General features: G+C 53.3%; 71 protein-coding genes (2 of these 71 running past the window's edge). 51 read left to right on the top strand and 20 right to left on the bottom strand.

What is annotated here, in order from left to right; translation table 11 throughout:
- The 5 genes from ACSBQQ_RS07940 to ghoS all read right to left on the bottom strand — a co-directional run.
- Positions 1–342, bottom strand: the 5' end (the start) of a protein-coding gene (locus ACSBQQ_RS07940; protein WP_033646322.1) for a metal ABC transporter permease. The gene continues 513 nt to the left of window position 1, outside the view; 342 of the gene's 855 nt are visible here — the first part of the coding sequence; it begins with the start codon at positions 340–342; the stop codon falls past the left edge of the window.
- Positions 342–1202, bottom strand: a complete 861-nt coding sequence (yfeC, locus tag ACSBQQ_RS07935; protein ID WP_015377686.1) for an iron/manganese ABC transporter permease subunit YfeC — start codon at positions 1200–1202, stop codon at positions 342–344. The genes ACSBQQ_RS07940 and yfeC overlap by 1 nt, the downstream gene beginning before the upstream one ends.
- Positions 1202–2092 (bottom strand): manganese/iron ABC transporter ATP-binding protein, encoded by an 891-nt coding sequence (locus ACSBQQ_RS07930; RefSeq protein ID WP_033638312.1) that lies wholly within the window; start codon positions 2090–2092, stop codon positions 1202–1204. The genes yfeC and ACSBQQ_RS07930 overlap by 1 nt, the downstream gene beginning before the upstream one ends.
- The gene (locus ACSBQQ_RS07925; RefSeq protein WP_033638313.1) at positions 2089–3033 is read right to left on the bottom strand and encodes a metal ABC transporter substrate-binding protein; all 945 of its coding nucleotides are present in this window, start codon (positions 3031–3033) and stop codon (positions 2089–2091) included. The genes ACSBQQ_RS07930 and ACSBQQ_RS07925 overlap by 4 nt, the downstream gene beginning before the upstream one ends.
- A gap of 131 nt (positions 3034–3164) precedes the next feature.
- On the bottom strand, positions 3165–3464 hold the full coding sequence (ghoS, locus tag ACSBQQ_RS07920) for a type V toxin-antitoxin system endoribonuclease antitoxin GhoS (protein WP_033646321.1): 300 nt from the start codon (positions 3462–3464) through the stop codon (positions 3165–3167).
- 109 nt (positions 3465–3573) lie between these two features.
- On the opposite strand from ghoS, the gene ACSBQQ_RS07915 reads away from it, so the two are divergent.
- From ACSBQQ_RS07915 to ACSBQQ_RS07890, 6 genes are all read left to right on the top strand, one after another.
- Positions 3574–4239, top strand: a complete 666-nt coding sequence (locus ACSBQQ_RS07915; protein WP_004931439.1) for a transglycosylase SLT domain-containing protein — start codon at positions 3574–3576, stop codon at positions 4237–4239.
- A 307-nt stretch (positions 4240–4546) separates the two neighbouring features.
- Entirely contained in the window at positions 4547–5272 is a 726-nt protein-coding gene (locus ACSBQQ_RS07910; protein ID WP_033646320.1) for a gluconate 2-dehydrogenase subunit 3 family protein, read from the top strand.
- Positions 5273–5274: 2 nt separating this feature from the next.
- A complete protein-coding gene (locus ACSBQQ_RS07905; protein ID WP_004931432.1) occupies positions 5275–7056 on the top strand; it encodes a GMC family oxidoreductase in 1782 nt (593 codons plus the stop codon).
- Between the two features lie 12 nt (positions 7057–7068).
- Positions 7069–8406, top strand: coding sequence for a c-type cytochrome (locus tag ACSBQQ_RS07900; RefSeq protein WP_086556889.1), 1338 nt, complete (start codon positions 7069–7071; stop codon positions 8404–8406).
- Positions 8407–8663: 257 nt separating this feature from the next.
- Positions 8664–9947, top strand: coding sequence for a serine/threonine protein kinase (locus tag ACSBQQ_RS07895; protein ID WP_033638320.1), 1284 nt, complete (start codon positions 8664–8666; stop codon positions 9945–9947).
- 150 nt (positions 9948–10097) lie between these two features.
- On the top strand, positions 10098–11231 hold the full coding sequence (locus ACSBQQ_RS07890) for an ABC transporter substrate-binding protein (protein WP_033646319.1): 1134 nt from the start codon (positions 10098–10100) through the stop codon (positions 11229–11231).
- A 36-nt stretch (positions 11232–11267) separates the two neighbouring features.
- On the opposite strand, the gene ACSBQQ_RS07885 is transcribed toward ACSBQQ_RS07890, so the two are convergent.
- Positions 11268–11957 carry a MarC family NAAT transporter gene (locus ACSBQQ_RS07885; protein ID WP_033646318.1) on the bottom strand — a complete coding sequence of 230 codons (690 nt, stop codon included), beginning with the start codon at positions 11955–11957 and terminating at the stop codon, positions 11268–11270.
- A gap of 384 nt (positions 11958–12341) precedes the next feature.
- Between ACSBQQ_RS07885 and ACSBQQ_RS07880 the strand changes: the two genes are divergently transcribed.
- The 3 genes from ACSBQQ_RS07880 (at position 12342) to ACSBQQ_RS07870 (ending at position 15803) form a co-directional block, all read left to right on the top strand.
- On the top strand, positions 12342–13391 hold the full coding sequence (locus ACSBQQ_RS07880; protein ID WP_060418478.1) for a YrzE family protein: 1050 nt from the start codon (positions 12342–12344) through the stop codon (positions 13389–13391).
- A 239-nt stretch (positions 13392–13630) separates the two neighbouring features.
- Positions 13631–14254 (top strand): hypothetical protein, encoded by a 624-nt coding sequence (locus tag ACSBQQ_RS07875; RefSeq protein WP_033646316.1) that lies wholly within the window; start codon positions 13631–13633, stop codon positions 14252–14254.
- Between the two features lie 346 nt (positions 14255–14600).
- A complete protein-coding gene (locus tag ACSBQQ_RS07870; protein WP_060428577.1) occupies positions 14601–15803 on the top strand; it encodes a tyrosine-type recombinase/integrase in 1203 nt (400 codons plus the stop codon).
- Here the strand turns inward: ACSBQQ_RS07870 and ACSBQQ_RS07865 are convergent.
- The 6 genes from ACSBQQ_RS07865 to ACSBQQ_RS07840 all read right to left on the bottom strand — a co-directional run bounded on the left by ACSBQQ_RS07865 (position 15767) and on the right by ACSBQQ_RS07840 (position 17868).
- On the bottom strand, positions 15767–16015 hold the full coding sequence (locus ACSBQQ_RS07865) for a hypothetical protein (protein ID WP_071532844.1): 249 nt from the start codon (positions 16013–16015) through the stop codon (positions 15767–15769). The two genes, ACSBQQ_RS07870 and ACSBQQ_RS07865, sit on opposite strands and share 37 nt — an antisense overlap.
- Positions 16016–16197: 182 nt before the next feature.
- Positions 16198–16845, bottom strand: a complete 648-nt coding sequence (locus tag ACSBQQ_RS07860) for an MT-A70 family methyltransferase (protein ID WP_060428579.1) — start codon at positions 16843–16845, stop codon at positions 16198–16200.
- A complete protein-coding gene (locus tag ACSBQQ_RS07855; protein ID WP_412072729.1) occupies positions 16842–17009 on the bottom strand; it encodes an ANR family transcriptional regulator in 168 nt (55 codons plus the stop codon). The genes ACSBQQ_RS07860 and ACSBQQ_RS07855 overlap by 4 nt, the downstream gene beginning before the upstream one ends.
- Before the next feature lie 35 nt (positions 17010–17044).
- Entirely contained in the window at positions 17045–17425 is a 381-nt protein-coding gene (locus tag ACSBQQ_RS07850) for a hypothetical protein (RefSeq protein WP_060428581.1), read from the bottom strand.
- A gap of 2 nt (positions 17426–17427) precedes the next feature.
- A complete protein-coding gene (locus tag ACSBQQ_RS07845; protein WP_072269915.1) occupies positions 17428–17637 on the bottom strand; it encodes a ParE family toxin-like protein in 210 nt (69 codons plus the stop codon).
- A 12-nt stretch (positions 17638–17649) separates the two neighbouring features.
- Complete coding sequence (locus ACSBQQ_RS07840; protein WP_060428583.1) at positions 17650–17868, bottom strand: hypothetical protein; 219 nt, start codon at positions 17866–17868, stop codon at positions 17650–17652.
- Positions 17869–17946: 78 nt separating this feature from the next.
- Between ACSBQQ_RS07840 and ACSBQQ_RS07835 the strand changes: the two genes are divergently transcribed.
- From ACSBQQ_RS07835 to ACSBQQ_RS07825, 3 genes are all read left to right on the top strand, one after another.
- On the top strand, positions 17947–18195 hold the full coding sequence (locus tag ACSBQQ_RS07835) for a hypothetical protein (protein WP_154632410.1): 249 nt from the start codon (positions 17947–17949) through the stop codon (positions 18193–18195).
- A gap of 358 nt (positions 18196–18553) precedes the next feature.
- A complete protein-coding gene (locus ACSBQQ_RS07830) occupies positions 18554–19441 on the top strand; it encodes a bacteriophage abortive infection AbiH family protein (RefSeq protein ID WP_060428585.1) in 888 nt (295 codons plus the stop codon).
- 62 nt (positions 19442–19503) lie between these two features.
- Complete coding sequence (locus ACSBQQ_RS07825; RefSeq protein WP_060428587.1) at positions 19504–20019, top strand: GNAT family N-acetyltransferase; 516 nt, start codon at positions 19504–19506, stop codon at positions 20017–20019.
- 401 nt (positions 20020–20420) lie between these two features.
- On the opposite strand, the gene ACSBQQ_RS07820 is transcribed toward ACSBQQ_RS07825, so the two are convergent.
- The 4 genes from ACSBQQ_RS07820 to ACSBQQ_RS07805 all read right to left on the bottom strand — a co-directional run bounded on the left by ACSBQQ_RS07820 (position 20421) and on the right by ACSBQQ_RS07805 (position 23833).
- On the bottom strand, positions 20421–20882 hold the full coding sequence (locus ACSBQQ_RS07820; RefSeq protein ID WP_060428589.1) for a hypothetical protein: 462 nt from the start codon (positions 20880–20882) through the stop codon (positions 20421–20423).
- A complete protein-coding gene (locus ACSBQQ_RS07815; protein WP_060428592.1) occupies positions 20879–21664 on the bottom strand; it encodes a ParB/RepB/Spo0J family partition protein in 786 nt (261 codons plus the stop codon). The genes ACSBQQ_RS07820 and ACSBQQ_RS07815 overlap by 4 nt, the downstream gene beginning before the upstream one ends.
- A 3-nt stretch (positions 21665–21667) precedes the next feature.
- The gene (locus ACSBQQ_RS07810) at positions 21668–21811 is read right to left on the bottom strand and encodes a hypothetical protein (protein ID WP_154632411.1); all 144 of its coding nucleotides are present in this window, start codon (positions 21809–21811) and stop codon (positions 21668–21670) included.
- Positions 21812–23170: 1359 nt separating this feature from the next.
- Positions 23171–23833, bottom strand: a complete 663-nt coding sequence (locus ACSBQQ_RS07805; RefSeq protein WP_080431105.1) for a helix-turn-helix domain-containing protein — start codon at positions 23831–23833, stop codon at positions 23171–23173.
- A gap of 41 nt (positions 23834–23874) precedes the next feature.
- Here ACSBQQ_RS07805 and ACSBQQ_RS07800 point away from each other — a divergent pair, with 41 nt between their 5' ends.
- The 12 genes from ACSBQQ_RS07800 (at position 23875) to ACSBQQ_RS07745 (ending at position 29533) form a co-directional block, all read left to right on the top strand.
- A complete protein-coding gene (locus ACSBQQ_RS07800; protein ID WP_041033757.1) occupies positions 23875–24087 on the top strand; it encodes a transcriptional regulator in 213 nt (70 codons plus the stop codon).
- A 25-nt stretch (positions 24088–24112) separates the two neighbouring features.
- Positions 24113–24403, top strand: coding sequence for a CII family transcriptional regulator (locus tag ACSBQQ_RS07795; RefSeq protein ID WP_041033759.1), 291 nt, complete (start codon positions 24113–24115; stop codon positions 24401–24403).
- A 133-nt stretch (positions 24404–24536) separates the two neighbouring features.
- The gene (locus ACSBQQ_RS07790) at positions 24537–24719 is read left to right on the top strand and encodes a DUF4222 domain-containing protein (RefSeq protein ID WP_072269916.1); all 183 of its coding nucleotides are present in this window, start codon (positions 24537–24539) and stop codon (positions 24717–24719) included.
- Positions 24716–25741, top strand: coding sequence for a helix-turn-helix domain-containing protein (locus ACSBQQ_RS07785; RefSeq protein WP_080431106.1), 1026 nt, complete (start codon positions 24716–24718; stop codon positions 25739–25741). The genes ACSBQQ_RS07790 and ACSBQQ_RS07785 overlap by 4 nt, the downstream gene beginning before the upstream one ends.
- Positions 25742–26333: 592 nt before the next feature.
- A complete protein-coding gene (locus ACSBQQ_RS07780) occupies positions 26334–26711 on the top strand; it encodes a DUF968 domain-containing protein (RefSeq protein ID WP_060429440.1) in 378 nt (125 codons plus the stop codon).
- Complete coding sequence (locus ACSBQQ_RS07775) at positions 26708–26902, top strand: hypothetical protein (protein WP_060429441.1); 195 nt, start codon at positions 26708–26710, stop codon at positions 26900–26902. The genes ACSBQQ_RS07780 and ACSBQQ_RS07775 overlap by 4 nt, the downstream gene beginning before the upstream one ends.
- A complete protein-coding gene (locus ACSBQQ_RS07770) occupies positions 26899–27297 on the top strand; it encodes an antiterminator Q family protein (RefSeq protein ID WP_060429442.1) in 399 nt (132 codons plus the stop codon). Before ACSBQQ_RS07775 ends, ACSBQQ_RS07770 begins: the two co-directional genes overlap by 4 nt.
- Positions 27298–27545: 248 nt before the next feature.
- The gene (locus ACSBQQ_RS07765) at positions 27546–27884 is read left to right on the top strand and encodes a hypothetical protein (protein WP_140367551.1); all 339 of its coding nucleotides are present in this window, start codon (positions 27546–27548) and stop codon (positions 27882–27884) included.
- 177 nt (positions 27885–28061) lie between these two features.
- The gene (locus ACSBQQ_RS07760; RefSeq protein ID WP_049193441.1) at positions 28062–28379 is read left to right on the top strand and encodes a phage holin family protein; all 318 of its coding nucleotides are present in this window, start codon (positions 28062–28064) and stop codon (positions 28377–28379) included.
- Positions 28366–28806 (top strand): lysozyme, encoded by a 441-nt coding sequence (locus tag ACSBQQ_RS07755; protein ID WP_060429443.1) that lies wholly within the window; start codon positions 28366–28368, stop codon positions 28804–28806. The genes ACSBQQ_RS07760 and ACSBQQ_RS07755 overlap by 14 nt, the downstream gene beginning before the upstream one ends.
- On the top strand, positions 28803–29339 hold the full coding sequence (locus ACSBQQ_RS07750) for a hypothetical protein (RefSeq protein ID WP_072269917.1): 537 nt from the start codon (positions 28803–28805) through the stop codon (positions 29337–29339). The genes ACSBQQ_RS07755 and ACSBQQ_RS07750 overlap by 4 nt, the downstream gene beginning before the upstream one ends.
- Positions 29336–29533 carry a hypothetical protein gene (locus ACSBQQ_RS07745; protein WP_060429444.1) on the top strand — a complete coding sequence of 66 codons (198 nt, stop codon included), beginning with the start codon at positions 29336–29338 and terminating at the stop codon, positions 29531–29533. The genes ACSBQQ_RS07750 and ACSBQQ_RS07745 overlap by 4 nt, the downstream gene beginning before the upstream one ends.
- Before the next feature lie 119 nt (positions 29534–29652).
- Here ACSBQQ_RS07745 and ACSBQQ_RS07740 read toward each other — a convergent pair whose 3' ends face one another.
- Both ACSBQQ_RS07740 and ACSBQQ_RS07735 read right to left on the bottom strand, forming a co-directional pair.
- Positions 29653–30198, bottom strand: coding sequence for a GNAT family N-acetyltransferase (locus ACSBQQ_RS07740; RefSeq protein ID WP_060429445.1), 546 nt, complete (start codon positions 30196–30198; stop codon positions 29653–29655).
- Positions 30176–30499, bottom strand: a complete 324-nt coding sequence (locus ACSBQQ_RS07735) for a DUF1778 domain-containing protein (RefSeq protein ID WP_170929827.1) — start codon at positions 30497–30499, stop codon at positions 30176–30178. The genes ACSBQQ_RS07740 and ACSBQQ_RS07735 overlap by 23 nt, the downstream gene beginning before the upstream one ends.
- 1063 nt (positions 30500–31562) lie before the next feature.
- Between ACSBQQ_RS07735 and ACSBQQ_RS07730 the strand changes: the two genes are divergently transcribed.
- The 20 genes from ACSBQQ_RS07730 to ACSBQQ_RS07635 all read left to right on the top strand — a co-directional run bounded on the left by ACSBQQ_RS07730 (position 31563) and on the right by ACSBQQ_RS07635 (position 44597).
- Positions 31563–31982 carry a terminase small subunit gene (locus tag ACSBQQ_RS07730; protein ID WP_060429447.1) on the top strand — a complete coding sequence of 140 codons (420 nt, stop codon included), beginning with the start codon at positions 31563–31565 and terminating at the stop codon, positions 31980–31982.
- Positions 31975–33222, top strand: a complete 1248-nt coding sequence (locus ACSBQQ_RS07725) for a PBSX family phage terminase large subunit (protein ID WP_060429448.1) — start codon at positions 31975–31977, stop codon at positions 33220–33222. The genes ACSBQQ_RS07730 and ACSBQQ_RS07725 overlap by 8 nt, the downstream gene beginning before the upstream one ends.
- Positions 33223–33243: 21 nt before the next feature.
- Entirely contained in the window at positions 33244–34572 is a 1329-nt protein-coding gene (locus ACSBQQ_RS07720) for an anti-CBASS protein Acb1 family protein (protein ID WP_060429449.1), read from the top strand.
- Positions 34556–35482 (top strand): phage minor head protein, encoded by a 927-nt coding sequence (locus ACSBQQ_RS07715; RefSeq protein WP_060429450.1) that lies wholly within the window; start codon positions 34556–34558, stop codon positions 35480–35482. The genes ACSBQQ_RS07720 and ACSBQQ_RS07715 overlap by 17 nt, the downstream gene beginning before the upstream one ends.
- Before the next feature lie 3 nt (positions 35483–35485).
- Positions 35486–36751: a hypothetical protein gene (locus ACSBQQ_RS07710; RefSeq protein WP_060429451.1), complete on the top strand. Its 1266-nt coding sequence runs from the start codon at positions 35486–35488 to the stop codon at positions 36749–36751.
- Between the two features lie 12 nt (positions 36752–36763).
- Positions 36764–37210, top strand: a complete 447-nt coding sequence (locus tag ACSBQQ_RS07705; RefSeq protein ID WP_060429452.1) for a phage cement protein — start codon at positions 36764–36766, stop codon at positions 37208–37210.
- 17 nt (positions 37211–37227) lie between these two features.
- The gene (locus ACSBQQ_RS07700; RefSeq protein WP_060429453.1) at positions 37228–38304 is read left to right on the top strand and encodes a major capsid protein; all 1077 of its coding nucleotides are present in this window, start codon (positions 37228–37230) and stop codon (positions 38302–38304) included.
- A gap of 9 nt (positions 38305–38313) precedes the next feature.
- The gene (locus ACSBQQ_RS07695; RefSeq protein WP_060429454.1) at positions 38314–38607 is read left to right on the top strand and encodes a hypothetical protein; all 294 of its coding nucleotides are present in this window, start codon (positions 38314–38316) and stop codon (positions 38605–38607) included.
- A gap of 66 nt (positions 38608–38673) precedes the next feature.
- Positions 38674–39072 carry a DUF7370 family protein gene (locus ACSBQQ_RS07690; protein WP_060429455.1) on the top strand — a complete coding sequence of 133 codons (399 nt, stop codon included), beginning with the start codon at positions 38674–38676 and terminating at the stop codon, positions 39070–39072.
- Positions 39073–39243: 171 nt separating this feature from the next.
- Positions 39244–39591, top strand: coding sequence for a hypothetical protein (locus ACSBQQ_RS07685; RefSeq protein ID WP_060429456.1), 348 nt, complete (start codon positions 39244–39246; stop codon positions 39589–39591).
- Positions 39592–39593: 2 nt separating this feature from the next.
- Positions 39594–40004, top strand: coding sequence for a hypothetical protein (locus tag ACSBQQ_RS07680; protein ID WP_060429457.1), 411 nt, complete (start codon positions 39594–39596; stop codon positions 40002–40004).
- Entirely contained in the window at positions 40001–40384 is a 384-nt protein-coding gene (locus ACSBQQ_RS07675) for a phage tail termination protein (RefSeq protein WP_060429458.1), read from the top strand. The genes ACSBQQ_RS07680 and ACSBQQ_RS07675 overlap by 4 nt, the downstream gene beginning before the upstream one ends.
- A 60-nt stretch (positions 40385–40444) precedes the next feature.
- Complete coding sequence (locus tag ACSBQQ_RS07670; RefSeq protein ID WP_041033806.1) at positions 40445–41194, top strand: Ig-like domain-containing protein; 750 nt, start codon at positions 40445–40447, stop codon at positions 41192–41194.
- A 207-nt stretch (positions 41195–41401) separates the two neighbouring features.
- Positions 41402–41911, top strand: coding sequence for a KilA-N domain-containing protein (locus tag ACSBQQ_RS07665; RefSeq protein ID WP_060429459.1), 510 nt, complete (start codon positions 41402–41404; stop codon positions 41909–41911).
- 38 nt (positions 41912–41949) lie between these two features.
- Complete coding sequence (locus tag ACSBQQ_RS07660) at positions 41950–42630, top strand: DUF6246 family protein (RefSeq protein WP_060429460.1); 681 nt, start codon at positions 41950–41952, stop codon at positions 42628–42630.
- 251 nt (positions 42631–42881) lie between these two features.
- Positions 42882–43181, top strand: coding sequence for a hypothetical protein (locus tag ACSBQQ_RS07655; protein ID WP_140367552.1), 300 nt, complete (start codon positions 42882–42884; stop codon positions 43179–43181).
- 2 nt (positions 43182–43183) lie between these two features.
- Positions 43184–43570 carry a hypothetical protein gene (locus ACSBQQ_RS07650; protein ID WP_140367553.1) on the top strand — a complete coding sequence of 129 codons (387 nt, stop codon included), beginning with the start codon at positions 43184–43186 and terminating at the stop codon, positions 43568–43570.
- Between the two features lie 22 nt (positions 43571–43592).
- Positions 43593–44021: a hypothetical protein gene (locus ACSBQQ_RS07645; protein ID WP_071845153.1), complete on the top strand. Its 429-nt coding sequence runs from the start codon at positions 43593–43595 to the stop codon at positions 44019–44021.
- A 56-nt stretch (positions 44022–44077) separates the two neighbouring features.
- Positions 44078–44284, top strand: coding sequence for a DUF551 domain-containing protein (locus tag ACSBQQ_RS07640; RefSeq protein ID WP_072269919.1), 207 nt, complete (start codon positions 44078–44080; stop codon positions 44282–44284).
- Between the two features lie 112 nt (positions 44285–44396).
- The gene (locus ACSBQQ_RS07635; RefSeq protein WP_060435794.1) at positions 44397–44597 is read left to right on the top strand and encodes a lipoprotein; all 201 of its coding nucleotides are present in this window, start codon (positions 44397–44399) and stop codon (positions 44595–44597) included.
- A gap of 75 nt (positions 44598–44672) precedes the next feature.
- On the opposite strand, the gene ACSBQQ_RS07630 is transcribed toward ACSBQQ_RS07635, so the two are convergent.
- Both ACSBQQ_RS07630 and ACSBQQ_RS07625 read right to left on the bottom strand, forming a co-directional pair.
- Positions 44673–45146, bottom strand: coding sequence for a hypothetical protein (locus tag ACSBQQ_RS07630; protein WP_072269920.1), 474 nt, complete (start codon positions 45144–45146; stop codon positions 44673–44675).
- Positions 45147–45187: 41 nt separating this feature from the next.
- Positions 45188–45538, bottom strand: coding sequence for a hypothetical protein (locus ACSBQQ_RS07625; RefSeq protein ID WP_060429461.1), 351 nt, complete (start codon positions 45536–45538; stop codon positions 45188–45190).
- Between the two features lie 62 nt (positions 45539–45600).
- Here ACSBQQ_RS07625 and ACSBQQ_RS07620 point away from each other — a divergent pair, with 62 nt between their 5' ends.
- The 7 genes from ACSBQQ_RS07620 to ACSBQQ_RS07590 form a co-directional block, all read left to right on the top strand.
- Positions 45601–46071 (top strand): hypothetical protein, encoded by a 471-nt coding sequence (locus ACSBQQ_RS07620; RefSeq protein WP_230200359.1) that lies wholly within the window; start codon positions 45601–45603, stop codon positions 46069–46071.
- Between the two features lie 61 nt (positions 46072–46132).
- Complete coding sequence (locus ACSBQQ_RS07615) at positions 46133–48784, top strand: tape measure protein (RefSeq protein ID WP_060435793.1); 2652 nt, start codon at positions 46133–46135, stop codon at positions 48782–48784.
- 57 nt (positions 48785–48841) lie between these two features.
- On the top strand, positions 48842–49309 hold the full coding sequence (locus ACSBQQ_RS07610) for a hypothetical protein (protein ID WP_060428211.1): 468 nt from the start codon (positions 48842–48844) through the stop codon (positions 49307–49309).
- Entirely contained in the window at positions 49310–49780 is a 471-nt protein-coding gene (locus ACSBQQ_RS07605; protein ID WP_060428209.1) for a DUF1833 family protein, read from the top strand. It begins immediately after the preceding gene.
- Positions 49773–50204 carry an NlpC/P60 family protein gene (locus tag ACSBQQ_RS07600; protein ID WP_228060249.1) on the top strand — a complete coding sequence of 144 codons (432 nt, stop codon included), beginning with the start codon at positions 49773–49775 and terminating at the stop codon, positions 50202–50204. Before ACSBQQ_RS07605 ends, ACSBQQ_RS07600 begins: the two co-directional genes overlap by 8 nt.
- Positions 50152–52644 (top strand): host specificity factor TipJ family phage tail protein, encoded by a 2493-nt coding sequence (locus ACSBQQ_RS07595; RefSeq protein ID WP_060435792.1) that lies wholly within the window; start codon positions 50152–50154, stop codon positions 52642–52644. Before ACSBQQ_RS07600 ends, ACSBQQ_RS07595 begins: the two co-directional genes overlap by 53 nt.
- Positions 52645–52918: the beginning of a hypothetical protein gene (locus ACSBQQ_RS07590; RefSeq protein WP_060437371.1), read on the top strand. The gene runs 2033 nt beyond the window's last position; 274 of the gene's 2307 nt are visible here — the first part of the coding sequence; the start codon lies at positions 52645–52647; its stop codon lies off the right edge, out of view.

Below are 52918 nucleotides of genomic sequence, written 5' to 3'. Positions count from 1 at the left end.
TGAGAACAGCACCAGGCCGAAGGCGAACATGCCGGAAAAGACGATGCCCATCACCGTGTCTTCTTTCACCCGGCTGTTCTCTTTCAGGTAGCCGGTGGCTACCGCACAGAAGATGCCGGAAAGGAAGGCGCCGATCGCCAGCGGAATGCCGACCACGAACGCCACCACGATGCCGGGCAGCACCGCGTGCGAGATGGCGTCGCCCATCAGCGACCAGCCTTTGAGCACCAGGTAGCAGGAGAGCACTGCGCACACTACGCCGGTGACGATGGCGGCGACGATCGCCCGCTGCATGAACGGGTAGGCGAAGGGTTCGCTGAGCAGTTGATACAGGGTGTCCATCAGCGGCCTCCGGTTTGCGAATGCGCCACGCGGCGGCGGGACGCCAGCAGGCCGTGTTTCGGCGCGAAGAAGAACGCCGCGAGGAACACCAGCGTTTGCAGGGTGACGATCACCCCCCCGGTGGCGCCGTCGAGGAAGAAGCTCAGGTAGGCGCCGATGCCGCTGGTCAATGCGCCGATGATGATGGCGATGATCACCAGCCGGCTGAAGCGATCGGTCAACAGATAGGCGGTAGCGCCAGGCGTGATCACCATGGCGATCACCAAAATGGCGCCGACGGTTTGCAGCGCGGCGACGGTGCAGGCGCTGAGCAGGGTGAAGAACAGGATCTTCAGCTTTAGCGGCGACAGGCCGATCGACACCGCGTGGCTTTCGTCGAAGAACACCGCCAGCAGGTCTTTCCACACCAGGCACAGGATCAGCAGCGAAACGCCGATAATGATTTCCACCTGCAGCACGTCTTCATCGGCGATGCCGAGGATGTTGCCGAAGATGATCGACTGCACGTTGACCGAGGTGGGGTTGAGCGACACGATCAGCAGGCCGACGGCGAAGAAGGTGGAGAAGATAAAGCCGATGATGGCGTCTTCGCGCAGCCGGGTGATGTGGCGCACCAGCGTCATCGCCAGCGCCGCCAGCATGCCGGTGAAGAAGGCGCCGGCGGCGTAGGGCAGGCCGAGGGCGTAGGCGCCGGCCACGCCGGGCACCACCGAGTGCGACAGCGCGTCGCCCATCAGCGACCACCCTTTCAACATCAGGTAGGCGGAGAGGAACGCGCAGGCGGCGCCGACGATGGCGCTGACCCAGATGGCCTTAACCATGTAGTTGTAACTGAAAGGTTGCAGCAGAAGGTCCAGCATCAGGATTGTTTCTCCCTGGCCTGGCTGTTGGCCGGCGGATCGCTCTTGGTGTGGCCGTAGAACACCGCCGGGCGCTCATCGTCGGTCAACACCGTAACGGTGCGCGGATCGTTGTCATCGTGCAGATCCGGGCCGGAGAGGTTGATATGGCGCAGCACGCCGCCGAACGCCTGCTCCAGATTGCTCTGGGTGAAGGTGGTTTCGGTCGGGCCGGCGGCCAGCACCGTGCGGTTGATGAGGATCACCCGATCGCAAAACTCTGGCACGCTGCCGAGGTTGTGGGTGGAGACCAGGATCAGGTGCCCCTCGTCGCGCAATGCGCGCAGCAGATCGATAATGGCATTCTCGGTTTTCACATCCACGCCGGTGAACGGTTCATCCAGCAGCAGCACGGTGCCCTGTTGCGCCAGCGCGCGCGCCAGAAACACGCGCTTCTTCTGGCCGCCCGACAGCTCGCCGATCTGCCGGCCGCGCAGCTCGCTCAGGCCGACGCGCTCCAGCGCCTTGTCGACCCGCAGCCGATCCTCGCGCGACGGAATACGCAGGAAGTTCATCTTGCCGTAGCGGCCCATCATCACCACGTCTTCCACCAGCACCGGGAAGTTCCAGTCGACGTCTTCGGTCTGCGGCACGTAGGCGATCAGATTCTTTTTCAGCGCCTCCGCCACCGGTTTGTCGCTTAGCGACACCCGGCCGGCGGTGGGCCTGACCAGGCCCATGATGCTTTTGAACAACGTCGACTTGCCGCTGCCGTTGACGCCGACCAGCGCGCAGATCGAACCGCCGCTCAGGGTAAAGCTGGCGTTGTGAATGGCGGTGTGTCCGTTGTTGTAGGTCACTGTGACGTCGTCCACGTTCAACTCAGGGCGGACAAACGGTTCATGGGTCATTGATCGAATCCTTTGGCGATGGTTTGCACGGTGGTGTTAAGCAGGTCGATGTAGGTCGGCACCGGACCGTCGCGGGTGGACAGCGAGTCTACGTACAGCACGCCGCCGTATTTGGCGCCGGTTTCTTTCGCCACCTGTTTGGCCGGCTTGTCGGAAATGGTGCTCTCGCTGAACACTACCGGAATATGGTGGGCGCGCACTGCGTCGATCACCCGGCGCACCTGCTGCGGCGAGCCTTGCTCATCGGCGTTGATCGGCCACAGATAGACTTCTTTCAGCTGATAGTCCTGCGCCAGGTAGCTGAAGGCGCCTTCGCTGGTCACCAGCCAGCGCTGTGCGGCCGGAATGCGCGCCAAGCGTTCGCGCAGCGGGGCGTCCAGCGCGCCGATTTTCTCTGCGTAGGCCTTGGCATTGCGGTTATAGGTTGCCGCGTTGGCCGGATCGTGCTCCACCAGCGCTTTGCGGATGTTCTCGATGTATACCAGCGCGTTGCTCGGCGACATCCAGGCGTGCGGATTAGGGTTGCCGTTATACGGCCCTTCGCGGATCGGCAGCGGGGTAATGCCTTCGGTGACTACCGCCGCCGGCACCTGCTTGATGTTTTCGAAGAAACGCTGGAACCAGCGTTCCAGGTTCATGCCGTTCCACAGGATCAGGTCGGCGTGCTGCGCTTTGACGATATCGCGCGGGGTCGGTTGATAGTCGTGGATCTCGGCGCCCGGCTTGGTGATGGACTCTACCACGGCGGCATCACCCGCCACGTTCTGGGCGATGTCCTGAATGATGGTAAAGGTCGTCACCACGCGCAGCTTTTTTTCCGCCAGCGCGTTTTGGCTGACCAAGGCGGCGCCGAGCAGCAGGCAGGCGAGCGTGAAAGGGCGTAACAGTGTGGCAGCGCGGAAAGGGCGACTGCGACGAAAAGCACAACTTATCAATGGCATGATGACGTCTCCTGGTTCAAATGAAAATGATTATCAATATCAATTGAAGCGAAGTCAAGCGTCACTTGCCCACCGCCGGCGGGGTACATCTCCAACTGAAAAAATAATACCCTCCGGGAAGTTATAGCATTTTATGTATCAGTATGTAACCGCTGAAGGTAGTCCTTACAGGCGCATATCGCCACCTCCGGCTGTTTTCCCAATGCCAACTGGCCGAACCCCTGCGCCAGGCGCTGTACATCCTCTTGATCCAGCACGGTTATGAACGCAAAACTGTTGCTGCCGAGCTCATGGTGCACGCCATTTTCGTCTGTCACCGATGTGACAAAACCTTCGCGCGTCAATTGCCCGGTCAGCTTCGCCAGGTCGGTTAATCCCTCTTCCTGATAGCGAAAAGTCACCACAAAGCAGTTTGTTGCAGATTGACTCATAAATCACCTCTTGGTATATGGATAGCTTGAGATTAGCCCAAAAAATTACTGCAGGTGTCCTTACAAGTTGTATATGCTACGCAACTCATTGAAAGGAGTGAGGGATTCTGTGAAAACAAAAATAGGTTGCCTTACGGCAATTTTGCTTTTGTCGGGGTGCGCCAAAGATCCGCAAACGGCAAGCAATATTTCAGGCAGTGGCACAACGCGCGGCGGTTGGTTAAAACCCCCTCCGCAGGCACCGGTAAACCGCACAGGCACGCCGGTTGCCTATAACGATTACATTCGTCAGGCCGCCAGCAACTACGGCGTTGACGAAACGCTGATTAAAGCGATTATTCAGGTGGAGTCCGGGTTTAACCCGAACGTGGTCAGCACCTCGAACGCAGTGGGATTGATGCAGCTTAAGGCTTCTACCGCCGGCCGCGACGCCTATCGCATGAAAGGACGAAGCGGGCAACCCAGCTCGCGTGAGCTGAAGGATCCGGCGGTCAATATTGATCTGGGAACGGCCTATATCAATATTCTTCAAAGCCAGCAGCTAGCCGGGATCAACAACCCACAGACTTTGCGTTATGCCACCATCGTTTCGTACGTGAACGGGGCGGGCGCCATGTTGCGCACCTTCTCCTCGGACAAGCGCGTGGCGGTGAATCGCATCAATCAGATGAGCCCGGACGAGTTTTATCAGCACATCCAGAAAAAGCACCCGGCGCCGCAGGCGCCGCGCTATTTGTGGAAGGTGACCACCGCCTACCAGGCGATGTCGCAGTAACCCTCTTCCTTGTCGAATCGGCCGCTGAACGCGGCCGATTTTGTTTCCGACGCCGTTCCAGCGCGCGAGCTGCTTCTCATTTTTCGTTATTTCCTCACCGCTTATCGGAAAAACCGCACGAAAAGTTAAATTTACGTTAGCGGATAAATCTTTACGTTCATTCAATAAGTTACCGGTAACATTTTTGCGCTTGGATGCATTCTGACCTTCAATAAATATACAAATAAGTAACAAATTATTTTAAAAACCCGTATCGATCGCAAGGTTGCGGTTAAATAGTTGTGACTATCTTTGGATGGAATGTGACATGTCGAATCATAAAACCAACAATTCGCGGCGCGATTTCTTGTTGAAATCGATGACCTTAATTCCTGCGGCGGTAATTGGTGGCAGCGGCGTTGGCGCGCTGACGGCACCGACACCGGCGGTCGCGGCCTCGAACACCTCAACGCAGAACGATTACCAACCGACCTTTTTCACCCCGGAAGAGTGGGCCTTCATCAAGGCCGCCGTGGCGCGCCTGATCCCGGCCGACGAGCGCGGCCCCGGCGCACTGGAAGCCGGCGTGCCGGAGTTTATCGATCGCCAGATGAATACCCCGTACGCCACCGGCGCCATCTGGTACATGCAGGGGCCGTTCAACCCCGATGTGCCGAAGGAGATGGGCTATCAGCTGCCGCTGGTGCCCAAGCAAATCTACAACCTCGGCATCAGTGACGCCGACGCCTACAGCAAGAAAACCGCCGGCAAGGCCTTCGCCGAACTGGATGGCGCGCAGCAAGACGCCATGCTGCAAAAGTTCGAGTCCGGCGAGGCGGAGTTCCCGCAGCTGCCGTCGAAACTGTTCTTCTCCTATCTGCTGCAAAACACCCGCGAAGGTTTCTTCAGCGATCCCATCCATGGCGGCAACAAAGACATGGTGGGCTGGAAGCTGATTAATTTTCCGGGCGCGCGCGCCGATTTTATGGACTGGGTTGAGCGAGGGGAGCGTTATCCCTTCCCGCCGGTCTCGATTCGTGGGGAGAGGGGCTAAGCATGGCAACGGTAATGAAAAAAGTAGACGCGGTGATCGTCGGCTTCGGCTGGGTGGGCGCGATCATGGCCAAAGAGCTGACCGAGGCCGGCCTCAACGTGGTGGCGCTGGAGCGCGGCCCGATGCGCGATACCTATCCGGACGGGTCTTATCCGCAGGTGATCGACGAGCTGACCTATAACATCCGCCGCAAACTGTTCCAGGATCTGTCGAAAAGCACCGTCACCATTCGCCATAACAGCAGCCAGACCGCGGTGCCTTACCGCCAGCTGGCGGCGTTCCTGCCGGGCACCGGCGTCGGCGGCGCCGGTTTGCACTGGTCGGGCGTGCATTTCCGCGTCGATCCGATCGAACTGCGCATGCGCAGCCACTATGAAGAGCGCTACGGCAAAAACTTCATTCCGAAGGACATGACCATCCAGGACTTCGGCGTGACCTACGACGAGCTGGAACCGTTCTTCGACAAGGCGGAGAAAGTGTTCGGCACCTCCGGCACCGCCTGGACCATCAAAGGGCAGAAAGTGGCGCAGAAGGGCGGCAACCGCTTTGCGCCGGATCGCTCCGACGATTTCCCGCTGCCGGCGCAGAAAAATACCTACTCCGCCCAACTGTTCGAGAAGGCGGCGCTGGAGGTGGGTTACCACCCTTACAACCTGCCGTCCGCCAACACCTCGGATTCTTACACCAACCCGTACGGCGCGCAGATGGGCCCGTGCAACTTCTGCGGTTTCTGCAGCGGCTACGCCTGCTACATGTATTCCAAGGCCTCGCCGAACGTCAACATCTTGCCGGCGCTGCGCATGGAGAAACGCTTCGAGCTGCGCACCAACGCCAACGTGCTGAAGGTCAACCTGACCGACGACAAGTCCCGCGCCACCGGCGTGAACTACGTCGATGCGCAGGGGCGCGAGATTGAACAGCCGGCCGATCTGGTGATCCTGGGCGCGTTCCAGTTCCACAACGTGCACCTGATGCTGCTGTCCGGCATCGGCAAGCCTTACGATCCGGTGACCGGCGAGGGTGTGGTCGGGCGTAACTTCGCCTACCAGAACATGACCACCATCAAGGCGTTCTTCGATAAAGACGTGTTCACCAACCCGTTTATCGGCGCCGGCGGCAACGGTGTGGGCGTGGACGACTTCAACGCCGACAACTTCGACCATGCCAAAGAAGGCTTCGTCGGCGGTTCGCCGTTCTGGGTCAACCAGGCGGGCACCAAGCCGATCTCCGGTCTGCCGACGCCTCCGGGCACCCCGGCCTGGGGCAGCAAATGGAAAGCGGCGGTGGCGGATGCTTACACCCACCACGTTTCGATGGACGCCCACGGCGCGCACCAGTCGTATCGTAACAACTATCTGGATCTCGATCCCAACTACAAGAACGTGTTCGGCCAGCCGCTGCTGCGAATGACGTTCGACTGGCAGGAGAACGACATCAAGATGGCGCAGTTCATGTACGACAAGATGGCGCCGATCGCCAAGGCGATGAACCCGAAACTGATCGCCGGCAGCCCGAAAAACGCCAACAGCCACTTCGACACCACCAGCTACCAGACCACCCACATGAACGGCGGCGCGGTGATGGGGGAAGATCCGAAGACCAGCGCGGTCAACCGCTATCTGCAGAGCTGGGACGTGCACAACGTGTTCTCGATCGGCGCATCGGCCTTCCCGCAGGGGCTGGGCTACAACCCGACCGGCACCGTGGCGGCGCTGGCTTACTGGTCTGCCCGCGCCATTCGCGAGCAGTATCTGAAAAACCCAGGCCCATTGGTGCAAGCATAAGGACGGCGAACGATGAAAGCATTTGTACCGGCACTGGTTCTCAGTGCAGTGAGTTTTTCCGTTTGGGCACAGGACGCCACCGTCAGCAGCGAGCTGCTCAAGCGCGGTGAATACCTGGCGCGCGCCGGCGACTGCGTGGCCTGCCACACCGACGGCAAGAGCGGCAAAACCTTCGCCGGCGGCCTGGCGATGGAGACGCCGATCGGCACCATCTACTCCACCAACATCACGCCGGACAAGAAAACCGGCATCGGCGATTACAGCTTCGAGGATTTCGACAACGCGGTGCGTAAGGGCGTAGCCAAAAACGGCAGCACCCTGTATCCGGCGATGCCGTACCCGTCGTTCGCGCTGGTGAAAGAAGACGACATGCGCGCCATGTATGCCTATTTCATGCACGGCGTGCAGCCGGTGGAGCAGGCCAACAAGGATTCCGACATCCCGTGGCCGCTGTCGATGCGCTGGCCGCTGAGCATTTGGCGCGGCATGTTCGCGCCGTCGCCGGCGGACTTCGTCGCCGACGCCAAGGCCGATCCGATCATCGAGCGCGGCCGCTACCTGGTGGAAGGCCTGGGCCACTGCGGCGCCTGCCATACCCCGCGCAGCATCACCATGCAGGAAAAAGCGCTGAGCAACAGCGAAAGCGACGATTACCTGTCCGGCAGCAACGCGCCGATCGACGGCTGGGTGGCTTCCAGCCTGCGCGGTGATAACAAGGACGGCCTGGGCAGCTGGAGCGAAGCCGAGCTGACCGAGTTCCTGAAAACCGGCCGTAACGACAAGGCGATCGTATTCGGCGGCATGAGCGACGTGGTGGAGCACAGCCTGCAATACCTGAGCGACGACGATCTGACCGCTATCGCACGCTACCTGAAATCGCTGCCGCCGAAAGACGGCAAGCAGCAGGCGGCGCCGGTCGAAGACAGCGTGGCCAAGGATCTGTGGCGCGGCGACGACAGCAAGCCCGGCGCGGCGCTGTATGTCGATAACTGCGCGGCCTGTCACCGCACCGACGGGGTGGGTTACAAGCGCGCCTTCCCATCGCTGAAGGGCAATCCGGTGGTGCAGACCGAGGACGCGACCTCGCTGATCCACATCGTGCTGACCGGCAACACCACGCCGGCGGTGCAGGGGGCGGTGTCCAACATCACCATGCCGCCGTTCGGCTGGCGTCTGAACGATCAGCAGGTAGCGGACGTGGTGAACTTCATCCGCACCAGCTGGGGCAACAGCGCCAAACCGGTGAGTGCCTCCGACGTGGCCGACGTGCGTAAAGACCGCTCGATGATCCGCGACAAGAAGGAGATGGGCAGCGCCGAGGTGCCGGACCATCCGGACGCGAAGAAGTAAACCGTTTAAGGGCTCCGCAAGGGGCCCTTAGTTTTTACTGGGTGCGCCGGTTTTTTCAGCATTTCCTGTTCGCAAATCGTTCGTTCGGCCGATAAAACATAGACCCGCAACGGATTTTTCATTATCCTTTGCCGTCCTTTCATCAGGCGCAAGTATGAAATATCGCTTTAATTCACTGATTATTATTAAAAAATTCGCGGAGAAGGATATCCCGTTAGGCGCAATCGTTGGCGCCGCAGATTAAGGTAGACTGTCTCATGAGTACGATTTCTCCCGATTCAGGCACGCTGACGGCCGCTCAGCCCGCCAAATGGAACAAAACCGACACCGTCTGGATGTTCGGTCTCTATGCCACCGCGGTGGGCGCCGGCACGCTGTTCTTGCCGATCAACGCCGGCCTGAACGGCCCGCTGGTGCTGCTGTTGATGGCGCTGTTCGCTTTCCCGCTGACCTATTTGCCGCACCGCGCGCTCAGCCGCTTCGTGCTTTCCGGCTCCAGCCGCGACGGCAATATTCACGATGTGGTGGTCGAACACTTCGGCGTACTGGCCGGCAAAATCATCATGATGCTGTATCTGATGGCGTTTTTCCCGATCGTGCTGGTGTACAGCATTTCGATCACCAATGCGCTGGACAGCTTCCTGATCCACCAGTTCCACGTGGCGCCGCTGCCGCGCATCTGGCTGAGCCTGGCGGTGGTGGTGGTGCTCAATCTGGTGCTGCTGCGCGGCAAAGACAGCATCGTGGCGGCGATGGGCATGCTGGTGTTCCCACTGTTGGTGTTCCTGATGGGCATTTCGCTGTACCTGATGCCGAGCTGGAATACCGCCAATTTCGTGCACGGCCTGGCCGCCACCCGCTTCGACACGCCGGGGCTGTGGCATTCGCTGTGGTTGGCGGTGCCGGTGATGGTGTTTTCCTTCAGCCATGCGCCGATCATCTCTTCCTTCGCCTCGACCCAGAAGAGCCTGTATGGCGATAAGGCGGAACGCCGCTGCGCGCGCATCATGCGCTACAGCTATGTGCTGATCTGCGTCACCGTGCTGTTCTTCGTGTTCAGCTGCGTGCTGAGTTTGTCCCATGAAGACATGCAGCAGGCGAAAGATCAGAACATCACGGTGCTGACCACCCTGGCCAACAAGTTTTCCAACCCGCTGATCGCCTATCTCGGCCCGGTGATGGCGATGCTGGCAATGGCGAAATCCTATCTCGGCACCTCGCTGGGGGTCACGGAGGGGGCGACCAGCCTGATCGACGGCGTCACGCGCGCGGTCGGCAAACCGCTCAGCTCGCGCATGACGCACCGCATCTCGGCGGTTTCGCTGTTCCTGCTCACCTGGGCGGCGACGGTGTGGAACCCCAGCGCGCTGCACATCATCGAAACCATCAGCGGCCCGCTGATAGCGGCTATCCTGTTTATCCTGCCGATGTACGCGGTGCGCGCGGTGCCGGCGATGCGCAAATACCGCGCGGCGAGCAACGTCTTCGTGCTGGTGATGGGCCTGATCGCGCTGTCGGCGCTGATTTACGGCCTGGTGTGATCCCCTGGGCGCGCCGCCTTCGGCGCGCCTCTCAATCCTGCGTTACACATCCCTTTGCAATTAATCGTCGGGTTGCCGGGCGTTATCTTTGATAATGCAAGCCATTCTCATTAGTATTTCCTGATTGCGTTCATGACTAAGGAGTCTTTCGTGCACCGTCGAATCACTTTGCCGGCGCTGATTTGCGCCGCCTTACTCGCCTCTCCGGCGATGGCCACCACCTATCCGCTGACCCTGACCGACACCTCCGGCCAGACCCTCACCCTTCAGCAAGAACCGAAACGTATCGTGGTGCAGGACGGGCGCGACATTCTCACGCTGGCGCTGCTCGATCGCGCCAACCCGTTCGGCCGGCTGGTGGCCTGGAATAACCTGCTGAAGAAAAGCGACGCGGCGACCTGGGATATCTTGCAGAGCAAATGGCCGGCGGCGAAAAACATCATCGATATGGGATTCAGCGACAAAGGTGAAGTGAATCTGGAGAGCGTGATCGCCAAGCGGCCCGATCTGATGATCGCCCAGCTGCGTTCCAAACCTTCGCTGAGCCAAACCGGCGTGCTGGATAAGCTTAAGGCGCTGAATGTGCCGGTGCTGTTTATCGACACCATGCTCAAGCCGGTGGAAAACACGCCGAAAAGCGTGACGCTGCTGGGGGAAACCCTCAACCGGGAAAGTGAAGCCAAGCAATATACCGATTATTATCAGCAGCATTATCAGGCCATTCTGGCCAAGACGCAGGCGGTGGAACCCAAGCCGCTGGTGTTCTTTGAAGCCAAGGCCGGCCTGAACGGGCTGGAGTCCTGCTGCTTCACCCATGCGCACGTCGGCTGGGGCGCGTTGGTGGAAGCGGTCGGCGCGCGCAACATCGGCTCTGCGCTGTTGCCGGGCGCGACCGGCGACGTGGCGCTGGAAAAGGTGATCGCCATGAAACCGGATGCCTACATCGTTTCCGGCTCGCAGTGGGCCAGCAAGACCAACGCCGCGGTGCCGTTCGGCTATGGCGTCACGCAACAGCAGGTGGATGAGGCTTTCAATCGCATGAAACAGCGCCCGGGCTTCGCGCAGGTGTCGGCGGTGAAAGAAGGGCGGTTCTACGGCATCTACCATAACTTCTACAACCATCCGTACAACATTGTCGGGTTGGAGTATCTGGCGAAGTTTATCTATCCGGCGCAGTTCCCGGATCTGGATCCGGCCAAGACCTACAGCGAGATCCTCAGCCGCTTTACCGAAGTGCCGGAAGGCAAAGGCATTTTGGGCGCGCAGGCGCCGACGGGGAAATAACGGCAACGGGCGCGACGACGCGCCCGTTTTTGATCTTTAAGCGGCGGCCGGCGTATAGGTGGAGATGATCTCCAGCACGCCGTTGATGATGAACTGCACGCCCATGCACACCAGCAGGAAGCCCATCAGGCGCGAGATCGCCTCGATGCCGCTTTTCCCCACCAAGCGCATGATGGCGCCGGAACTGAGCAGGCAGCCCCACAGGATCACCGCGACCGTCAGGAAGATGGCGACCGGCGCCACCGTCAGCACCCAGGGTTCAAAACCCAGCGTGTTATCTTTGACGCTCGAGGCTGAGCTGATGATCATCGCGATGGTGCCCGGCCCGGCGGTGCTCGGCATGGCGAGCGGCACGAAGGCGATGTTGGCCGAGGTCTTATGGCGCAGCTCGTGTGACTTGCTCTCCACCTCCGGCGCCTCATCGGCGCTTTGTTGCGGGAACAACATGCGGAAACCGATGAAGGCGACGATCAGGCCGCCGGCGATGCGCAGGCCGGGGATCGAAATGCCGAAGGTGTTCATCACCACCTGGCCGGCGTAAAACGCCACCGTCATGATGCAGAACACATAAACCGAGGCCATCAGCGACTGCTGATTACGCTCTTCGCGCGTCATATTGCCGGACAACCCGAGCAGCAACGCCACCGTGGTCAGCGGGTTGGCCAGCGGCAACAGCAGCACCAAACCCAGTCCGATGGCCTGGAATAACTGCAAAATACCCGTCATAAAAGAGACTCCCTGTGCAACGTTCAAGCCGCCACGCGGCGGCCCATGAGCTGAACAGCCTAGCCTGCCGTGCGCCTGGCGGCAATGGGGACAGCTCGTAACGTTCATTAACCGTCGGCCGGCGTTTTATCACTGCCGTTGCACTCGCCGGTGAGCTCCGATCCATCCTCGCACCCCAGTGGCGCTTCATTGACCGCAATCGCCCGCGGCACCGAACGCTAGCCAAAATGCACCCGCCCATACAACGTCGCTAATACTGGGCACATATTATTAATTATTTTTAACTGTTTTTACCGTTTAACCGCTTAAGAGATTAAACACTTCTATACTGGTAAGGCTTTGTGGCATTTCTTCATAATCGAAAAGCTTAAAAGGAGTTTTACTATGGAAGTGGCAAAAGAATGGGTAGCGGCGAAAAAAATCTCCTGGGGCAGCGTCATCGGTGGTGTGATCACCGTGTTGGCTGTTTCACTGTTGCTGTCGACGTTGGGCACCAGTTTGGGATTTTCCATCGTGGATCCGACATCAGACGATCCGATCAATGGAGCCGGTACCACCGTAGTGATTTGGTCCGCTGTTTCAATCATCATTAGCTTGGCTGCCGGCGCTTTTATTGCCGGACGTTTGGCTGCTAATGACGGCCTTATTCATGGCTTCCTGGTATGGGCTACGTCACTGATTGTGGCGGCGGTATTGGGTGGAATGCTGGTCGGGTCTGCAGTGAAGGCCACCGGTAATGCGCTGGGTGCTATCGCTTCGACCTCTGGCAGTTTGCTTTCCGGCGCCGGTTCCGCGATTGGCAAAGGGGCAACCGGGTTGGCAGACGTGGGCGGTAAGGTGTTTGACAAGTTGGGTATCGACACCACGTTGGAACCTGAACAGCTGCATGGTGATGTGGTTACGGCGCTCAAAAAAAGTGGTATTCCGTCATTGCAGCCTGAATTCATGCAGCAACAGTTGAATGCGGCCAAGACTGATTTGGCAGACGCAGTAAAAGCCCTGGCACTTCAGCCTGACAATAGCGATGCGATTATTAAGCAACTGGTCGACAAGCTTAAAAAACATGGTGAGGCCATCTCGCAAGATGTGGATCAAGACACACTGAAAAAAGCTCTGGTTGAAAATACCAATATGACGCCGCAGGAAGTGGACCAGACGGTGAAGAATTTGGTCGACGCCAAAAATAAAACTGCGCAGCTGGTTAATCAGCGCTTGGATGAAGCCGAAGCAAAAATCAATCTGGCAAAACAGGAGTATGCTGAGCTGAAACAGAAGGCGCGCGAACAGGCTGCCGCGGCTGCGGACGAATTGTCTCGGGCTGCCCTGTGGTCATTCTTTGCGTTGTTGATTGGCGCAGTGGTCAGTGCATTGGCAGGCTTGTGGGGCGTTAACACCAATGCCCGACGTGTAACCGTATCATCTCCGCAGGCGTAATCTCCAGGCTCGTTTGCGCGTCTCGATGATATAGGGATGAGAGCCTGAAATACCGACGACGATGAAATGACAGCCAGGAAAGACTGGCGCCTACCCCGGCCATGTGCCGGGGTTTTTATTGTTTGCGGCGTGATTAATGACCACCTTAATCGCTGTGTAGGGTATTAGGCATCAATTGCCACGATCCCTGGGGACAGGTGGATAACATAGATGCGCTGTAAATAATAATGAGTGTGATTATGAAACAAGAACTGCATATTTTGCTGGGGAAAGCCGTTACCTTTCTGCTCTACTGCGCTTTTTTGGCGGCCTTGGTCGGCCTGGTATTTATCGACGTACACTGGCTGCATAATTTCGTGCATGAAACCTCGCTGACCGAAGCGGCGCAGGAGCTGTTGCTGCTCGCCATCTCCGGCGGTTTCTTCGCCGCGGCCCGGCGGCAGGCTGAACGCCGCTCCGCCTGGATGCTGGTCGGCGGTTTCTTTCTCTGCATGCTGATCCGCGAGATGGATTTCGCCTTCGATGCGCTGTGGCACGGCGCCTGGGTGTGGTTCGCGCTGGCGGTCGCCTTGGCCTGCCTGGTGCATGCAGCGCGGCACATCGCGGCGACGGTGCGCGGCCTGGCCTATTTCGTGACGCATCCCGCCTACGGCATGATGTGCGCCGGCCTGCTGTGCATTCTGGTGTTTTCACGCCTGTTCGGCATGAGCGCGCTGTGGCAAACGCTGATGCTGGACGGCTACAACCGGGTGGTGAAAAACATGGTGGAAGAGGGTTGCGAACTGCTGGGCTACGGCCTGTGCCTGCTGGCTACCCTCAGCTACATGAAAACCGTTTTTGCGCCGGCTGACGCGAAAGCGTGAGGGCGGCGCTTTATTTATCCGGAACAATTTTAGTGATACTATTCGCTTAGCCGAATGTGGCTGAGAAGGTATGCGTTCCATTCTGTATACCCAGTGAGGTTTCAATCTGGCAATTGTGGGCGAGATCTGAAACCTGGCTGACCAAACCCAAAATCCAATTTTCGTACTGCATGTGATCTGTCGTGTAAGCAATGCTCGGCAGTTCACGTGATTCCATTCTGTTTCAAATCCCCCCATCAACTCACTGTGTTGCTTGAAAAAGCCCTTGGCTAGTGATTCAATCCGTTTCATGTGATTTCAATCCAAGCCACTAAAATTGTGTACATACCTGTGTACATAATTGGAGATGTACACAGTGCTCACCGATGCCAAACTCCGCAAGCTTAATGGAAAACCCATCCCAAAACTGATCGAGATGCCTGACGGCGGCGGTCTGTCTATCCGTATAACCCCACTTGGGCTGATTGTCTTCCAGTACCGATACCGGTACGCAGGTAAGGCACGCCGCATGACGCTTGGAAGTTACGACGAAATTTCGCTCAAAGAAGCGCGCGATATGGTTCAAGAGGCCAAGCGCGTCTTGGCCGAAGGGAAAGACCCCATCACAGTTAAATCCATGACGCTGGAGGAGATCGCCGGCGCAGCCTCTGTGAAAGACTGTCTATCTCATTGGACGGCCAGCGCTCAGGCTCAGCGCCTTGTGAAATTGAAGTATTGGGAGAGGGCTTTTGAGCGGCATGTAATCCCATATGTAGGCGATATGATTGTCGATGAAATGCAGATATCTCACTGGCAGCCAATTTTCAAAAGGATGAGAACGAATGGGGCGGAAACCTTTGCTGGGATCATGCTTTCAAAGCTAAAGCAGGCGTTTTCGTATTGCCTGAGAACGGAGAAGATTCGTGTTAATCCGATCGCCGCATTGAGAATTAGCGACGTTGGAAAACCTGTTGGCGTGGTTAAACGGTATTTCAGCGATGATGAAATAGGGGCTTTTTGGTTGGCTCTTGAAGCTTCCCGGATTGTTCACCAGAACAAGATCTTCATTAAATTGTTGCTGCTTACAGGGTGTCGGGGAGTTGAGCTAAGGAAGGCAAAGAAGGGTGAGTTTGATGTGAAAAATAGAACGTGGCGCGTTCCTGCGGAAAATTCAAAAACGCGCCAGCCGTTTGTGAGAGGACTATCAGGGGATGCCGCAAAGCTAATTGAGGAGGCTATGTCGCTATATCCGAACATATCGCAATTGTTCCCGCCGGCGATTGTGCAGGGCGATCGCCCTATGTCAGCAGGTGTTCTATTGAACATGGCGGAACAGCTTAGGAATGAAATGGGAGTTCATGACTGGGCAATGCATGATCTACGCCGCACTGCAAAAACTAAAATGAGCGAATTAGGGATTGAGCCCCACGTATCCGAAAAGGTGCTGGGGCATAAACTCGGTGGTGTTTTGGCGGTATATGACCAGCATTCATATCTCAAAGAGCAGCAAAATGCGCTGGATATTTGGGCCGCTCATGTGGCGTCCTGCGTTTCATCAATGAGGCCTTGAGCGCGGAAAAATCGTATCACATCGCAATATCTATACTGCTCGCCGCCATGGATGGGATTGGTGCCAGGCGCCGGTTTAGGGAACGGTGTACCAGCCTTTTCCCACTGCTTTTTCCTGCGCCAAAAGGTGGTTCGTGATATACCGCCCAACTGTTGCTGTATGCCTTCGCGGGTGATCAATACTGGCTGAATTGGCAGGTTGCTTTTAGTCATGGCTTATCTCTCTGTAAAACGCCCATTCAGCATGCCGATCGTGTAGTTGAATCGCGGAAAAGAAATGCCGAGCAGTTCGACCTGTGCGAAATGCTTCATGATGATAGGGCGGGATAGGGTGTCGAAAGGGGTTTTCGGGTGTTGCTTAATCGCGGCGTGGAGTTCGTCGTTACAGCGTTTCGCTACTGATCTGAGTGCGTTTTGCTGAACGCTGCCGGCAGCAATTGCAGGCTGTTTACTGGGCATTGATTCCCCCAATGATCCCAGCCTGGCGCATCGCCACGGCTGAATAGTTCGATTCGTGACACGTCGCCGTATAGCAGCTCAAGGCGCCGGCGGACTTCCCAGGGTTTCGCGCTGTGTTCGCCGAGACAGCTGAACACAACCTGCTTTACCGATGCGCTGGCGCGCTCGATGCCCTGGCCGCGAACGGCGATCAACACGTCTTCGGAGTTGGCGCGCGTGTAATTGCCGCCATTCATCCGGGTTTCGGCGTTGAGCATGTCGAGCAGGTCGGTGAAGTCGAATATGGTTTGCTGCAGCAGCGCCTTATTGAACCGAATTTCGGCCTGTTGATTGAGCTTCACCCAAGTGAAAGCCTTCATCGTTCTGACGCTGAATCCCCAAGCCTCTGCCAGTTCTATCGCCTCCTGACTGTGGTTGCCGGTGTACCACATCGCGAGCACGCTATCTGGCGCAGCAATAGCCCATACCGGAAGACGCTTCAGATCTGCCATGCTCATCGTGCTGTAGTGATTGCCTGCGGCGCCATTGCTGATAGTGTTGCCGTAACTCCAAGGCGGATCTGAATAGATGAGTTGATAGGTCATTGAGCGTTACCCCAGCAGCGCGCGGCCGCGTTGACGCAAAAACCTATTCGGATGTTAATCCAAGCAACATCTACCGCCCGCGCAGCTTCAAGCGCCTGGCGCCACTTCCCTGCAGCATCTGCGAAATCGGCGCGTCGTTCTGCCTCGGCCGCCTGATGGGCCAATGATTTGTATTTGAATGACAAGGCTATCTCCGGGATCAGTAGGCGCGCTGGTGGGTTACGGGAGCAAGCAACTGGTTAAACAGCTGCATGAGTTGGATTCTGCGAACCACCTCCGGCGGCTCACTGAGTAAATAGCTGTCGGTAAGTTTTGCGATGGCTCCTCTTGGTTTTTTCCTTGCATAACGCTGGTACAGCGGATCAACAGACAAAACCTTCAGTGCGCGGACGTTCGCTTTCACATAGGTGATTTCGCATTGAACATATGGGGAGCTTGTGAGAGAAAACCGCAGATTTGAAATCCTTTCCGGGGTAATTCCCTCATCAGGAAATTTCTTCTGCAGCATAGCGATATGCTCATCACGGATATAGAAACCGCCGTCGGCGATGAGGAACTGAATTAGATCGTAATTAGTCATGGCTAAATCCTGATTTGGTTGTTGTAGCGCTCATGGCTCATCACTTCCCATGAGTTGCCGTTGTCTTTTGACAGCAATCGCCAGCAGCGAGCCACTGGCAGCGTTAAATGCTTATGTTGGTATGTCCGGTTGGGTTTCTTTTTGCCCTCCATATAGGCGCAGAGAACCCCCTCAGCTTTGGCGCTGATTCGTTGCGGAATTCGTGGTTTCATATTTTCGGTGGGTTATTTGGTGATTGGCGCCCAGCACGCGGAACGGATGCCAGGACGGCGGACTTTCTCTACGGCTTTTTCTTTTTCCAGCTTGATCAAGCGCTGGCGGATAGCTTTGCCGGTCATGCCGTTGTAGCCGGCACAGTGGAGGAGGCTTGCGACAGAATCCGGCGTTGAGCCGGCAATACTGAGCCGCGAGATGATTTCGTTATCGTCGGGTATCAATATCATGAGTTTTCATCTATTAGTTTATGTAAGTCCCTATGTAGGGAATTATCAACATCCATACTTTGAGGAAGGTAACCAACCATGCGTGGAACAGTCATTGCAGCAAAGGAAATTGACTTTCAAGGAGAACGATGCTGCTATCTGGTTAAGTTTGGAGAGCATGAGTATGCAGTTTTAACTTCACCTAATGATCTGGTCCTGCAGGCTGGTGATGAACTACATAACGAAAAAGGTTATTGGTATTCAGAAGCTTTCGCAGGCTTACAGGTTGGAAATTTCAACTTGAAAGATAAGGAGAATGCAGTGGCTGAATACGAAGAACTAATTTAGCTATTATCTTATGCTTGGGTTAGCAACCGGGGCTTTTTCAGTGTTTTCTTCAGTTGTTCGCGCAATTGCTGATTTCCTTGATACTTCACTGCGGTATCGCGGAGGCTGTTTACTAGTTCTCGGAAAACGTGCGGTGGCAACGTGTAACGCTGGCTTACAGGTTGAGCCTGCATTGCGGAGCGGCAGGCGTCCGCGGCTGCACGGTAAATCTCCTTGATTGTGTCCCATTGAATGGTGATTTATTCATCAAATTCTCTGGCGTCGCCACAATCATCACAACCTTCGCCGCCATACTCAATGCAGTGTATAATTCGGTTTTTCTATTACTGATTGAATTTGGCTGTCATGGAGCTTATTAATGGTATCGAGAAAGCTGTATATCATTGGAAATGGCTTTGACTTGTGGCATGGAGTGAAGTCTGCCTTTTCTAACTTTCGAGATTATGTATATCAACGGAATGACCTAGTATATCGCGATGTTGAGGAATACTTAGGCGCCGGCGATGAATGGGGGGACTTAGAGGTAGCCCTGGGGGAGCTGGACATTGAACATCTTCTTTCAAATAACGAGTGCCACCTGCTTTCTCCTAGCGATCCTGAATGGCGTGATTCGGCTAACCATGACTTCCAATTTGAGATTGAGCGATGTGTGAATCACCTTTCCTTAGAACTGAGAACGCTATTCATTGAGTGGTTGAAGCAGTTAAACCCACCGGCCCCCATCTATTTGCTAAAAAGTTTAGACACTTCGTCTCAATACTTAACGTTTAACTACACTAAGACATTGAACACGCTCTATGGTGTACCAGACTCAAGCGTTCTTCACATTCACGGAGAAATCAGCAGGCCAGAATCTGTTGTGCTAGGTCATTCCTGGACTCCTGAGCGCTCACTCAATGATAGGTTTGACATAGCCGACATAGATACCAGGCTTATGGAGGCCAACAGCATAATCGACTCATACTTCACCAAAACATTCAAACCCTCAATGGAGTTGCTCAACGCCAACGCTGCCTTTTTCAAAGACCTTGTGGGTGTTACCGACGTGTATATCTTAGGTCATTCTATGTCGCCAGTGGATAAGCTTTACTACGAGGCCATTATCTCGACACTTAATACCGAACACTGTCATTGGCATATAGCCTGCCGCAACAAAGATGACGATGCCTCAGCTAAACTGGAGCGACTTTCTGAGCTTGGAGTCTCGAAGGAACGAGTTTCTCTTTACCTATGGCATGAAATGTAACCATATACTTTTACAAGTTAATAGATTGTTTTTTTTGCTTACACACCTAAGGAGTAAAATGAATGTCGCAATCAAAGAAACACGAACCAACTGGTGCTGAAATTTCCGAGGCTGGGCTGTACGCAATCGCTGATGCTATAGATAATAACCTAATTTCCCTTGAGACTGGTCGCCTATGTGATGATATATATGTGCATGCGGACACACCGCAAGGTAAAGTCCGACTTAGCTATGTTATGTTCAGCCCTACCGTTCAAAACGAGGTCATAGCTATGAGTGCATTTGTGGTTACCGGTCAAAGCAATGGCAAGCCACATTTTCAAGTCGATTGGGCTGTTTTGCCAGGCTACAGAGGCAAGGGATTCGGTAAAGCCGTGGCCTCAAAAGCGCTAAATGAATTCATCAATGGAATGCTCCCGCACTCTGAGAATGGATTGATTGTTGAAGCCGTAGTAGATGCGGGAAATGAGGCTTCTATTTCAGTAGCGAGGAAGCTGTTAGGCGGAGAGGAAGTTTCAATAAACCCAGATACAGAAAAGACAACCCACAGTTTCCTAAAGGTTTTCTTACCTAGCTAACCATACTGATCCCCTTCTTCTGTCTCCAGACAGGAGGGGGGGTTATAAAGTAATTTCAGATGGTCACTTTATTTTTGTTTTTTAGCTGTGGGCTTTCCCCTTCGGTACTCAGCTGTTCCGCAGATTAAACTTAGCCCACCAAACAGCAACACTAACTTCCGGCCGGAGCCGATCCGAATTCAGCCCCCATACAATCCCGACGATAACACCCCAAGTTATGAATGCAGCTCCAACTAGAAGGGAGCGGAACATTGCAATTATGTTGTGACTCTTCATTCAGGCTGTTCTACTTTCGCCGGCGGGAACCGGGAAGTCGCGCATAAACTCTGACAGGTACTCTCCACTTATCAGCCAATCTGAAAGTGGCTTCAGTTCATTTGCTGGCATCACTGGGCGCTCTTTCATTTGGCCTCCCGAATGTTGGCGGCGAATGCTTGCAACTCGTTAATCTGAGCGCGCTGAGACTCAGCTGTAGCGCCAAATGCGTGGGTGTCTGGTTGCATGCTGGCAAGCTGTTCCATCTTCAGCTTGATGAGCTTCTCCACCCCCTGCGCCTGGATAGCTGCAATGGCGGCGTCAGTATCTGGTATGCCTCGCAGAACTCCGCATACATCGTCAGTGGCACATGGATCATCTTCACCACATCTTTCACAGAAGTGCGTTGAGTTTTTGTGGTCGGTAATCGCGCTAACGAGGCAGGCATTCTCCACAGCCAGCGCATCGCGCTCAGCCTCAAGTGCGCTCACCTTCTGCTGGTGGGCATCAAACCGGACGTATTCACCGTGCTCAGCTTCACGCGCGAAAGCCTCAAACCGAACTGCATGCATTTTATAGTCAGGGGTAAAGCGCTTGATGGTTGTCATTCGTCTTCTCCCAGCACCCAACGGAGCGCCTGAGCGTAATCACCGCTCGCGCCTTCCAGGGCTTTTGTGATTTCTTTTCGGGATTTCATGCGGGGTTTGGCATCGCCAATCACCTGGCGCTGCCGGCGTGCCTTTTCATGGCCTTTTGTGCCGGCGGTTGCCGCTTCAACATCTTTCACTTTTTCGCGCTGTTCTTCGGGTGAGAGGTTCGCCAGCTGTCGCGCTTGGGTAACGGTAACGGCGCCTGATTCAACCGCATCTTTAACGGCCTGAGTGGCATCGAGCAGGGCGAGTGTGGCGCGGATCGTCTGCACGCCGACGCCAAACATCAGCGCTAAATCTTTTTCGTCGTGGCCCCGCGTAAGCGCATCAGCCATTTTCTTGGCGCGTCCCAGCGGCGTGTCTGCCTGAAAGATTTCATTGGCACTAATCATCACTTCGGCGACGCTAAACGGTGATCCGCGTCTGACCACTGCCGGCACTAGAAGAGGTTTTTTGCCTTCTTCCTGCAGACGTTTATTGGCTTCGAGGGTGTTTTTAACCCGCTGGCGACCTTCAACTACGCAGGATCTGCCTGTCTCAGGGTCTTTCCAGATAACGATCGGCTCAATCACCCCCAACTTCATGATGCTAAGCACAGTCGGTTCATGGAGAGGAAGGTGGATGCGTTCGTCGTAAAGCGGGTGCGTTTTATCAGACACCAGGTGCAGATTTTCCGGCTCGAACATCAGCACGTTGGTTTTACCGCTGGCGCCGTAGGCTTCCGTTGAGTTTTTAGCCATTCATCAACTCCAGACCGCGCCGGCAGTGAGCAGGCACAGGGTAAAAATGAGAAGGTAGAAGAGGTGTTTGCCGTGGTGGCGCTTAGGGGCGAAATCGACCCCGGTCAGGTCGTACTTGTGCTGAATACGAGCGTTTAGGCTTACCATGTTGGCCTCCGCTGCTGAGTGTGCAGGCGGCGCTGCAGTGTTCTGATGTTCTGGCGGACGACGTACACCGGCGCGCAGGTATCGGCACAGACGAGGATTCTCACGGCCTTATATCTGCCGTCTTCGTAGCGCTGAATGCTCACAGCCTGCTTGGCTACGTCGCGGGATTTCCCGCAGTGCTCACAGCGTTGGGTAGTGGTTTGCATAACATGTCCTCTCAATGAAATTCACATGGGTAAAGGCGCTGCCTGAGTTGATGCACGCGCTCGGTTTCCCTACGGTTCCAGCACACTGGAGCAGGGCAGCGCCTTTGTTGATGTGAAAAAAAGAGCCCCGGCGAGCGGGGCAAATCTGGAGATTACGAGGGTGTTTATCCGGCTGCAGCCTGACCGCGGACGCCCCGAAGGCGCGAACAAGCCACAGGCGGATAAATGCCGGCGTTAACCGGCGATGAGAAAACCAACTGCTGACCAGCACACGACGCAAAGGACAACCACGCCAAGCCAGACGATTTGATTGAATGTCATGATTGCCTCAGTGCGCCCCGTAGGGCGCGGTGGGTGTTAATAGCCGCGTTTTGCTTTGCGGGCGTAGAACAGCGCTGCTATTGCTGCAAATCCATCTGCACGAAGTTCACGGTAGAGAATCATGTCGTAACTTTTCATCGTGTAACCCTCTAGCTGTAGTGGTTTTATGCCTACCGCCCCACACTGGCAGCGGCAGGGTAAAAGCACTCCGTAACCCTTACATTTTCCAGCCCTCCAGTTGTCTGCCTGTTCACGTTGCTGGATCAGGCTCCCGCGCTTATGTCCCCTTGCACCCGTCATAGCTGAAGCTGATAAGAGCAAGCGGGGTTAAAAGTCATTTCGTCATCCAGTCCTGTCCGCTGCATGCCGTTAGTGCCATACCCCCGTAAGGGCTGGGGACTGCCGGGTACTGAGTTGTGCAGATCTCTCTGCTCAGTGCTGGGTGACTAAACCTGATTGTTAAAGAGCGTCCCGGTGGTTTGGGGTGACGTTGTTGCTGTCGATGGAGTTGATAATATCCATGAGTATTTTCAATAGCAATGCGTATTAAGATTGATTCAATAGCAATTGCTATAATCATCTGTTTTGAAAGTAAATTTAGTTGGTAAAAATTTGCGCTATGGGGTTTGGATAAGGTCTGTTGTGTGAATTCTGGCAGGGATTAACGCTTTGCAAATTCTTGAGAAAGGATTAAAGTTTGAAAATAACTGTACATATAAACAGTATTTTTGAGTGTTTTTTTACACCCGGGGTTTCATATGATTGAGATGTTAGTGCGGCGTGCGGCGGGAGTGTACGAAAAAGAAACCCTGCCAGGGCAGGGTTTGGGGGATTACATTCTGAAGTCGCGTAGCAGTAAAACTACAACACCGATCAATGAATCTGGCGCTAGTTCAATCAATGGAACCCTGGCATCGTCAACGGATAAGTATCCATGTGACCCGCCATCAACAAAGCGATAAGCAGAAACCGAGTTATTCACTTTTGCTACTACTAAATCCCCGGATCCTGGCGTAGAGGCCGAGTCAGCAATAACAATGGAACCGGCTGGCGCTTCAGCGCATCCGCTATTTCTTTTAAGAATGAAGGCCTTCCATGATGGTTCGGCTTTTCCTTTCGGCGAAATCACAAAGTCATCAGTAGCCCCGCTTTCATCCCATACAGGGATCTGGCTGTATTTTTCAATGCGAGTTGTCATAGGAGGTGATTCACCTTCCATTTCACCAACGCCATTAGCCAGCCAGTCAACATTCACACCAAGGGCATTAGCAATATCGACGAGCCGTCCCGAAGTTTTTGCTTTTCCTTTAGTTAATCGCCAGATGGTCGGCTGAGCAACGCCTGATGCCTCAGCAAGAGCTGCTTGAGTCATGTTGTTGCGTTTGGCCATCGCCATGTTAAGGCGTTCTGCAAGTGTCGTTTTCATGTCAGCAAATTTATAGCCACGCGTATTAAGCGTCAAATTCGCATTGCTATTGCAAGTGGTAATACGCATTGCTATTATCACCCTTGAATAATACGTTTAAGGATTAAAAGATGAACAAAGCTATTCAAAAAGCTGTAAGCATCGTCGGTAGCCAGCAGAAGCTCGCATCATTGTGTGGTGTCGCCCAACCGACAGTTTGGCGCTGGCTGCATGGTGGCGGCATTGACGCCCTTTACGTTAAGCGCATCGAAAACGCTACTGGCGGAAAGGTTAAGGCCGTAGAGATTCGTCCAGACCTGTCGGATCTGATTACAACAAACTGATTTTTAACAAGGAAGATTATTACAGATGCAAACCGCAACAACACGCAACGAAGCTCAGGCGATTCAGAGCGACATCATGAGCCGCATTGCAGCAATCGGAGTGACAAGCCTGGCCGGGGCGATCGGCGTTGATAAATCGCAGGTGAGTCGCTGGCAGAGCAAAGGTGGGTTGGTGGAGAAAGCGAGCCTGCTGCTGGCCGCTACGGGCTTTAAGCGTTCGGAAACCATGCTGACGTTCAGGGGCGAGGAAACCGCAGAGCTGGCGCGCGGGTTAATGGCGATGCTGGAGCACATCCGGGAACCAAAGACGGAATAGGGGGCTTTATGGCCTGGGGCAAGAAGAAAGCCGAGCAGTTGCAGCTGGTCGGCAATCACTTTTCTAACTGGGAGTTCTGCAATGAACAGCCTGATTGTTATCGATATGTCGGTATCTCGTCAAGGGTTGAAAAATGTCCGGCTCGCAAAGTACTGAGCTCGATCGGTATTACACGGACTGGCGGGGCGTGCAAGTTCACGTTATCCGCTGGGATCGGGTTGAACGCCAGGTCATTTTCACGCGAGAGGGTTATCCGTATGAGTGCATGCAGCCCCTTGAGAGATTTAAAGAGAAATTTAAGCGAGCCGAAGTATGAGCATGAACCTGATGGCGCAGGCTATGAGCATCAAAGTGGGCAATCCACTGCGCAAGTTGGTGCTGATCAAGATAGCTGATAACGCGAACGACAAGGGCGAGTGCTGGCCTTCATATCAGCATGTCGCTGACCACTGTGAGTGCAGCAAAAGCGCTGTACGGGCGCACATTGAGGCATTGATAAAGATGGGTTTACTCACCAAAGAGAACCGCCTTGGCGTGAACAATGGGAAGGGGAATACCTCGAATCTCTACTATCTGACCCTGGACAACCCTGTGCCGTCAGAAAGCATAGCCCCCTGTGCCGTCAAAAAGCATAGCCCTATGCCGTCAAAAAGCACAGGGGTGTGCCAGCAGGTGACACAGGGTGTGCCGTCAGAAAGCACACCCCCTATGCCAGCAGATGGCACCAGAACCAGTCACTCTTTTGAACCAGTCATTGAACCAAAAGAAAACCCCCCCATAGCCCCCCAGAACGATGCTGGAGCAGCGAACCAATCAGCTGAGGCTGGGGAAGTTCTCGATTTTCTGAATGAAAAAATCAACGGCAGGACGCCAAAGCGTGCCGACACGTTGCGTGAAATTGCCGAGCGCCTGGCAGAAGGCAACAGCGCCGCCGAACTGAAGCTGGTGGCTGAACACCGCGCAAGTCTGCTGCTGAGCGATCCCAAGATGGGCCACATGCTCAGCGCCAAGATGATTTTCGATGCCGTCCGGTTCGGTGGTTATCTGGCCGCCGCCAACGCCTGGGATCGTCAGCGTAACCACAAAGCCGCCATGGCCGAAGCGGTCGAACAGCAGCGCCAGGAGCCGGTGGCCGGTGAAGCGCCGGAGATTGATTTCGATGATGCGTTTGATCGCCTGCTGATTGAGGGCTTACAGCCTGAGAACCCGGCAGAGAAACAGGCGCTACAGCATGTTCAGAAACACGGTTTCAGTTCCAAGATTGAAGAAAACGCACGCCGTGAGTGGCGGGTAATTTTGGCTAAGGCGTATGCCCGCACAGGAGGCGTTGAGGTATGAGAGCGATAGTCAAAGTAGCTGTACAGCGTGATCTGGGTATTGCCCTGATCCCGGTTGACGAAAAGCTGGCGTTTCACATGACAGGCCGCGTGATGGTTTCCACGCTGCCGAAAGAGTTCAAAGACGCGCCAGAAGGTATCCTGCCGGCCGTTGAGCATGAGATCGCCAACGACCCACGGCTACAGGTTTTTTTCACAGATGAGCGCGTCATCAACGCTTGCGGCGGCGTTAATGCGATTGAAGCCTGGGCGACTCAGTTCACGAAATGTCAGTACAGCAAGCACGACCTGCCGGAGACAATTCTGGACACCGAGCGTGTTGGTAATTCGGCCGTTCGCATCTGTCCTGGGTGCTACAAAAAAAGCCTGGGCGTATCGCCAAAGCTGGAAAAAATCGCTGCTCGCAATACTGCGCGCTGGGTGGTGGCAACGGCAAAACACCGTCTGAAGTCAGAAGGACAGCTGACAATCCCTGAGCTGATGCTGTGGGCCATGCTGTCCGGCGTATTCGACCTGATCCCCGATGACGTTGCGCGCACCGTTACCGACTTACCAGAGCCGAAGGTGATCACCGGCACCCGCAAGGAATCCAGATGGACTGCACGCCGGCGGCCACTGAGATTATTTCCAAGCAGGCCCAGAAGTGTTTCATGGTCGATCCTGAAGTCCCTGGCGCCTTTGTGCTGCGCCCTAAGAAAACCCGCGCCGAAGACAGCAAATATACCCGCTGGGTTAAGACTCGCCCCTGCTGCGGTTGCGGTGCTCGCTCAGACGACCCTCACCACATCATCGGCCACGGGCAGGGCGGCATGGGAACAAAGGCCCACGACTTCTTCACTATCCCGCTGTGCCGTAAATGCCACGACGCATTGCACGAGGATGTAGCGGCGTGGGAAGCGGAACATGGTAGCCAGGTTGAGCTGCTGTTTGAGTTCCTGGACTTCTCCTTCGGCATCGGGGCGATCGCATGAAAGAGGTGACCATAACACGCCAGCAGTACCGGAACGTCTGCGATGCGCTGCTGAACACAGCCAATCTGAACGAGCAGCTTTTGCTGCTCTCAACCGCCGACAAGCGTTCGGAAAGAGTTCATCGCCAAGCCAGCAAGCTATTACAAAAAATTCGCCAGCAACTTCAGGAAGCCGTGGGAGAAAAAGCATGAGAGACATCCAGCTAGTTTTAGAGCGTTGGGGCCAGTGGGCGAAAGACAACAGCGGTGTGGACTACTCTCCGATCGCTGCTGGGTTTAAGGGGCTTCTGCCGAGTACGAGCAAGAGTAAGCCTTCATGCTGCGATAATGACGGCCTGATTGTTGACGGTGCCGTGGGTAGATTGAAGAAGGTACGCGACGAAAGAGAGCTCGGAGTAATCATGCTGCACTACCGATACGGGGTGTCAAAGTCGGAGATAGCTCGTAGATGGAAGGTTTCAGAGGGGAACATAAGGCAAAAGCTGATGATGGCGGAAAGCTTTATAGAAGGCTGTTTGGCTATGACTGGGGCAACGCTTGAGATGGATGCATGGACGAGCAGATCAGAAATTTCGGCAGTCGCATAAATTTCCGCTTTTCGTTACGATTTTTACTGGCTATTGTGATAAGAGTGGTTACGCAGTGACGTAGCTTATCAAATTTCAAAACCTTGCTTCGGCGGGGTTTTTTGCTATTCAGCAGTGGACAAGGAATCGGCAATGTTGTCCTACGACTGACACAACCCCAATGATTACCATGAGTTAGAGTCTCGATGTAAAGTCTAGACATCGCCAAATAGATGGCGATTTCAACTACTTTTCAAGGAGATATGCTCATGCAAGCTGCTGAAACTCATTATCTGGACAACGGTTACACCTTCCATATTCCACCTGTATCATACCGTCGCCGCGTCTGCGTGCCGCTTCTGATGGCCGTCGCGCCAGGCGGTAAATCAAAAGCGAAACATATGTTGGTATTCAATGGTTCATGGGTAACCGAAGCGAAAGCAGAAGGCGCGATTTTCCTCGACGGTGGCTCAATGCCAGCAACTGCTTGTAACTCGTGGAACACATACATCGAACCTAATCAGTCTGTCTCAATTCAGGCGGTTAGTGAAAGTTCTAATGGTGGCTATGCACTGCCAAGCATTACGGTTTTAATCGGACAAGATTGACCTAGCTTTTCCAAAGCAAAGTAATTTACACAGGCCCCTTATATGGGCCTTCTTGCATTTCAGCCCCAGCCAACAGACGACACACACGGCACATCCTCTTACCGGCAGCGTTTACGGCTGGTGGCTGAACCCTACCCATAACCCGAAGCCGGGAAAGAGCCCCGGAAGGGGGAGGTTATGAAAATGCCCTGGAAGAACGAACCCAACATCCTATCAATGCTGATTGCGTTCGGCATGACTTTGCTGGGAGCCATTGCCAGTTACTCATTCAAGGTGCTAAACGGCGAGGCCTTCAGTTGGCGCACGCTGTTTCTACAGCTCTTCGTTTCTATCTTTGCCGGATTAACCATGGTGATGATCGCTCTGCATTACGATTGGCCGTCAGAAGTTATGGGCGGCGTGTGCGGCATGGCTGGTTGGTCTGGTGCGTCGCTGATTAAGGCGCTGGAACGTCGATTCCTGAATAAAGCGAGCGATAGCAATGAATATCAGTAAAAGCGGCATTGAGCTGATTAAGCGCTTCGAAGGCCTGCGGTTGAAAGCCTATCAAGATTCGGTGGGCGTCTGGACGATTGGCTACGGATGGACACAGCCGGTAGATGGTAAAAAAGTCGGCCCCGGAATGCAGATTGATCAGGCCACTGCCGATCGGCTGCTGAAATGCGGCGTTGTGCAGTATGAGCAGGGGGTTAATCAGCTTGTGAAGGCGCGAATTACCCAGGGGCAGTTCGACGCGCTGGTGAGCTTTGCGTATAACCTCGGCCTGCGGTCACTGAGCACATCCACGCTTCTGAAAAAGCTGAACGCTGGCGACAAGCAAGGCGCTGCCGAGCAATTTGGGCGCTGGATAAATGCCGGTGGTAAACGGTTGGATGGTCTGGTCGATCGCCGTACAGCTGAGCGCGAGATGTTTTTGTCATGAACACCTCATTCAGCTTCCGCACGATGGCGATCGTCCTGCTGCTGCAGGCGCTGATTGTTTCCGGCAGGCTGGTGTTTTACTTCCACAGCAACGCAGTAAAGGCCGGTGAGCAGGTTAAGCAGCTGCAGAGCGATAACAGCCTGAAGGCGAATATAATCGCCACACAGGCGTTTCAGTTCCAGCGCGCCAACGAAATCAGCAACGCAGCGACAAAGTACGGCATCAATACCGACGCAGCCACCCAGGGGAAAGAAATTGAATACCGGACGATCCTCAAGAAACAGCCGACGTGCGATCTGGCTGTGCCTGCCGCTATTGCTGGTGGGCTGCTCGACTACACGTACAGTCTACGTTCCAGCGCAATGCCAGCCAATCCCGCCATTACTGACACAGCCAGTGCTCGTACCTCTGCCGCCGGCGAACTGACATATTGCCAAGCAGTTTTGTGGATTGATCCGCTTCTTGCGGCGATCGACAAAGCTAACAACCAACTCCTAGCTATCCGCCAGCTTGATGAAGATAGAAAAAAATGAGCGTTGTACTGACACAAGAACAAATTAAAGAACTGGCCCGATTCGCTGCCGAAGACGGCCAGCCGGCCTACACAATTACAACCAGCACAATTCCGGCGTGGGAAGCGGAGAATGGTGAGCAGATTCCTGAATACAACGGTCTGATCGCATACTCGGAATCAGAAGATCATGGGGTGTTACAGCTGGAAGGGTAAACAGGCACACGTGACACGGTCACACAAGGCGGCCGCTGTTGAAAACAAGCAACCAATGAAGTGAATAAATGCTGAGCAAAGCCCCGTCATAGATTGACGGGGCTTCTAATTTTAGCGAATCAAGCCGCCAGTATATGCTGAATGCCCAAGAACATAGGCACAGCACCCAGACTGTTCGGCGGCAAGTTCAGCTGGACGAACCCATAACGAGCGTAAAAACCAATCGCTTCTGGGTCAGCGTCTAGATAGACGCCTTTTATAGGCAATGCCTTGTGGATGATTTTAATCTGCTCAAAGAACTCACACAGCAGATCCAAACCGTAGCCTTGCTTTTGATACTTAGTGGCTACACCAAGCATTACTAGTCGAACAACGCCAACTTCACGAGGAAGAGAGCCGGTAACTACCCCGCTCAATGCCGTTTTTTCCAGGCTAAACGCTGTAAAACTGCATATCCCGATCAACTCACCAGTGTTCTTATCGATCAGCGACTTTGCAGCACAATTCCCATCGGCAACGTTTTTTTTGAGTGAACCGCGAACAAAGGTATTCACTGCATCTTTCCCACAATCAAACTTCTTCTGACCGGGGTATGTGATATCCGCCTGATACGTACAGGCCATTACGTCCGCGTTACTTACATCACTTGTGGTCTGGTTCCCCATTGTGTTTCTTCCTCCTCATCAAGGCTTTCAGGGCAAGCGTTGGTGCGGCAGGTTCAGACATAAGTTGATTCAACTGATGCCAAGCCCCTTCAGATAGCTCACGGCGCCGTTGGTTGTCCAACACGCTTTCAGCTCTTTCCAGGGCGGCATTCAGTATGAACGACGTCAAATCCAAACCAGCGACAGCCGCCGCTTCACGAAGTACATCTTTTAAACTCACAGAAGTCTTCAACTCGACTCTTGCGTTCTTTAAACCTTTAGCTACATCCACAGGCATCTGCGAGACAGTAGTGGTTGCCATATTGAACCTCTCTATATTCCTCTAAACTCTCCTTCTGACAGGCGACGTTACCTTTTTCCAGTAAAAGGCCTTCGTCTTAAACTATTGAAATTACTAAAATTATGATTTGCCATTATTAACTCCTGATTACGTTTTTTTCAGTATATGTATCTTCTAAATTAAGATTCATCATCAAATCTAGTACGGATGATAGCCGTACTACGATGTAAGATTACCGCCGGTCTATGTAATTGTCAATGCATACGGCTATTATCCGTATGCCGCTCTCTCCTCATAGATACTCTCTGCGGCCTTGGCGCCACTCTCCGTCAACGTGAGATACAACCTTAAACTCTCATCCCTCTCAAGGAGGATCAGGCCATTCTTTGCCAGCGTTCGGCAGGACAGGCTGTAGTTGTTAGGAAAAAGCTCGACGGAGCGATTGGCTCTAACGATGTTGAACAATGCAGTTTGACGTATGCCTGCTGAACGCCCCTTTAAGCGAAAAGCATGCAGGATAAATAAGGTATCTTTTTGAATTGCTGATAATCGCATGTGATTGACTTATGGTGGTTGTTGGACATCAAATCATATCATGTATGAATAAGGCGAGGCTGGGAAGTGTTTATAAACTGGATGAGGAGAAGCAGGTCAAGCTCTGTGTGTATATAAACTGGCAGACTGTCGCGCCAGTACGTCAAGAGTGTTTATAAACTGGGATGGAACCAACAAATCACGGCCCCAAAATGCACCCTTGTGTGTTTACAAACGGGAAAAATCACGAGATGAAGAGCCAGATCACGCGATATAACGCAATGGACGTCGCAGCATCACGTTTCCCTCAAGGCGGGTTGGTTGGCTCCATGCCACTCCTACAAAGACTGAGTATTTCCAGGTTATCGATGCCGGTGGCACTACAGCAACTGACTACGACATCGTAGTTAGCTCTGACCACGCCGATTTCACCATTAATTTGCAACGCGAAGATCTCCGCTGGCTTCCGGCTATTGGGTGACATGAGCGTTATCCAGTTAACCCCTGGCCGTATGGCTGAATACGCTCAGGCATTCACTAAGGCATAAGAATGACGCTGACAATTAAGCAAGAGGCTTTCTGTCAGGCATACATCGAAACCGGTAACGCGTCGGAGGCGTACAGGAAGGCGTATGCTGCTGACAGGATGAAGCCAGAGAGCGTTAACCGGAAGGCAAAGGAATTGCTCGACAACGGCAAGATTACGGCAAGGATCGCAGCACTACAGGGAGAACACCGCCAGAGGCATAACCTTACTGTAGACGATTTGCTTATCGAGCTTGAGGAGGCCAGGCGTGCAGCTCTTGATTCCGATACGGCTCAAGCATCCGCCGCCGTAGGCGCTACGATGGGTAAGGCTAAGCTACTTGGACTGGATAAGGTGATAATTGATCACCGGTCTGGAGACGGCAGCATGACGCCTAAACCAACAGTAATTCAGCTACTGCCAGTCGAGCCGAAAAATGAGTGAAGCTGTTCAACTGCCAATTCCCGCCAAGTTAGCTCCGCTGTTCACCGCCATAGATAAGCGCTATCGCTGCTCACACGGTGGCCGCGGTAGTGCTAAGACACGCACTTTTGCCATGATGACAGCAGTTAAAGCCTACCAGGCGATGATGAATGGCGAAGCTGGAGTGATCTTGTGTGCTCGTGAGTTCATGAACTCACTGGAAGAGTCGAGCATGCAGGAGGTTAAGCAGGCGATCCTATCGGTGCCATGGTTAGCAGCCAACTTCGATATTGGTGAGAAGTACATCCGAACTATCGATAAAAGTGTGAATTACGTGTTTTGTGGCCTACGGCATAACCTCGACAGCATCAAGTCGAAAGCACGTATCCTTTTATGCTGGGTTGATGAGGCTGAATCAGTCAGCGAAATAGCCTGGCAGAAGTTGAGCCCTACCGTACGTGAGGAAGGCTCAGAGATTTGGGTAACGTGGAACCCAGAGCGCGACGGTAGTGCCACTGATAAGCGTTTTCGCAAAGAGGCTGGCGATGACTGCATTACCGTTGAGATGAACTACACCGATAATCCCTGGTTCCCCGACGTGCTGGAAGGTGAGCGGCTGAACGATGAGCGCCGTCTTGATCCGGCAACATACGCATGGGTATGGGAAGGGGCTTACCTCGAAAACTCGGATAAGCAGGTACTGGCCGGCAAATATCGGATTGCTGAATTTTCCGACAATCTCTGGAAAGAGGCGGAACGCCTGTTCTTCGGTGCCGACTTCGGTTTCGCTAAAGACCCGAATACGTTGGTGCGTTCATTCATTCTGCATAACCGCCTTTACATCGAATATGAGGCATATGGTCAGCATACCGAACTTGACCACATGCCTGAGCTGTACGACACCATCCCCGGTGTGCGTGACTGGCCCATTAAGGCCGACTCAGCGCGCCCGGAGACAATCAGTTATCTCAAGCGACAGGGATTCAATATTTCAGCTGCTGAAAAGTGGCAGGGAAGCGTTGAGGACGGGATCGCCCATCTCCGTGGCTTTGACGAAATAATCATTCATCCTCGCTGCAAGAACGTGGCGCGCGAGGCACGGCTCTGGTCTTACAAAACTGACCGTATCACCGGTGAAGTGTTACCAAAACTGGCAGATGGCAATGAGCACTGTTGGGATGGGATACGCTACAGCTTGGATGGACATATCAAACGCAAATCTCAGGCCGTCGGGATGCTGATCCCTAAGCGACTCCGGTAAACCATTCCAAACGGAAACCACATGAACAAAAATCTCCAACTGGCCGTCAACCACGCGTTGAACGACGCCAGGATTGAGCGTGCTCGTATGGCGATGCTTGGGCCATCTATGGGCCTGGATAATAAACGCGGCTCCGCCTGGTGCGAATACGGCTTTCCTGAGCAGGTAACCTACGACAACCTCTATTCGTTATATCGCCGCGGTGGGATTGCACATGGCGCCGTGGAAAAGCTGGTGGGCAAATGCTGGCAGACCAACCCGGAGATCATCGAGGGTGATAAGGCCGACGAGAAGCGCGCGGAAACTGCCTGGGAGAAAAAACTCAAACCGGTATTCACGAACCGGTTATGGCGCGCTTTTGCAGAGGCTGACCGCCGGCGGCTTGTCGGGCGTTACTCTGGCATTTTGCTGCACATCCGCGACAACAAACCATGGAATAACGAAGTAACCAGAGGCCGAGGCCTCGAAAAAGTCACGGTAGCCTGGGCTGGTTCACTAAACGTGAGCGAGTGGGATACCGGGCTTAACTCGCAAACATACGGCCAGCCGAAGATGTGGCAATACACAGAGCGGCTTTCAAATGGAGCCTCGCGACGTGTCGAAATCCATCCAGACCGGATCTTCATCCTTGGCGACTACACCGATGACGCTATCGGGTTCCTTGAGCCAGCATACAACGCCTTCGTCAGTCTGGAGAAAGTAGAGGGCGGTTCCGGTGAGTCATTCCTGAAGAATGCAGCGCGGCAGCTGGCGCTGAGCTTCGACAAAGAGATCGATTTCGGCAGTCTGGCGTCTATGTATGGCGTAAGCGTTGACGAATTGCAGGACAAGTTCAACGAAGCCGCGCGCGAGATGAACCGCGGCAACGATGTGCTGATGAGCCTACAGGGTGCAGCTGTTACCTCCCTTGTTTCACCAGTGTCTGATCCAAGCCCAACCTATAGCGTGAACCTGCAAACGGCTTCTGCCGGCGTTGATATTCCTTCGCGGATACTGGTAGGCAACCAGCAGGCTGAGCGCTCAAGCACCGAAGACCAGAAGTACATGAACGGACGCTGCCAGAGTCGCCGTGGCAATCTGTCATTCGAAATTGAGGACTTCTGCGACAAGCTGATCGACCTGAGAATTATCGATTCTGTCGGCCAGAAAACGGTTATCTGGGACGATCTCAATCAACAGACTCGCGCTGAGCGCCTGGCAGACTCTAAGACCATGGCAGAAGTGAACAAGGCTATGGTTGAAAGCGGTGATACGGCGCCGTTCAGCGGTGAGGAAATTCGCACTGCTGCAGGATTCGAAACTGAAGGCGGCGAGCCTCTTGGAGAGACAGGGGATGACGACGAAACCTAAGCCTCCAATCCTGCCGAGCAACATCAAAGATCCCACAGGAGTTGATAAGTTAGAGCGTGGCGCCATGCGTGAGTTTGCAAAGCGCATGAAGCTGATAACGAAAGGCTATATCGACATTCTAAACCGCATCCCCTCTGAACCCGTCGTAAACGAGCGCTACACCTTCCGTCTTGATCAGGGGCTTCTGTCGATGCTGCTTCAGAACGGTGAAGCGCTGGTGGACGAAATTCTGCTGGAGGGTGGGGAGTTCAATCTGTGGTTCTTTGGCCGCTATGTGTCCGTGGCTTACCAGCGAGGAACGGCGCAGGAGTATTACAACCTCTCCCAGCAATCCTCTGCTTACGCTGCCGGCCAGCAGGATGTTCCCAACATCTTGTTGAGTGAACCCTATCAGCTGCGGCTGATTCTGGTCAGAGCGCGTGAATTCGAAGAGATGAAAGGGCTCAGCGCTCAGGTTAAGAGCGATATGGCGCGAATTCTGACTGATGGCATTGCCAGGGGGCTCAATCCGCGAGACGTAGCCAAAAACCTCAACGAGCAAACCGGCATTGAAACCCGACGCGCGAGTCGCATTGCCAGGACTGAGATCACGACCGCACTGCGGCGAGCACGTTGGGATGAAGCTCAGGATGCGCAAGACCGCTACGGCATCAAAACAAAGCTGCTTCACATCTCTGCGTTAAGCCCTACCACCCGAGCAACACATGCCGCCAGACATGCTCACCTGTACACGCAGGATGAGGTGAGGGAGTGGTACACGAAGAACGGCAATGCCATCAACTGCAAATGCTCTCAGCTTTCCGTGCTGGTGGATGACAAGGGGAACCCTCTCACTCCTTCGATCATCGACAAGGCCAAGCAGACGTTCAACGACATGAAGGAGAGAGGCTACAAATGGGCAGAGGGTTAATCCATGAAAGTTCAAGTTAACGTCACTACGAAGGTCAACAGCCATGCAATTCGCCGGGAGTCATATAACGGCCGCGAGCATCTTGTTTTGCCGAGCTACACACTGCCCGCAAACGTGGTCATGAATGATGGGCTGTATACGGCCAGCGAAATCGATGCTCACTATCAAGGGCTTGAAGGCACGCTGGCGCCGCTGGGGCATCCTCAGCTAAATGGCGCATTCATCTCTGCCTTTTCTCCTGAAGGTATCAACCAGGGTCATATCGGCGCCTGGAATCGCAATGTGAAGAAATCGGGCAACCGGATCTACCTGGAGAAGTGGGTTGATACCCAGATCGCTAACCAGAGCGAGGGAGGTAGGGAGCTTATCTCCCGCGTAGAGGCCATTGAGCGCGGCGAAGATGTTCCACCTATTCATACCAGCGTTGCGGTGTTTCTCGACCAGCTTGAGCCCAATGAGCAACAGAAGGCCACAGGTGCCAAGTGGGTGGCGAAGATTCACGGCATGGATCATGACGCAATCTTGCTGCATGAAGTAGGCGCAGCGACACCTGAGCAGGGCGTTGGTCTGATGGTTAACGCTGACCTTGCCACGCCGTTAAAAGCTAACTCTGGCGCGCTGATTGGCGAATCCTACCGGGATCGTGAGCAACGTCTCGACCGAGCAGCAAAAGAAAGATTCGCTCCCGGCGAAAATGAATATGCCTGGGTGGCTGACTTCACCGACTCGCAGGTCGTGATCATCCGCAACGGCGGCGCAGCCCAGGTTTATGGCTACTCGTCTGAGGGTGGGAAAATTACCTTCGATGAAACCGGCACACCGGTTTCGCGGCAGGAATCCTGGGTGACGGTCGTCGCCAACAAAGTTAAATCCCTTTTCAATCCGCAGGGACAACCTGCAACCAACCACCAAACGGAGGGCGACATGCCTTTAACCACTGAAGAGAAACAAGAGCTGATCACCGAAATCGGCAAAGGCCTGGCCGCCAACTTCGCCGAGGCGCTCAAGCCTATTACCGAGAAAGTTGAAGCGCTGCAGGCCAACCATACCCAACTAGCCGAAACTCTTACTGCCAACTCCCGCGCAGAAGAGAAAACCAAGCGTGAAGCAGTGGCGAAAGTTCACGGCGAAATCGTGGCAAACGCGCTGCAAGGCGAAGCGCTGGAAGCGATGTTTAAAACGCTGGGCGAATCGGCGCCGCTGGCAGGTAACTCAGGCCAGCATCAGCAAGAATCCGGCGCACCTGCCGCAGATGCATACTTCAAATAAGGGGGCTATCCAATGCCACGTTATCGTCGCGTAAACATCGACGGAAAGTCGCTGTATAAGACCGAAACTCGCACCACTGCCGCGGCACTTTTGCCAGGCACTGCTGCCGTCATCAACGCCAGCGATGAATTCGCTCAGGCTACCTCGCTAAAGGGTCGTATCTACATCATCGACGTTGCCTACCATCAAGGGCTGAAAATCACCGAAGCGGTTCCTGCAGGCGATTCCGCTGTAGGCAACTACGTGGAAGAAGGCCGTGAACTGGCGCTGCTCTGCGTACCTGGCACGTACAAGAAAGACAGCCCGATCAAGCTTGGCGCTAACGGCCAATTCACCCTGGCAACTGCTGACACTGACTCAGTGATCGGTTACAGCCAGGACGAAGCTACCATCGCCGCCGGCGCTACCGATTTCATCCGCGTGCGTATGCGCGTTGGCACTGTCGCCGCTGGCGCTTAAAAGAAGGATAAACGCACATGTATTTCTCCAAAGAGACATTGGCTGCAAACAGCCGCCTCGGCGGTCATTGGAATGAACTGTGGGCGAACCGCAATATGTGGAACGCCAATCATAACGCCATGATCGCTGCCAACCGCGCCCACATGACACAGGAGTGGTTGGCAGTAAACGCTGCTGGTGGCTTTACTCGTGATTTCTGGGCTGAAATTGATCGCCAGGTACTGCAACTGCGCGATCAGGAAGTTGGCATGGAAATCATCAACGATCTGGCCGGCGTACAAACGGTTCTGTCCGTCGGCAAAACTGCCAAGCTGTATAGCGTGGTAGGTGATATTGCTGATGATGTGTCGGTAAGCATTGATGGCCAGGCGCCGTTCTCCTTTGACCACACAGAATACGCCAGCGATGGCGACCCAATTCCGGTATTCACTGCCGGCTATGGTGTGAACTGGCGTCATGCTGCCGGGCTGAACACCGTGGGTATCGATCTGGTGTTGGACTCGCAAATGGCTAAGATGCGTAAGTTCAACCAGAAGCGCGTCAACTATTACCTCAACGGTGATCCTAACATCCAGGTTCAGTCCTATCCTGCGCAGGGCATTAAAAATCACCGCAACACCAAAAAGCTCAATCTGGGGGCTGGTGCCGGCGGCGCAAACATCGATCTGACTGCAGCAACGATGACTCAGTTGTTCGAGTTCTTCGGCAAAGGTGCATTCGGTGCGCTGGTGCGCGCCAACAAAGTCTCTCAGTACGACGTGATGTGGGTATCCCCAGAAATCTGGGCAAACCTGGCGCAGCCATACGTGGTCAACGGCGTTGTGAGTGGCACTGTATTGCAGGCGGTACTGCCATTTGCACCGGTTAAAGAAATTCGCATGACCTTTGCACTGAAGGGTAATGAGTTCGTCGCTTACGTCCGTCGCCGTGATGTGATCTCTCCGCTGGTCGGCATGGCTGTGGGTGTTGTTCCGCTGCCGCGCCCTCTGCCTAACGTTAACTACAACTTCCAGATCATGTCTGCTGAAGGTCTGCAAATCATTGCGGACGAGCAGGGGCTTTCCGGTGTTGTCTACGGCGCCAATCTGGCGTAAGGGGGAAACATGGCTAAATACGAAGTTATTCGCCCCTGGAATGGCGTAGAGATCGGGGATGTGTTGGAACTGGAAAAGCTTCACCCAGCGCTGAAATCTAACGTTCGGTTGATGCGTGGCGCGGCTGGCGGTGAACTGACCCCGGCCACCCCGGATGCCGGCAACGAAACCAAGTCGCGCAAGGATGCTATCAAAGCGCGGCTCACTGATCTGGGGATTGAGTTCAAAGGCAACCTAGGCGAAGAAAAGCTCGCTGAGCTGTTGCCGGAAGGCGAGCTCGAAAATCTGTTCCCTGCTGAATAACAGCCGCCGCCAAGGCGGTTTTTTTTTGCCCCGTTTCGGCGGGGCTTCTTCTTACAGGAATCAGCCATGGTGACTAAAGAAAAGGCCAAGGAATATCTGGAGTCACAGGGTATCACCTTGCCTGATTTCGTCTTGGATGCGCTGGTGGAGCAGGTGAACAGCATTCAGGAATGTCTGGATGCGAATTACCCAGCATCCACAGCGTTACTCATCCAACTCTATCTTCTCAGGCTTATGGGATTAGGCCAGGGCGATAAATACATCAGCTCTCAAACGGCGCCAAGCGGGGCATCGCGTTCGTTCCGCTATCAGTCATTTAGCGATCGCTGGAAAGGGGCGCTGAATCTGCTGCGCGGGTTGGACAAAAAAGGGTGCGCTACAGGCCTGATTCCACCTGACCCAACAAACAAGGCTTTTGCCGGTATCTGGATCGGCAAGGGCGGCTGCATGTGCGGTGGTGGTTGATGGCATGGATACCTGTCGCCGAACGGTTACCAAAGCCTTTTGAGCGCGTCTGGGTGAAGACTGATACGGCCAGGCAAACCACGGGATTCGTTAATGACCGCGGTGAGTGGAAATTTAATTGCCCGAAAATCGCGGCAGAACGGCCTGCGGTGATTAGCTGGAGAGAGTGACATGTCATCATTAGCCAACTGGTCATACACGGCTGAGGCCACGATATGGCGTAATCTCGGCAATAGCGAAGCGAGCGATCCTCTGGGCTGGGCTCCGCCTGAAATTATCATGTGCGATTACCAGGGCGGACTCTCGGCGAAGTTGAACAATATCGGTTCGGAAATCACTGTAAAAAACACTGTATGGACTGAATTCACCGAAGCCAAGAAAGGCGACTATCTGCTTATCGGCGTGTCTACCATGGTAGACCCGATCGCTGCGGGTGCCGATGAGGTGGTGCAGGTGATCCGCTATGCCGACACGTTTGACCGCCTGGCAGAGGATATAGCCATTCTGACGGGAGTGTAGTGATGGGCGTAAAGATAAAGGGTATCAAAGAGGCCCAGCAGCGTCTTGATGCCGTGGTTGAGGATGTCAGGACGAGAAAGGCTGTCAGGGCTATCAAAACAGCGCTGTTTATCATCGGCAATGAGGCTGCCCTGATGACCCCAATAGGTAAAACCTCGGTACTGATTAACTCGCAATACCAGGACACCCCCGTAGTGAATGGAACACGCATCACTGGGCGTATCGGGTATTCGGCCAACTATGCGGTTTATGTTCATAACGCCAGTGGCATCTTAAAAGGGCTGCCGCGTCCTAAGTCGCAAGGTGGCGGTAATTATTGGGATCCATCTGGTGAACCTAAATTCCTCACCAAGGCTGCAGAGAAAACCCGCCGGCAAGTGGACGAGATAATCAGGAAGGAGATGATGCTGTGACACCTCCAATGTATCTCCGCCTACGAAATCTTTTCGAGAGCGCAGGCCTAACCGCGGGGCTCACCATCCAAACGCTGATGTGGAACGACACGGGTAAGTTATCCGACGCTTTCATCGTGTTCCGGCCAGGTGGTGGTTCAGATATTCAATACGACCGCGGTGGAGATTTCTTCGTAATGGTCGATGTAGTCGGGGCCAAAGGGAAGAACGCAGAAGCAGATGCCGCGGCGAACAAAATCGGCGACTACATCAGGAGCCAGCAGGGCGCTGATAGCTGTGTTGGCGCCATGCGTCTGCTTGGAGGATCTCCAACGCCAATCCCATCAGCAGAGGGGCGATTAATCTACCGACTTTTAGTCTGCTGCACCTACGGCGAATAACGCACATATCTATCCATCAGGCTGCCTATGGGCGGCCTTTTTTATTTGAAGAGGTAACACATGCAAGGTTGTGCAAATGATACCGGTAAGCTGATCGGTAAAGTCGCGGTGCTGCGTATGGCGTTCGGCTGTGCTGACACGCTGCCGGCACTGAGTGACTGGAAGCGTCTCGGCGCGCTGACCACCAAGGGCTTCGATTTCTCGCCAAACTCCGTGACGTCTGAAGCAGACGACGCGAAAGGGCTGGTGGAGAACCTGGTAACCAACATGGATTTCACCATTTCCGGTGAAGGTGAATTCCGCCGTAAAGACAAAACCACTGAGATCGGCGCTCTCAACATCTCCAAGTACATTTTCGATGAAGTGCAGGCTGGCCGGCAGCCGTCGATCTGGGTGCGATTCGATTTCGTCGGCGAAGACTCCGGCACCTACATCATGGGCTACTTCAACACTACGTCGTGGTCTGGTGATTTTGGCACGAGCGACATCTCCACTTTCTCCGGCGAGTGGAAAGTTGCTGATGCCGATACTGTCGTGTTTGAAGTCGCCGCGGATGTCCCGGTTACCGGTGTGACAGTGGCGCCAGCAACAGCAAGCATTGCTGTAGGGGCTACTCAACAGCTTACCGCTACCGTGGCGCCGGCTGATGCCAGCGACAAAACCGGCACCTGGTCATCCTCGGCAACCGGTAAGGCCACCGTCAATCAGTCAGGTCTCGTTACTGGCGTTTCTGCCGGCGCGGCCACAATCACGTTTACCACCAATGATGGCGCCAAAACATCTACCAGCGCGATCACCGTTACCGCATAGCAAATGGTCGGGAAACCGACCGTCGATCTGACAAAGACTAGCCCTGCTCATGCGGGGCTTTTTTGTACCTGAAATTCATCGCGCACCGCACGCGCAGTAATCAAACCAAGAACCTTTCAGGATGACCCTTGAGGAACCGGCTGGCTGTCGGAGCCTTCTTGGGGCCGTTTCCTGTGCGACAAGGTTCATCACTAAAAGGTAATCCGAATGAACTATCCAACCGTAGCAGTAAACGGCGTCTCCGTTCGTGTTGATGAAGAGGGGCGCTATAACCTCAATGATCTGCATGCTGCCGCTGTAGCAGAAGGTAACGCCACGGAGTCACAGCGCCCAAGCAACTTCACGAAAAGCAAATCAATCAAGGAGTTTGTGCGCGAACTGACCGCCGCTACAAAAGTAGCGGCGCTTAAAACGGTTAATGGAGGCCCTAATCACGGGGTCTGGGGTCTGGAGTTGGTGGCTATCAGATATGCGGCATGGCTTAGCGCAAAGTTTGAGATCAAGGTTTATCAGACGTTCCAGGCAGTGATCCGCAATGGTATTGATGCCATGTCTCGCTTGAACAAAATAGACCACATCATCAAGACCGAATCCAAGGAAATAAGCCAGTGCGCCAGCCAAATGGCGAAGTGGGGTGTCGGCGGTCGAAAACGCCTTCTTCACACTGCCCGAGAGCGTGTTGCTGATGAAGTGCAGATGTACCTTCCTGGCTTTTGACTGAAGATTGGCAGGGATGCCATCGTTTTGAGGTTTAAATGACACCAATTACTGAATTAGGCGAGATGGTCATCACCGATGCCGATCGCGATTACTTCCTTCGACCTTCGTTCGCAAACATGACCCGCATAGGTTCGCCAGCGGAGATTGTAGAGCGATTTGCTGAACTCCATACCAGTGAAGCTCCGCGGTTACTTGAAGCCGCTGTTGAGGCATACGGTGAGGTTCCTGGGTGGTTGCTGGCATACATCAACGCGCCGTCATTCAGTAGCTCAGCAATATTCGCCGGGATGATCGTCATGCAGGCATGCTGTGATGATGACCTTAGCGCGCTGGTGGGAGAGTTGCGACCAAGCAAACGAGGGAAGAGAGCTTTCGTGTTTCGCCGCGGCAAGATGCCGGCGAGCGATATCATTGTGATCGGCCAATTGCTGATCACCCACGGCATCATCGGTAAGGCAAAGATACGCAAGTTGCAGCGTCACGAGTCGAACAGTTACGTGAACGAGTTCAATTCTTTTGAGTACATCAGCGCAGCGCGCAATCACTTCAACATGCCCCGCGCCGAAGCAGAGTGCCTTTCGATGACCGAGTTTCAGTTGCTGCTGGCGGCAAAGTACCCAGAGCAGAAAGGCTTCACGCGCGAAGAGTACGATCAGGTGATGGACGAAGACGAGAAGCGCTGGCAGGCGATGATGAAAACGCAAAAAAATCGATAGCCCAAAATCGAAGCAGAACCAATCTGCAGAAGCGTTTTTTGCAAACATGGGGAGGCGCGATGGATTTTATGAGTTCACTACAGGGCGAATAGACAGCAATAGAGAGCAATAGACAGTGAGAAAACGTGCTGTCGACATTGAAAGAATATGACTAAGGTAATAAACTTCATACACTACAGTATTTGACGGTAATGATAAGCATTATCGTTTAATGCAAGAATCCTTAAAATCCGGCGTATGGTAACTAGCACATGGCAGAAGCAGATAGAAGCGTAGGACAGCAACCAGTAGTAGAATCGGCTGATTGTAGAGAAATCTACTCTGAGCTGGCTGCGATTACTGGATACAAAACGCCTGGTGGATCTTTCATAAACATTGCCTTTGCAGCTCCATCGGTTGTGAACTATACCAATGAGAAAGGACAGCCTGGCGCTTCTAAAGTAGTCCTCAAAAAAGTTGGTTCCGTGACGATGACAACATCAAGAGCTGAGGCTTTATACGAATCTTTAGGAAAGGCGATTAAGAAGCATAAAGAAGCAACAGGAGAGTGACAATGTTATTTGTAACTACAGCAGACAATAGTTCCGCTGCAAGTTATGAGGCAGCGTTCTTAGTTGATGAACCAGTCTTTTCATCGAACTCATTGGCTTGTCGAGCTGATAGAGGAGCCTATGGCCATAGGTACCCTAAAGCATGGGAAGTTTACGCGCCGTCAGAGTCCTTCACTGTTGACGATGTGTTGCTGCAATGTCTTCAGATTTCCGCAATCACTGGTGTGACGCAGTTTGCCCGTAACTATCACGCGGAAGAGTTTTGGTCTGGACTTGGGGCTGAAATTTTACACAGAGCTAATGCTAAAAATGAAAAAGATGTTACTTACAAGGCAGGGATGTCTGTTGCGGATGTGCTTGCAGCAATGATGCCTAGTAACAAAGGATAATTATTGTTAGGTATTTGTAAGCATGATCACAGCTACTCTTTCAGGCTTCTTCCGTGAAGGAGCAAATAATAGTGACTTTTGTACCGACTGGCCATTTTTGTCTGCAAGTGAACAAAAAAAAATAGCTCAATTTGTTGTTGACTTAGGTGAAGGGAAATCTCTAATTGGTAAAAATAAACCTTCTCATGTAGATGATAATTATGACAAAATTGAAGGGGCTGATGGCTATGAAGAAAATGGGTACTGGCATTATCACAGTGGCTTAAGCTGGTTTCCTCATACGTTTAAGTGCTATACGGTACGCTTAGCATTCAATCCTGGTGGTAAGGCATCAAGAGAATGCATTCACTATTACAAGAAGGGTGCTGATGAGATTGTCATTGTCGGTTACTCTAAGAACCATATCCCATTCATGTTAGCGGACGATCCACTGAATCCATTCTTTAGTTAGAGCGCATCCATAAGATTTTTTTTGCTTTGTGCTACAGTGCTCAATCATCCTTAACAATGGTGATTGCTATGAAATGGATATCGGTAGGCGAGAAGCTGCCAGAGGCTGGCCTTTATCGCGTAATCGTCGCAACAGACAAGGGCGTTGGCTCTGCCAATTTCAACCCTATCAACGGTTTTCAGGCAGTAACGCTTAATGGAAGTACTCAGTACTCTAATCTTACAGTGAGCCACTGGATGCCGTTCCCTGATGCGCCTCAATAGCGATGAAGATAAGCCCACTTGAGTGGGCTTTTTGCATTCTAAGGCTTGCTTTACCTCACAAGTGAGATTCGTTATCATTTGATGAGTTGATTGTTCCTATAAGGATATAGATATGCGTAAGTCACTGCTGGTTGCCCTGGGTGTGATAGTTCTATCTGGATGCGCAGGCCAGAACGATGATTATCAATTGAATGGCAAACAATCGTCTGCTCAGAAAGACAGCAAAGAGTGGAAAGAGTTTGTCGCTCCTCTGTCTACCAAAACTCAATCGCCACAAGACAGATTGATGAAGCGTGCTGAGAGAAACTACTAACTGATAAAAGCCCACCGGAGTGGGCTTTTTGCTTTCTGGCACGATAATTCCGTGGCCTTTTTATTTTCCGGTTTGTCATTTCCCCAGTAAGGCAGAAATTCCAGCAGTTGTGATCGACTGAACAACAGACTTGATAGCTTCAGTCGACATCTCACCAAGTGTGGATTTAGCTTTATCCTTCTCCGCATCGCTCATATTAGATATTGCAATGAGATCCTCGAGAACGACAACGGAATCGCGATGAAGCCTTATAGTCTGGACGTTAATTATCGCTCCTAAACCGCCATCATTACGAATAAAGTCAATTCCTTTGCTCGTGATTTTTGTAAATGAGTAGATGGCTCTGGGGGAGCGGTTGCCTAACTCCCTGCTCAGTTTAATATCGATAAGGCCATGGCCTTCAAGATACATGAGGTTGGCGGTAAGGATGTCTACACTACCAAATTTATCGGCAAATCCATCAATTAAATTACTGTCTGGCGCGATAGGGTAAATGTCGCAAAGGTACTGCAGTAGATCTCGCTGAATGGCTCTATCAAATTTATCCATGTGCTTACCTAAAGTTAACGCATTCAGGTGGAGGTTTTTGCTTAGAAATCGTCGGCTTCGCGTGATATGGCAAAAATCACGTTGATAGCAAGAAGGTAGGCGTTATCCACCACACCATAGGTACCACTGGTGATGACGTTAGTATGGCGACCAAGCGCACCCTCCATAAACACCAACAACTTCTTGTTATGATGCTCATAATCTGGATCGAGTATTTGGATGCCTTTCATAAATTGACCGTATTCTTTGAAAATGGTTTTTATAAACACCCCATCTTCTGACCACTTGTAAAAGTCTTTGAAACTTAAAGGTCTGTTTAGCTGCTCCAGTCGTGTTAGCTCTCTGGCGAGCCATTGGCAGCCATTTCGTAAATCTTCAGCACTTACTGTCATTGTTGTTCTCCGGGTTGATGAGTAGCTGTGGGAGTAGCTTAGCGCGTTTAACCGAAGACTTCATGCGCCGCAATTTTCGCTTTTTCGTTGCCTACGTCATGCTCTCTGCTAAGATCGGGTCATCTTTGATTGATGGGCAAGGAAGAATGAAAAAGACATTAGCAGTAGCACTCGCTGTCATGGCTTTGACGGCATGTAAGCCTGGTGAGGAAAAAGCATTAGAACTTGCACAGAAGGAAATTTCTGCAGACTTGAAAGACCCTGACAGTGCGAAGTTTAGATATTTGCGAGTAGCAAAAACTCAAGAAAACGAGGATGGAACAGTTCTCGTCTTAGTGTGCGGGCAAGTTAATGCTAAGAATGGATTCGGCGCTTATGCTGGATTTCATTCTTTCATGATAGACATGAGCATGAAAGAAAAGGGATATTTCAGCAAAGCAGTGACCTATAAGGTTGGAAGTAAGAAAATATCAACAGAAGATGATGCACGCGACATGTATGGCTATACGGCCATGTGTGGTGAAGACGCCTAGAAAATATTAATTAAGAACGACCTCGCTTCGGCGGGGTTTTTTTATGCCCGGAGATCGCTAAATGTCAGAGCAAGATGGTGGAAGCCTGGTCTATCAGGTTGATATTGAAACGGCCAAAATGATCACTGGCAGTCGCAAGGCTTCTATTGTTCTCGAGGAAATGCAGCGCCAAACAGGGAAAGCCTCGAAGTCTGTCGATGCCTTATCATCCTCTGCGGATAAGGCTGGCAATTCAATGGGTGGCTTAAAAACCGTCCTAACTGGGGTGGCGAGTGCAATCTCAGTTTCTTTAATAATCGACTATGGAAAAGCTTTTTTAACCGTAGCTGATAACATCACTCAGCTGCAGGCACGGATAGCACGCTTAACCAGCGACACATCAACGGCTAAAAGCACCTTTATGGGGCTAGCGACTATAGCTTCAAATACTGGCTCCAGCCTGAAGGATACAGCTAAGCTCTGGGAAACTATGACTGCGTCTCTAAAAGAGACTGGCGCCACAAACTCACAGATATTGGCACTTACCGACACATTGCAGAAAATTGGCCGAGTTGGCGGCAGCTCTTCCGAAGAGATGGCAAATGCTTTGAGGCAATTTGGTCAGTCTATTGCTTCCGGTACGGTGAGGGCGGAAGAGTTTAACTCTATTGTTGAGCAGATGCCGGAGCTTGCTCGTCAAATTGCGGTCGGTCTTGGCATGACTGGTGGTCAGCTAAGACAAGCGATGCTGGAAGGCAAATTAAGCGCTGAAGATGCTATCAACGCGATAATGAAGCAATCCGACTCTCTGAATGAAGAGTTTAAAAAGCTGCCTAGGACGATGGATCAGGCAAGCAATACCCTGACGATTTCATTGCAGATGCTGATAGGCAAAATGAATGAAACCGTAGGGGCGAGCCAAACAATGGTCACGATCATTGACTCCATAAGTTCTGCGATTGATAGGCTCAGCGGCAAGACAGAGACGGCGGCTCAACGTATATCAGACTTAACTTCTACTGCAGAGATGTATGAGCGTAGAGCAAGAACGTGGTCATGGCTGGGGGTGGATGGTTGGTCTGAACAGAACAAGGCGCTGGCTGTATTAAGTCATAGGGCTGCTACTTTGGTTGGTGATCTTGATTCAGTTGCTCAGGCGTCGGCGAGGGCTGCAGCTGGTCAAATAAAGTTCAATAATACCGGATCTAATAATAAACAAGATGCGCTAATTAAGAAGTCGGAAAGAAGTTTAGCCCTATCCAAGCTTGAAGGGGAAGCCAGAGCAAGGCTGGCAGCTCAATATGCGGCTGAGGATGCCGGGTTTAAGAAAGATGATCCGCGCACAAAGCGCATGGAAGATGAAGCAGCGGCAACATACCGAAACATAGAGGCCCAGAAAAAATTTAAGTCTGAAACAAAATCTAGCGCGACAGCAGCTGAAAGTGTGGCTCAGAAGGTAGAGAATCTAAGGAAGCAGTCTGAACTAGCTGCAGACTCAGCAAGTGAATGGAGCCGCGAGCAAGCGATCCTCAATGCCCAACTATCACTGGGGAAAGGAGCCACTCAGGCCCAGATCGCTGAGGCTGGCGCTTACGCCGCTAAGAAGTGGGACACTGCCAACGCTATCAAGGCGCAAGCGGCCGCAGAGAAGTTACTCCCGGAAGCCAAAGAGAACGCCAGCTACGCGCAGGACGTGAAGGATTTAAACACGGCGTTGGCGGCTAAGAAAATCAGCCAGGAGCAGTACAACACCACGGCTGAGCAACTGGAGCAACAGCATCAGGTTAACTTGGCAAAAATCCGGGCTAAAGCCGTGGTAAGTCCTCAGCAGCAAGCTGCCGGGATGGTTGACCCAGTGCAGCAGCTTGCCAATGAGAATGCGCAGAAGCTGGCGTTGATTCAGCAGTTTGAAACGGATAAAGGGAAGATTACTCAGCGCGGAATTGAGCTCATGAATGCTGCTAACAAGCAGTACGAGCAACAGCGCACTGCCGCGCAGTGGGAAATCCTTAGCCAGCAGAGCCTTGGTTACGACATGCTGACGAGCGCTGTTGATGCATTCTCTGGCAATGCCTCAAACGCGATTACGGGCCTGCTTACCGGCACCATGTCGGCACAAGAGGCGATGAGGTCGCTTGGCAACACCATCCTGAACAGCGTGATAAACAGCATCGTTCAGGTGGGTGTGGAGGCCTTGAAAAACTACATCCTCGGCCAGACGCTTGGCGCCGCCTCCGTGGCGTCATCTGTGGGTATGGCTGCAACAACGGCTTCAGCCTGGGCGCCGGCGGCTGCAATGGCATCTCTGGCAACTCTTGGCGCTAACGCGGCTCCAGCGGCTGCTGGGATAACCTCAACCGTAGGATTGGCTGGCGGGCTGGCCTTGGCTGGCGCGCGTTATAACGGCGGCCCTGTGAGCGCTGGCGCGATGTACCCGGTAGGTGAGCGAGGAAAGCCAGAGATTTACCAGGCGAGCACTGGTAAGCAGTACATGATACCCGGTGACAACGGCAAGGTGATCAGCAATAAGCAGATCACCGGCGGCGGCAGTGCGGCGCCAACCATCATCATCGAGAATTACTCATCTGGTGCTGGAGTAATGGATACCCAGGCCAGCAAAGGGGCTGATGGTGCCGATGTGGTGCGCATTGTGCTGGCTGATCTGCAGCAGGGCGGCCAAATTAGTCAGGGCATCTCCCAGTATCACCAGGCGCCTCGCAAAGCCACTGAATAGCAGCACTCAAACCTCCATAACCCGCTCCGGCGGGTTTTTTATTACCGGGAGAAAACCGTGGCAATACCTTATCCCGACTGGCTATCACTTCCCCAGAAGGCCAACAAGAGCCGCACGATTGATGCCGGATTTCGCACCGATCAGCCGGCAGTGGGCGCGCCTATCTTCCAGCGCCTGACAGATGATCTCAAAACTACCTGGTCGCTGACGTGGATTTTCACGCTACAAGAGGATCGGGCATTCGAACAGTGGTATCGCAGCCCTCGTTACCTGGATAACGGCAATCAGTGGTTCACGATGCTTTGCAATCTGGGGGGCTCTGGCCTGCAACTGCAGGAACTGCATTTTGTGGCACCGCCGGTGCAAACGAGCATCAACGGCAACACGACGACGTGGACGGCGAGCGTAATCACCCGGAAGCTCTACAACCCGGATGACGAGTTCTCAGACGTCATTGTTGAGCTGCCGCCATATCAGTGGGGGATCATTGATGAAGTGGTTAACCGCGACATGCCGGAGTATTGAATGCCTACATTACGAGAGTTTCAGTCACAACGGCCCAACAGGATCATCTACGACACGATGACGTTTAGCCATCCGTCATTTGGCGTTCTCCGGCTGGTGGCAAACCAGATATACCCGAAGACATTCGCCGGCCAGGTGTTTTCAGCGTGTCGAATGGAGGTCGCAGAGAGCCAGCAGAGCAGTACGCCGGTGATCAACTCAACGGTGAAATTCGGGCGCCTGGCACAGGACTTTAAGCAGCAGTTGAAGTCGTGGCGCGCGCACTCACGCATAACGCCGATCTCTGCCACGTATCAGCGTTTCGATGCGGCGGACATGAACACGCCGCTGAAGTCTTGGACGCTGTATGTGAAAGATGCCTCTCTCGATGAGGCTGACGTAACGTGCTCGCTCACGCTGCAGAACCCGCTCAACAACAACATCGGCTTTCTCTACAACACCGTGGAATTCCCAGGACTCGCCAATGCATAAACCTGACTTCATTCACGCCATGGAGGGTAAGCCGTGGCGCGATCGGGCGTGCTCGTTCGACACGGCTGATTGCTGGGGGCTGGTGGTGCTGTATTACCGGCATGTGCTCGGCATAGAGATACACCAAACGCCGGACTACGAAGCCGGTAGCGACTTCCTGACGTGTTTTTCCGGTGATGTTGTGTTCTGGCATCAGGCCGAGAAAGCGGCCGACGGTAGCATTTTTATCGCCTATTACGGCGGTCAGCCAGCTCACGTCGGTTTGGTCATTGATGGACAAGCATTCCATAGCCGTGGCGAAGCGGGGCATGTGCGCTTTGACAAGCTACGCACGCTGGAGCGAGTTTTCACCAAATTGGAGTTTTACGACTATGCCGTTGATCGAAGTTCAGCGCGTGCCGGGGTTGCCCAAAGAACGTCATAACCTTCCCGCCGGCAGCATGTTCTATCCCTGGCTAAAATCGGCCAACCTTCACTGCGATGTTGAAATTCTGTGTAACGGCGTAAAGCTACAGCCCGATGATGAGCTGAATTTCCCGCTCAACGATGGCGACGTGATCAGCGTGTTCGACCAACCGAAAAGCGGCACCATCGGTAAAGTTCTAAGTCCGATTTTTGCCCCGATAAAGTTCGTTCAAAAAATCCTGACGTCATTGCTCGGCCAGCCAAGCGTGGGCGTGGCGACAAGCAGCAACGCAAAGACATCCCCGAACAACAGCCTGAAGGGGCAAACCAACATTGCGCGAAACGGCGAGGCAAAGCCTGACAACTACGGCCAGGTGCGCGCGTACCCTGACCTGATTCAGGAGTCGCTGTTCGAGTACGACAACAACATCAAGAAAGTCACAGAGTGGATGAACTTCGGGCTGGGCAGGTATGACGTCACGTCAGTAAGGTACTCAGAATCGAACCTCGGCGCGCTGGCTGGCGCCTCATACCGCATCTACCAGCCAGGCGATAACATCCCGCTGATCAACGAGGGGTTCGCTTTTGACGACATCGACGGCCAGGAACTGCCGGGGCCGAACGAGAGCGGAGATTTCCCAGCAGAAACGGCGACGACAACTACCGATATGGTGTCTGGGGAGTTCATCGCTGGACAGGCAAAGGTGAAAATCAAGCAGAACAGCGATTTCGATTACTTCTATGACCTGTCTAAGCCTCATTCCGTGTCTTTCGTGGTCAATGTCACATACAACACAGTATCAGGCCCAGTAACACGCGATATCACGGTATTTGCCGATCTCTTCAGTGCTACGACAACCGACGATGGCGCCCCAGTTAATCCGCAGTATTTCTACGAATTTACCTTCATAAACCTGGGGGGTAATGATATTGGGCAGATCCCCGATGATGCGGTGATCAACACGTCGATATTCACGCTTAACGACAATGAACCGTTGGTAATTGGCCCGTCATTCTCTCCGGTTGATGGGACTCAGCTTTGGGTTCATCTTCAGGCGCAATTGGGACATGGGGATTACGCCAGAACCAGCGTCACATTCTGGAAGGTTGATGATGATAACAACCAGATCCCCGGCACGCTGGAAAGCTACAACATCGGCCTTAACAACGATGACGAGAACGCGGATACAAAATATGACACGTTCAAGTTTACCCCTGTGTCAGGCAATGGCCGCTATGCGGTAACGTTCATCCGCACCAACAACAGTAATGATCACTCGATCCTGAAGGTAGAGGCCGTTCACATCGTCAGGACGCGCACTAATGTTGTTTACCCGAATGACACGCTCGTAACCGTCACTGTTACAGCTACAGAGCGAGCAACCAGTGCGAGAGAGCGAAAATATAACGCGCTAATAACCCGCCACGTCATCAGCTACAACTTGGCTACACAGACAGTAGATTACACAGAAAGGCCGTCACGCTCGTTTGCAGACGCGGTATTGCACACCTGGCTAAAGATGGGCGGTCAGCCAGAGTCGAGCATCGACATCTATGAACTCTACTCTATTGCGGCATCGCTATCAGATCAGCGCCTGGGCTATTTCGATTACACCTTCGATGATGAGGATATCTCTCTGGGCTCTCGCATTCAGACGATCTGTGATGCGGCGACGGTAACAGCATTTTGGGATGGCGGGGTGCTGTCTTTCACGCGCGATGAGCGTAAGCCAAACGCAACGACGGTATTCAACCGCGCCAACATGAAAGCGGAGGATTACAGCCTTTCCTACGACATGACTCTCCCCGGCGGTTTTGATGGGGTAGAGGTCAAGTATCGAAACCCGGTCACGAATAAACAGGCATTCATCCGCTACAGGATCGTCGGCAATTCGATAGAAGAGGGCGAACCGGTAAAGGCGAAGAAGTTTGACATGCTGTTTATTCGCAATTCTTTCCAGGCACGGGATCGAGCGTTGAAAGAAGTTCGCCGGCTGCTGTATTCACACCAAACGATGACTATCCGCGCGCTGGCCGATGGTGAATGGGTGAACGTCGGGCAGATGGTACAGGTTGCTGATATCTACGACGCGAACCAACAGGATGGCTATATTGTTGCGCGTAACGGCAACAACTTCGATACCAGCGAACGGATCGAGTGGTCTGGGGATATGTTTGTGGTCGTTACTGATGCAATCGGTGCGCCTACAGCGCGCGTCCAGGCATTTCCTCGCACAGATACCATATTTGGCTTCGCTGCAGCAGTACCAGCAATAACCCTCAACCTCTATGACGGCTACAACACACAGTCGCCGTCTCGTTACGTCATTGCCACACAGATGGAGATGGACGCAACGAAGTGGACGATTACTGAAAAGAAACCGAATGGCGACGGGACTACCTCGTTAACCATGTCTGAATACAACGATGAAATGTATAATTACGAGGTTACAGCGTAAATGACCACACCAACCAGCAAGCCCATTCGAAGTAACGATGTAATTGATTTAAAGTTTAACGCGGAAAAAATAGACGAGGTGGTTAATTCCAATGCTGAAAATTACTTTGATCGGTTTGGGGTGGAAAGATACACCTTAGAAGGCATCAGGAAAAATCTTTCTCCATTAGGTAAAACATACACTCAAGAGCAGGCAGTCGCTGCTATTGCATCTGGAGAAATACCGGATGGCGCGTTCTTCTTTATCTGGTCTGATGATGAGGGCGCTGTAGCTG

The sequence above is a fragment of the Serratia sp. G204Y genome, assembly GCF_051172435.1.
In the GTDB taxonomy this organism is placed as follows: Bacteria; Pseudomonadota; Gammaproteobacteria; order Enterobacterales; family Enterobacteriaceae; genus Serratia; species Serratia sarumanii.
The sequence above is the reverse complement of the archived record's forward strand: the minus strand, read 5'-3'. Positions and strand labels throughout refer to the sequence as shown.

Bases quoted from the DNA above. Each gene is read 5' to 3' on its own strand.
- yfeC (WP_015377686.1), bottom strand. From the start codon at position 1,202: ATGCTGGACCTTCTGCTGCAACCTTTCAGTTACAACTACATGGTTAAG.
- ACSBQQ_RS07930 (WP_033638312.1), bottom strand. From the start codon at position 2,092: ATGACCCATGAACCGTTTGTCCGCCCTGAGTTGAACGTGGACGACGTC.
- ACSBQQ_RS07925 (WP_033638313.1), bottom strand. From the start codon at position 3,033: ATGCCATTGATAAGTTGTGCTTTTCGTCGCAGTCGCCCTTTCCGCGCT.
- ghoS (WP_033646321.1), bottom strand. From the start codon at position 3,464: ATGAGTCAATCTGCAACAAACTGCTTTGTGGTGACTTTTCGCTATCAG.
- ACSBQQ_RS07910 (WP_033646320.1), top strand. From the start codon at position 4,547: ATGTCGAATCATAAAACCAACAATTCGCGGCGCGATTTCTTGTTGAAA.
- ACSBQQ_RS07905 (WP_004931432.1), top strand. From the start codon at position 5,275: ATGGCAACGGTAATGAAAAAAGTAGACGCGGTGATCGTCGGCTTCGGC.
- ACSBQQ_RS07900 (WP_086556889.1), top strand. From the start codon at position 7,069: ATGAAAGCATTTGTACCGGCACTGGTTCTCAGTGCAGTGAGTTTTTCC.
- ACSBQQ_RS07895 (WP_033638320.1), top strand. From the start codon at position 8,664: ATGAGTACGATTTCTCCCGATTCAGGCACGCTGACGGCCGCTCAGCCC.
- ACSBQQ_RS07885 (WP_033646318.1), bottom strand. From the start codon at position 11,957: ATGACGGGTATTTTGCAGTTATTCCAGGCCATCGGACTGGGTTTGGTG.
- ACSBQQ_RS07880 (WP_060418478.1), top strand. From the start codon at position 12,342: ATGGAAGTGGCAAAAGAATGGGTAGCGGCGAAAAAAATCTCCTGGGGC.
- ACSBQQ_RS07875 (WP_033646316.1), top strand. From the start codon at position 13,631: ATGAAACAAGAACTGCATATTTTGCTGGGGAAAGCCGTTACCTTTCTG.
- ACSBQQ_RS07870 (WP_060428577.1), top strand. From the start codon at position 14,601: ATGTACACAGTGCTCACCGATGCCAAACTCCGCAAGCTTAATGGAAAA.
- ACSBQQ_RS07865 (WP_071532844.1), bottom strand. From the start codon at position 16,015: ATGACTAAAAGCAACCTGCCAATTCAGCCAGTATTGATCACCCGCGAA.
- ACSBQQ_RS07860 (WP_060428579.1), bottom strand. From the start codon at position 16,845: ATGACCTATCAACTCATCTATTCAGATCCGCCTTGGAGTTACGGCAAC.
- ACSBQQ_RS07850 (WP_060428581.1), bottom strand. From the start codon at position 17,425: ATGACTAATTACGATCTAATTCAGTTCCTCATCGCCGACGGCGGTTTC.
- ACSBQQ_RS07845 (WP_072269915.1), bottom strand. From the start codon at position 17,637: ATGAAACCACGAATTCCGCAACGAATCAGCGCCAAAGCTGAGGGGGTT.
- ACSBQQ_RS07840 (WP_060428583.1), bottom strand. From the start codon at position 17,868: ATGATATTGATACCCGACGATAACGAAATCATCTCGCGGCTCAGTATT.
- ACSBQQ_RS07835 (WP_154632410.1), top strand. From the start codon at position 17,947: ATGCGTGGAACAGTCATTGCAGCAAAGGAAATTGACTTTCAAGGAGAA.
- ACSBQQ_RS07830 (WP_060428585.1), top strand. From the start codon at position 18,554: ATGGTATCGAGAAAGCTGTATATCATTGGAAATGGCTTTGACTTGTGG.
- ACSBQQ_RS07825 (WP_060428587.1), top strand. From the start codon at position 19,504: ATGTCGCAATCAAAGAAACACGAACCAACTGGTGCTGAAATTTCCGAG.
- ACSBQQ_RS07820 (WP_060428589.1), bottom strand. From the start codon at position 20,882: ATGACAACCATCAAGCGCTTTACCCCTGACTATAAAATGCATGCAGTT.
- ACSBQQ_RS07815 (WP_060428592.1), bottom strand. From the start codon at position 21,664: ATGGCTAAAAACTCAACGGAAGCCTACGGCGCCAGCGGTAAAACCAAC.
- ACSBQQ_RS07810 (WP_154632411.1), bottom strand. From the start codon at position 21,811: ATGGTAAGCCTAAACGCTCGTATTCAGCACAAGTACGACCTGACCGGG.
- ACSBQQ_RS07805 (WP_080431105.1), bottom strand. From the start codon at position 23,833: ATGCGTATTACCACTTGCAATAGCAATGCGAATTTGACGCTTAATACG.
- ACSBQQ_RS07800 (WP_041033757.1), top strand. From the start codon at position 23,875: ATGAACAAAGCTATTCAAAAAGCTGTAAGCATCGTCGGTAGCCAGCAG.
- ACSBQQ_RS07795 (WP_041033759.1), top strand. From the start codon at position 24,113: ATGCAAACCGCAACAACACGCAACGAAGCTCAGGCGATTCAGAGCGAC.
- ACSBQQ_RS07790 (WP_072269916.1), top strand. From the start codon at position 24,537: ATGTCCGGCTCGCAAAGTACTGAGCTCGATCGGTATTACACGGACTGG.
- ACSBQQ_RS07785 (WP_080431106.1), top strand. From the start codon at position 24,716: ATGAGCATGAACCTGATGGCGCAGGCTATGAGCATCAAAGTGGGCAAT.
- ACSBQQ_RS07780 (WP_060429440.1), top strand. From the start codon at position 26,334: ATGGACTGCACGCCGGCGGCCACTGAGATTATTTCCAAGCAGGCCCAG.
- ACSBQQ_RS07775 (WP_060429441.1), top strand. From the start codon at position 26,708: ATGAAAGAGGTGACCATAACACGCCAGCAGTACCGGAACGTCTGCGAT.
- ACSBQQ_RS07770 (WP_060429442.1), top strand. From the start codon at position 26,899: ATGAGAGACATCCAGCTAGTTTTAGAGCGTTGGGGCCAGTGGGCGAAA.
- ACSBQQ_RS07765 (WP_140367551.1), top strand. From the start codon at position 27,546: ATGCAAGCTGCTGAAACTCATTATCTGGACAACGGTTACACCTTCCAT.
- ACSBQQ_RS07760 (WP_049193441.1), top strand. From the start codon at position 28,062: ATGAAAATGCCCTGGAAGAACGAACCCAACATCCTATCAATGCTGATT.
- ACSBQQ_RS07755 (WP_060429443.1), top strand. From the start codon at position 28,366: ATGAATATCAGTAAAAGCGGCATTGAGCTGATTAAGCGCTTCGAAGGC.
- ACSBQQ_RS07750 (WP_072269917.1), top strand. From the start codon at position 28,803: ATGAACACCTCATTCAGCTTCCGCACGATGGCGATCGTCCTGCTGCTG.
- ACSBQQ_RS07745 (WP_060429444.1), top strand. From the start codon at position 29,336: ATGAGCGTTGTACTGACACAAGAACAAATTAAAGAACTGGCCCGATTC.
- ACSBQQ_RS07740 (WP_060429445.1), bottom strand. From the start codon at position 30,198: ATGGGGAACCAGACCACAAGTGATGTAAGTAACGCGGACGTAATGGCC.
- ACSBQQ_RS07735 (WP_170929827.1), bottom strand. From the start codon at position 30,499: ATGGCAACCACTACTGTCTCGCAGATGCCTGTGGATGTAGCTAAAGGT.
- ACSBQQ_RS07730 (WP_060429447.1), top strand. From the start codon at position 31,563: ATGACGCTGACAATTAAGCAAGAGGCTTTCTGTCAGGCATACATCGAA.
- ACSBQQ_RS07725 (WP_060429448.1), top strand. From the start codon at position 31,975: ATGAGTGAAGCTGTTCAACTGCCAATTCCCGCCAAGTTAGCTCCGCTG.
- ACSBQQ_RS07720 (WP_060429449.1), top strand. From the start codon at position 33,244: ATGAACAAAAATCTCCAACTGGCCGTCAACCACGCGTTGAACGACGCC.
- ACSBQQ_RS07715 (WP_060429450.1), top strand. From the start codon at position 34,556: ATGACGACGAAACCTAAGCCTCCAATCCTGCCGAGCAACATCAAAGAT.
- ACSBQQ_RS07710 (WP_060429451.1), top strand. From the start codon at position 35,486: ATGAAAGTTCAAGTTAACGTCACTACGAAGGTCAACAGCCATGCAATT.
- ACSBQQ_RS07705 (WP_060429452.1), top strand. From the start codon at position 36,764: ATGCCACGTTATCGTCGCGTAAACATCGACGGAAAGTCGCTGTATAAG.
- ACSBQQ_RS07700 (WP_060429453.1), top strand. From the start codon at position 37,228: ATGTATTTCTCCAAAGAGACATTGGCTGCAAACAGCCGCCTCGGCGGT.
- ACSBQQ_RS07695 (WP_060429454.1), top strand. From the start codon at position 38,314: ATGGCTAAATACGAAGTTATTCGCCCCTGGAATGGCGTAGAGATCGGG.
- ACSBQQ_RS07690 (WP_060429455.1), top strand. From the start codon at position 38,674: ATGGTGACTAAAGAAAAGGCCAAGGAATATCTGGAGTCACAGGGTATC.
- ACSBQQ_RS07685 (WP_060429456.1), top strand. From the start codon at position 39,244: ATGTCATCATTAGCCAACTGGTCATACACGGCTGAGGCCACGATATGG.
- ACSBQQ_RS07680 (WP_060429457.1), top strand. From the start codon at position 39,594: ATGGGCGTAAAGATAAAGGGTATCAAAGAGGCCCAGCAGCGTCTTGAT.
- ACSBQQ_RS07670 (WP_041033806.1), top strand. From the start codon at position 40,445: ATGCAAGGTTGTGCAAATGATACCGGTAAGCTGATCGGTAAAGTCGCG.
- ACSBQQ_RS07665 (WP_060429459.1), top strand. From the start codon at position 41,402: ATGAACTATCCAACCGTAGCAGTAAACGGCGTCTCCGTTCGTGTTGAT.
- ACSBQQ_RS07660 (WP_060429460.1), top strand. From the start codon at position 41,950: ATGACACCAATTACTGAATTAGGCGAGATGGTCATCACCGATGCCGAT.
- ACSBQQ_RS07655 (WP_140367552.1), top strand. From the start codon at position 42,882: ATGGCAGAAGCAGATAGAAGCGTAGGACAGCAACCAGTAGTAGAATCG.
- ACSBQQ_RS07650 (WP_140367553.1), top strand. From the start codon at position 43,184: ATGTTATTTGTAACTACAGCAGACAATAGTTCCGCTGCAAGTTATGAG.
- ACSBQQ_RS07645 (WP_071845153.1), top strand. From the start codon at position 43,593: ATGATCACAGCTACTCTTTCAGGCTTCTTCCGTGAAGGAGCAAATAAT.
- ACSBQQ_RS07640 (WP_072269919.1), top strand. From the start codon at position 44,078: ATGGTGATTGCTATGAAATGGATATCGGTAGGCGAGAAGCTGCCAGAG.
- ACSBQQ_RS07635 (WP_060435794.1), top strand. From the start codon at position 44,397: ATGCGTAAGTCACTGCTGGTTGCCCTGGGTGTGATAGTTCTATCTGGA.
- ACSBQQ_RS07630 (WP_072269920.1), bottom strand. From the start codon at position 45,146: ATGGATAAATTTGATAGAGCCATTCAGCGAGATCTACTGCAGTACCTT.
- ACSBQQ_RS07625 (WP_060429461.1), bottom strand. From the start codon at position 45,538: ATGACAGTAAGTGCTGAAGATTTACGAAATGGCTGCCAATGGCTCGCC.
- ACSBQQ_RS07620 (WP_230200359.1), top strand. From the start codon at position 45,601: ATGCGCCGCAATTTTCGCTTTTTCGTTGCCTACGTCATGCTCTCTGCT.
- ACSBQQ_RS07615 (WP_060435793.1), top strand. From the start codon at position 46,133: ATGTCAGAGCAAGATGGTGGAAGCCTGGTCTATCAGGTTGATATTGAA.
- ACSBQQ_RS07605 (WP_060428209.1), top strand. From the start codon at position 49,310: ATGCCTACATTACGAGAGTTTCAGTCACAACGGCCCAACAGGATCATC.
- ACSBQQ_RS07600 (WP_228060249.1), top strand. From the start codon at position 49,773: ATGCATAAACCTGACTTCATTCACGCCATGGAGGGTAAGCCGTGGCGC.
- ACSBQQ_RS07595 (WP_060435792.1), top strand. From the start codon at position 50,152: ATGCCGTTGATCGAAGTTCAGCGCGTGCCGGGGTTGCCCAAAGAACGT.